This window comes from Paenibacillus sp. FSL K6-2859, from assembly GCF_038008265.1.
Lineage (GTDB): Bacteria > Bacillota > Bacilli > Paenibacillales > Paenibacillaceae > Paenibacillus_AQ > Paenibacillus_AQ nitricinens.
In genome coordinates, this window is record NZ_JBBOYU010000002.1 from 1 (window position 1) to 57,671 (window position 57,671).

50 protein-coding genes, 1 rRNA gene and 6 pseudogenes are annotated in these 57,671 nt (G+C 39.8%); 29 read left to right on the forward strand and 28 right to left on the reverse strand.

What is annotated here, in order from left to right; genetic code table 11:
- The first annotated feature begins 442 nt into the window (after positions 1-442).
- Positions 443-920: pseudogene (tnpA, locus tag MHB64_RS30535) on the forward strand (IS200/IS605 family transposase).
- Between the two features lie 313 nt (positions 921-1,233).
- Here tnpA and MHB64_RS30540 read toward each other — a convergent pair.
- Genes MHB64_RS30540 through MHB64_RS30550 form a run of 3 tightly spaced genes read right to left on the reverse strand, consistent with a single transcriptional unit; the run spans position 1,234 to position 4,661 of the window.
- On the reverse strand, positions 1,234-1,914 hold the full coding sequence (locus tag MHB64_RS30540) for an ABC transporter ATP-binding protein (protein ID WP_038592528.1): 681 nt from the start codon (positions 1,912-1,914) through the stop codon (positions 1,234-1,236).
- Complete coding sequence (locus tag MHB64_RS30545) at positions 1,911-3,560, reverse strand: ABC transporter permease (RefSeq protein ID WP_094873114.1); 1,650 nt, start codon at positions 3,558-3,560, stop codon at positions 1,911-1,913. Before MHB64_RS30545 ends, MHB64_RS30540 begins: the two co-directional genes overlap by 4 nt.
- Positions 3,561-3,563: 3 nt before the next feature.
- A complete protein-coding gene (locus MHB64_RS30550; RefSeq protein WP_094873149.1) occupies positions 3,564-4,661 on the reverse strand; it encodes a Fe(3+) ABC transporter substrate-binding protein in 1,098 nt (365 codons plus the stop codon).
- A gap of 575 nt (positions 4,662-5,236) precedes the next feature.
- Between MHB64_RS30550 and MHB64_RS30555 the strand changes: the two genes are divergently transcribed.
- Positions 5,237-5,536: a hypothetical protein gene (locus MHB64_RS30555; RefSeq protein WP_094873112.1), complete on the forward strand. Its 300-nt coding sequence runs from the start codon at positions 5,237-5,239 to the stop codon at positions 5,534-5,536.
- A 309-nt stretch (positions 5,537-5,845) separates the two neighbouring features.
- Here MHB64_RS30555 and MHB64_RS30560 read toward each other — a convergent pair whose 3' ends face one another.
- Together MHB64_RS30560 and MHB64_RS30565 are read right to left on the reverse strand one after the other, a co-directional pair.
- Positions 5,846-5,986 carry a hypothetical protein gene (locus MHB64_RS30560; protein ID WP_341136144.1) on the reverse strand — a complete coding sequence of 47 codons (141 nt, stop codon included), beginning with the start codon at positions 5,984-5,986 and terminating at the stop codon, positions 5,846-5,848.
- Positions 5,987-6,125: 139 nt separating this feature from the next.
- Positions 6,126-6,622 (reverse strand): annotated as a pseudogene (locus tag MHB64_RS30565) (acetylglutamate kinase); the annotation flags it as partial.
- 294 nt (positions 6,623-6,916) lie between these two features.
- Here MHB64_RS30565 and MHB64_RS30570 point away from each other — a divergent pair.
- A pseudogene (locus tag MHB64_RS30570) lies at positions 6,917-7,192 on the forward strand (DUF2935 domain-containing protein); the annotation flags it as partial.
- A gap of 340 nt (positions 7,193-7,532) precedes the next feature.
- Positions 7,533-7,727, forward strand: a complete 195-nt coding sequence (locus MHB64_RS30575; protein ID WP_094873110.1) for a DUF2933 domain-containing protein — start codon at positions 7,533-7,535, stop codon at positions 7,725-7,727.
- An 81-nt stretch (positions 7,728-7,808) separates the two neighbouring features.
- Here MHB64_RS30575 and MHB64_RS30580 read toward each other — a convergent pair whose 3' ends face one another.
- Positions 7,809-8,315 carry a hypothetical protein gene (locus tag MHB64_RS30580; RefSeq protein WP_256989973.1) on the reverse strand — a complete coding sequence of 169 codons (507 nt, stop codon included), beginning with the start codon at positions 8,313-8,315 and terminating at the stop codon, positions 7,809-7,811.
- A 4-nt stretch (positions 8,316-8,319) separates the two neighbouring features.
- Here MHB64_RS30580 and MHB64_RS33965 point away from each other — a divergent pair.
- From MHB64_RS33965 to MHB64_RS30595, 3 genes and pseudogenes are all read left to right on the forward strand, one after another.
- A pseudogene (locus MHB64_RS33965) lies at positions 8,320-8,540 on the forward strand (transposase); the annotation flags it as partial.
- Between the two features lie 226 nt (positions 8,541-8,766).
- Positions 8,767-9,219: a putative iron-sulfur cluster-binding metallochaperone gene (locus tag MHB64_RS30590; RefSeq protein ID WP_094873107.1), complete on the forward strand. Its 453-nt coding sequence runs from the start codon at positions 8,767-8,769 to the stop codon at positions 9,217-9,219.
- Between the two features lie 236 nt (positions 9,220-9,455).
- Positions 9,456-9,758: a hypothetical protein gene (locus MHB64_RS30595; protein WP_280788238.1), complete on the forward strand. Its 303-nt coding sequence runs from the start codon at positions 9,456-9,458 to the stop codon at positions 9,756-9,758.
- A 212-nt stretch (positions 9,759-9,970) separates the two neighbouring features.
- On the opposite strand, the gene ku is transcribed toward MHB64_RS30595, so the two are convergent.
- The gene (gene ku, locus MHB64_RS30600) at positions 9,971-10,804 is read right to left on the reverse strand and encodes a non-homologous end joining protein Ku (protein ID WP_179281708.1); all 834 of its coding nucleotides are present in this window, start codon (positions 10,802-10,804) and stop codon (positions 9,971-9,973) included.
- A gap of 106 nt (positions 10,805-10,910) precedes the next feature.
- Positions 10,911-11,252, reverse strand: a complete 342-nt coding sequence (locus MHB64_RS30605; RefSeq protein WP_094873104.1) for a helix-turn-helix domain-containing protein — start codon at positions 11,250-11,252, stop codon at positions 10,911-10,913.
- A 215-nt stretch (positions 11,253-11,467) separates the two neighbouring features.
- On the opposite strand from MHB64_RS30605, the gene MHB64_RS30610 reads away from it, so the two are divergent.
- Positions 11,468-11,791 (forward strand): hypothetical protein, encoded by a 324-nt coding sequence (locus tag MHB64_RS30610; RefSeq protein WP_094873103.1) that lies wholly within the window; start codon positions 11,468-11,470, stop codon positions 11,789-11,791.
- Here MHB64_RS30610 and MHB64_RS30615 read toward each other — a convergent pair.
- The gene (locus tag MHB64_RS30615) at positions 11,786-12,004 is read right to left on the reverse strand and encodes a helix-turn-helix domain-containing protein (RefSeq protein ID WP_094873101.1); all 219 of its coding nucleotides are present in this window, start codon (positions 12,002-12,004) and stop codon (positions 11,786-11,788) included. The genes MHB64_RS30610 and MHB64_RS30615 overlap by 6 nt on opposite strands.
- 147 nt (positions 12,005-12,151) lie before the next feature.
- On the opposite strand from MHB64_RS30615, the gene MHB64_RS30620 reads away from it, so the two are divergent.
- The 8 genes from MHB64_RS30620 (at position 12,152) to rrf (ending at position 24,062) form a co-directional block, all read left to right on the forward strand.
- Positions 12,152-12,826, forward strand: a complete 675-nt coding sequence (locus MHB64_RS30620; RefSeq protein ID WP_094873100.1) for a TnsA endonuclease N-terminal domain-containing protein — start codon at positions 12,152-12,154, stop codon at positions 12,824-12,826.
- Positions 12,813-14,792, forward strand: a complete 1,980-nt coding sequence (locus MHB64_RS30625; RefSeq protein ID WP_094873098.1) for a hypothetical protein — start codon at positions 12,813-12,815, stop codon at positions 14,790-14,792. The genes MHB64_RS30620 and MHB64_RS30625 overlap by 14 nt, the downstream gene beginning before the upstream one ends.
- Before the next feature lie 34 nt (positions 14,793-14,826).
- Positions 14,827-15,789 carry an AAA family ATPase gene (locus tag MHB64_RS30630; RefSeq protein WP_094873097.1) on the forward strand — a complete coding sequence of 321 codons (963 nt, stop codon included), beginning with the start codon at positions 14,827-14,829 and terminating at the stop codon, positions 15,787-15,789.
- Positions 15,790-15,803: 14 nt separating this feature from the next.
- The gene (locus MHB64_RS30635) at positions 15,804-17,282 is read left to right on the forward strand and encodes a TniQ family protein (protein WP_094873095.1); all 1,479 of its coding nucleotides are present in this window, start codon (positions 15,804-15,806) and stop codon (positions 17,280-17,282) included.
- A 342-nt stretch (positions 17,283-17,624) separates the two neighbouring features.
- The gene (locus MHB64_RS30640) at positions 17,625-18,776 is read left to right on the forward strand and encodes a tyrosine-type recombinase/integrase (protein WP_179281707.1); all 1,152 of its coding nucleotides are present in this window, start codon (positions 17,625-17,627) and stop codon (positions 18,774-18,776) included.
- A gap of 1,092 nt (positions 18,777-19,868) precedes the next feature.
- The gene (locus tag MHB64_RS30645) at positions 19,869-21,956 is read left to right on the forward strand and encodes an ATP-dependent nuclease (protein ID WP_094873092.1); all 2,088 of its coding nucleotides are present in this window, start codon (positions 19,869-19,871) and stop codon (positions 21,954-21,956) included.
- A complete protein-coding gene (locus MHB64_RS30650; RefSeq protein ID WP_094875818.1) occupies positions 21,941-23,629 on the forward strand; it encodes a UvrD-helicase domain-containing protein in 1,689 nt (562 codons plus the stop codon). The genes MHB64_RS30645 and MHB64_RS30650 overlap by 16 nt, the downstream gene beginning before the upstream one ends.
- Before the next feature lie 320 nt (positions 23,630-23,949).
- Positions 23,950-24,062: ribosomal RNA gene (gene rrf / locus MHB64_RS33970) — 5S ribosomal RNA — on the forward strand.
- 355 nt (positions 24,063-24,417) lie between these two features.
- Here the strand turns inward: rrf and MHB64_RS30655 are convergent.
- Positions 24,418-25,044, reverse strand: a pseudogene (locus tag MHB64_RS30655) (hemolysin family protein); the annotation flags it as partial.
- A gap of 441 nt (positions 25,045-25,485) precedes the next feature.
- Between MHB64_RS30655 and MHB64_RS30660 the strand changes: the two are divergent.
- The 4 genes from MHB64_RS30660 to asnB all read left to right on the forward strand — a co-directional run bounded on the left by MHB64_RS30660 (position 25,486) and on the right by asnB (position 32,143).
- Positions 25,486-27,489: a peptidoglycan D,D-transpeptidase FtsI family protein gene (locus tag MHB64_RS30660; protein ID WP_094875816.1), complete on the forward strand. Its 2,004-nt coding sequence runs from the start codon at positions 25,486-25,488 to the stop codon at positions 27,487-27,489.
- 203 nt (positions 27,490-27,692) lie between these two features.
- Complete coding sequence (locus MHB64_RS30665; RefSeq protein ID WP_256989721.1) at positions 27,693-28,745, forward strand: C39 family peptidase; 1,053 nt, start codon at positions 27,693-27,695, stop codon at positions 28,743-28,745.
- Between the two features lie 21 nt (positions 28,746-28,766).
- Positions 28,767-30,086: a D-alanyl-D-alanine carboxypeptidase family protein gene (locus tag MHB64_RS30670; RefSeq protein ID WP_094869058.1), complete on the forward strand. Its 1,320-nt coding sequence runs from the start codon at positions 28,767-28,769 to the stop codon at positions 30,084-30,086.
- 188 nt (positions 30,087-30,274) lie between these two features.
- The gene (gene asnB, locus MHB64_RS30675) at positions 30,275-32,143 is read left to right on the forward strand and encodes an asparagine synthase (glutamine-hydrolyzing) (RefSeq protein ID WP_094869059.1); all 1,869 of its coding nucleotides are present in this window, start codon (positions 30,275-30,277) and stop codon (positions 32,141-32,143) included.
- A gap of 12 nt (positions 32,144-32,155) precedes the next feature.
- On the opposite strand, the gene MHB64_RS30680 is transcribed toward asnB, so the two are convergent.
- The gene (locus MHB64_RS30680; RefSeq protein WP_094869060.1) at positions 32,156-33,559 is read right to left on the reverse strand and encodes a sensor histidine kinase; all 1,404 of its coding nucleotides are present in this window, start codon (positions 33,557-33,559) and stop codon (positions 32,156-32,158) included.
- Positions 33,546-34,304 carry a response regulator transcription factor gene (locus tag MHB64_RS30685; RefSeq protein WP_256989722.1) on the reverse strand — a complete coding sequence of 253 codons (759 nt, stop codon included), beginning with the start codon at positions 34,302-34,304 and terminating at the stop codon, positions 33,546-33,548. The genes MHB64_RS30680 and MHB64_RS30685 overlap by 14 nt, the downstream gene beginning before the upstream one ends.
- Positions 34,305-34,515: 211 nt before the next feature.
- Here MHB64_RS30685 and MHB64_RS30690 point away from each other — a divergent pair, with 211 nt between their 5' ends.
- The 8 genes and pseudogenes from MHB64_RS30690 to MHB64_RS30725 all read left to right on the forward strand — a co-directional run.
- Positions 34,516-35,880, forward strand: coding sequence for an MATE family efflux transporter (locus tag MHB64_RS30690; protein WP_256989732.1), 1,365 nt, complete (start codon positions 34,516-34,518; stop codon positions 35,878-35,880).
- Positions 35,881-35,908: 28 nt separating this feature from the next.
- Entirely contained in the window at positions 35,909-36,553 is a 645-nt protein-coding gene (locus tag MHB64_RS30695) for a TVP38/TMEM64 family protein (RefSeq protein WP_179281523.1), read from the forward strand.
- 57 nt (positions 36,554-36,610) lie between these two features.
- A complete protein-coding gene (locus tag MHB64_RS30700; protein WP_256989733.1) occupies positions 36,611-37,609 on the forward strand; it encodes a tagatose 1,6-diphosphate aldolase in 999 nt (332 codons plus the stop codon).
- A gap of 106 nt (positions 37,610-37,715) precedes the next feature.
- Positions 37,716-38,081, forward strand: a complete 366-nt coding sequence (locus tag MHB64_RS30705; protein WP_341109555.1) for a TraX family protein — start codon at positions 37,716-37,718, stop codon at positions 38,079-38,081.
- On the forward strand, positions 37,996-38,451 hold the full coding sequence (locus MHB64_RS30710; RefSeq protein WP_256989723.1) for a conjugal transfer protein TraX: 456 nt from the start codon (positions 37,996-37,998) through the stop codon (positions 38,449-38,451). The genes MHB64_RS30705 and MHB64_RS30710 overlap by 86 nt, the downstream gene beginning before the upstream one ends.
- Positions 38,452-38,560: 109 nt before the next feature.
- Positions 38,561-39,658, forward strand: a complete 1,098-nt coding sequence (locus MHB64_RS30715) for a hypothetical protein (RefSeq protein ID WP_094869063.1) — start codon at positions 38,561-38,563, stop codon at positions 39,656-39,658.
- Between the two features lie 119 nt (positions 39,659-39,777).
- Positions 39,778-40,089: a metal-sensing transcriptional repressor gene (locus MHB64_RS30720; RefSeq protein ID WP_094869064.1), complete on the forward strand. Its 312-nt coding sequence runs from the start codon at positions 39,778-39,780 to the stop codon at positions 40,087-40,089.
- A 221-nt stretch (positions 40,090-40,310) separates the two neighbouring features.
- A pseudogene (locus tag MHB64_RS30725) lies at positions 40,311-40,652 on the forward strand (tyrosine-type recombinase/integrase); the annotation flags it as partial.
- 1,021 nt (positions 40,653-41,673) lie between these two features.
- Here the strand turns inward: MHB64_RS30725 and MHB64_RS30730 are convergent.
- The 11 genes from MHB64_RS30730 to MHB64_RS30780 form a co-directional block, all read right to left on the reverse strand.
- Positions 41,674-44,061 carry a S8 family peptidase gene (locus MHB64_RS30730; protein ID WP_341136145.1) on the reverse strand — a complete coding sequence of 796 codons (2,388 nt, stop codon included), beginning with the start codon at positions 44,059-44,061 and terminating at the stop codon, positions 41,674-41,676.
- A gap of 1 nt (position 44,062) precedes the next feature.
- Positions 44,063-45,157, reverse strand: coding sequence for an AAA family ATPase (locus MHB64_RS30735; protein WP_341136146.1), 1,095 nt, complete (start codon positions 45,155-45,157; stop codon positions 44,063-44,065).
- Positions 45,158-45,465: 308 nt separating this feature from the next.
- Positions 45,466-45,729, reverse strand: coding sequence for a hypothetical protein (locus MHB64_RS30740; protein WP_341136147.1), 264 nt, complete (start codon positions 45,727-45,729; stop codon positions 45,466-45,468).
- A gap of 643 nt (positions 45,730-46,372) precedes the next feature.
- A complete protein-coding gene (locus MHB64_RS30745) occupies positions 46,373-46,708 on the reverse strand; it encodes a YolD-like family protein (protein ID WP_341136148.1) in 336 nt (111 codons plus the stop codon).
- 12 nt (positions 46,709-46,720) lie between these two features.
- Positions 46,721-47,029, reverse strand: coding sequence for a helix-turn-helix domain-containing protein (locus MHB64_RS30750; RefSeq protein WP_280788580.1), 309 nt, complete (start codon positions 47,027-47,029; stop codon positions 46,721-46,723).
- Positions 47,022-47,243 (reverse strand): hypothetical protein, encoded by a 222-nt coding sequence (locus MHB64_RS30755; RefSeq protein WP_280788579.1) that lies wholly within the window; start codon positions 47,241-47,243, stop codon positions 47,022-47,024. Before MHB64_RS30755 ends, MHB64_RS30750 begins: the two co-directional genes overlap by 8 nt.
- Positions 47,240-47,440 (reverse strand): hypothetical protein, encoded by a 201-nt coding sequence (locus MHB64_RS30760; RefSeq protein WP_280788578.1) that lies wholly within the window; start codon positions 47,438-47,440, stop codon positions 47,240-47,242. Before MHB64_RS30760 ends, MHB64_RS30755 begins: the two co-directional genes overlap by 4 nt.
- Before the next feature lie 337 nt (positions 47,441-47,777).
- A complete protein-coding gene (locus tag MHB64_RS30765; protein WP_341136149.1) occupies positions 47,778-48,293 on the reverse strand; it encodes a hypothetical protein in 516 nt (171 codons plus the stop codon).
- A gap of 169 nt (positions 48,294-48,462) precedes the next feature.
- The gene (locus MHB64_RS30770) at positions 48,463-48,702 is read right to left on the reverse strand and encodes a type II toxin-antitoxin system HicB family antitoxin (RefSeq protein ID WP_280788576.1); all 240 of its coding nucleotides are present in this window, start codon (positions 48,700-48,702) and stop codon (positions 48,463-48,465) included.
- A 123-nt stretch (positions 48,703-48,825) separates the two neighbouring features.
- Positions 48,826-49,206, reverse strand: coding sequence for a hypothetical protein (locus MHB64_RS30775; RefSeq protein ID WP_280788575.1), 381 nt, complete (start codon positions 49,204-49,206; stop codon positions 48,826-48,828).
- A gap of 20 nt (positions 49,207-49,226) precedes the next feature.
- On the reverse strand, positions 49,227-50,093 hold the full coding sequence (locus MHB64_RS30780; protein WP_341136150.1) for a phosphoadenosine phosphosulfate reductase domain-containing protein: 867 nt from the start codon (positions 50,091-50,093) through the stop codon (positions 49,227-49,229).
- Between the two features lie 486 nt (positions 50,094-50,579).
- Between MHB64_RS30780 and MHB64_RS30785 the strand changes: the two genes are divergently transcribed.
- Positions 50,580-52,217: an outer membrane protein assembly factor BamB family protein gene (locus tag MHB64_RS30785; protein ID WP_341136151.1), complete on the forward strand. Its 1,638-nt coding sequence runs from the start codon at positions 50,580-50,582 to the stop codon at positions 52,215-52,217.
- A gap of 156 nt (positions 52,218-52,373) precedes the next feature.
- Here MHB64_RS30785 and MHB64_RS30790 read toward each other — a convergent pair whose 3' ends face one another.
- From MHB64_RS30790 to ltrA, 5 genes are all read right to left on the reverse strand, one after another.
- Positions 52,374-52,799 (reverse strand): hypothetical protein, encoded by a 426-nt coding sequence (locus MHB64_RS30790; RefSeq protein WP_341136152.1) that lies wholly within the window; start codon positions 52,797-52,799, stop codon positions 52,374-52,376.
- A 122-nt stretch (positions 52,800-52,921) separates the two neighbouring features.
- Complete coding sequence (locus MHB64_RS30795) at positions 52,922-54,820, reverse strand: reverse transcriptase/maturase family protein (protein ID WP_341136153.1); 1,899 nt, start codon at positions 54,818-54,820, stop codon at positions 52,922-52,924.
- Between the two features lie 338 nt (positions 54,821-55,158).
- Positions 55,159-55,347 (reverse strand): hypothetical protein, encoded by a 189-nt coding sequence (locus tag MHB64_RS30800; RefSeq protein ID WP_179086907.1) that lies wholly within the window; start codon positions 55,345-55,347, stop codon positions 55,159-55,161.
- A gap of 15 nt (positions 55,348-55,362) precedes the next feature.
- Complete coding sequence (locus MHB64_RS30805) at positions 55,363-55,677, reverse strand: hypothetical protein (RefSeq protein WP_341136154.1); 315 nt, start codon at positions 55,675-55,677, stop codon at positions 55,363-55,365.
- 48 nt (positions 55,678-55,725) lie between these two features.
- A complete protein-coding gene (gene ltrA / locus MHB64_RS30810) occupies positions 55,726-57,639 on the reverse strand; it encodes a group II intron reverse transcriptase/maturase (protein ID WP_076315866.1) in 1,914 nt (637 codons plus the stop codon).
- Between the last annotated feature and the right edge of the window lie 32 nt (positions 57,640-57,671).

Here is a 57,671-nt window from a genome sequence, read left to right on the forward strand (position 1 = left end):
TGTTATTCGTTCTATTCAGTTGCTTAATGATTCTATGGCTAAATCAAAAGTGTGTTGTTCACCATAAGGATATGAAACATTCGTATCGTTGCATTTTGCAAATTCATAACATCTAATCCTCTCGATTAGGGAGGGAATTTTGTTGATTTAGCCAAGGAGTTAGTATACCTTACGACGAATGATCCTGCAGTTTAGATCGATCACATAGCAGCTGAAGATATCGAAGATATGATAACCAAATGTTGTAAGAGGACAAGAACATATACCTTTTGAAATCCGCGCAGGGCGCGGATTTTTTATTATGGCTTAAGCCAGTTGAGTGCGTGAAACGCACGAAACAAAAAACCGCCCGCTATGCGGGTGGAGGGAACGAGGGTTTGACCACCAAGACCATTCCGATAGAATTGAGATGTTCAGGCTCAAAGGAAAGGAATGGTCATAGATGGCAATCAAGAGCTATAGTCTAGCTCACACGAAGTGGATATGCAAATACCATATCGTGTTCACCCCGAAGTATAGACGGAAAGAAATATATAATCAAGTGAGGAAAGATTTGATCGAAATCTTCAAGCGTTTATGTAAATACAAGGGGTCGAGATCATAGAGGGTCACTCACATGATGCCAGATCACGTACACATGCTGGTAGCGATACCGCCGAAAGATCGCCGTGTCCACGTTCATGGGATATCTGAAGGGGAAAAGTTCGCTCATGATCTTTGAGAAGCATGCTGGGCTAAATTATAAGTATGGGAATCGAAAATTTTGGGCGGAAGAGTACTATGTAAGCACCGTGGGTTTAAATGAAGCCACCGTAGCCAAATACATTCGTGAACAAGAAGCACATGACCAAGCCATAGATAAATTGAGTGTAAAAGAATACGAAGATCCATTCAGTGACAAAAGGAACAAAAAGAAATAAGCCCGTTTAACGGGTAAGTGAAAATGATAAATTACACTGAGCCTGAACAAATGTGTGGTCAGGCTAGCGTCTTTAGGCGCAGTTTGGCAACAGGGGGTTATACCCCAAGAGCAAACCACCCGTTGGACGGGTGGTCCTGATTTTATGGGTACAAGTTCTTGTCCTTTGCTCGGGACAAGAACTTGTACCCATTGCCAAGAATGGACAAGAGCTTGTTCCTATTACCGTAAACATTTTTTTTGAAAAAGTCGTAAATAAGCGACGATGGTAGTGTATGCAGGGTAAATACAGGCCATTGAATGTTGCGAATGTTTTATGAATAAAAAACTAATTTCCGCTCAGTTAAATCTGGCTCTGATCTTAGATGTATCGAGCGGTCACTTATTGCTTCGACGTCCTGCCGGTCATGGGTAACAAACAGGCAGGTCATCTCCGCTTTCTTTAAGATCGTCCGCAGCTCGGAACGGATCGATTCCTTTAGCCCCGCATCGAGGTTGCTGAAAGGTTCGTCCATCAGCAGAATCGTCGGCTTCTGCGCCAGCGCCCGAGCGAGCGCCACCCGTTGCTGCTGCCCGCCGCTGAGCTCATGGGGATAACGTTCCTTGAATTCGCCAAGCTGGACAAGGTCAAGCATTTCCTCCAGACGCTTGGCCCGCTCTTTTCTCGGAAGCCGGTGAAGGGCGAACTCGATATTTTTCCGGACATTCATATGAGGAAAAAGCGCGTAATCCTGGAATACCATCCCGACACCCCGTTGCTCCGGCTGTACAAAGGTACTTTCATTGACCACAGGAGCGCCGTTAATCCGGATTTCCCCTCCAGCCGGAATCTCCAGGCCCGCGATCAGCCGCAGCAGCGTGCTTTTTCCGTTGCCGCTTGCGCCGACAATGCCGACAATATCCCCTTTTTCAATGGAGCAGGAGAACCGTTCGATAACCGGGGGAATCCCCCGTCCGTAAGAGAACGAAAGATTATGGATTTCTACAATACTCATTTTTCCCACTTCCTGTCTAAGCGATGCATTACATAAACCGAGATGAAGCTGATGAAGATAATAAGCAGAGACGGGATGGATGCTTCGAAAATTTGTTCGTCGTTCGCGTACCGGTAAGCTTTTGTAGCCAGGGTCTCGAAATTGAAAGGTCTGAGTATCAAAGCAAGCGGAAGTTCCTTGCAGATTTCCACAAAGGTTAAGATACAACCGCTCATTACCGCCCCCTTGATCAAAGGCAGATCCACTTTAATAAATGTTTTCGTCATCCCAAGCCCCAGCATCCTGGATGCTTCCGTAAATTTCTGTCCCGTTTTCTCAAATCCGACTTCCACAGCATTGAATCCTGTAGCCATAAACCGGATCACATAGCCCATAACCAGCATGGCCAGGGTTAAACTGAGCACCAGAGGTGTTCCGTTTAATGCAAACTGATGATGAACAGCGGCCCAACCTTTATCCAACTGCAGGAACACGACCAGCACGCCGATGGCAATAATCGCTCCAGGAATGGAGTAGCCGGCGGTTACCGCTTTGGAGAGAAAAAATGAAGCTGTAGAACGCGAACGATTCGCAGCGGCTACAATCAGCGCAAACACCATAATAATCAGTGTGGAAACAGCAGCCACGGACAAGGTCTGATAGACAAGATGGACAAAGTCCCCATTCCACATGGTGTCGAAGGTCCAACTGGCCCATTCGATCAATTGAAGAAGCGGAAACAGGAAAGATGCACACCAGACAATCATACAAAACACGGCTGCCGATATTCCCGGCAATCCGGTAAGTCGTCTTGGCACAAGCGGTCTCGATTTGCTGGTTGTAGAGCTGTAAGCCCGCCGTTTGCGAAGCAGCATTTCGACAAAGAACAGGCCTAGCACAATAATCATCAGCCAGGCGGCAAGGCGCATGGCCGAATCGGCATCGTACATCCCGAACCAGGTCTGAAAAATTGCCGTAGACACGGTCTGTATTCCGAAATAGCTGGTGACTCCGTAATCGCTCAGCACCTCGAACATGACCAGACTGACGCTACCTGCAATGGCCGGCCGGGATAATGGAAGGGCGATACGGATATAAATGGACCAGCCATTTCTTCCAAGCAGCCGGGCGTTCTCAATATAAGAAGCGCTCTGTTTTTCCAGGAACGATTTGGTGATCAGGTATACGTAAGGGAACAGAAACAAGGTGAATACAATAACCGCGCCCCGCATTGAAGAAAACGTAATAAGTTCCTGATCGGGGACGATCCCGAGCCGGTTCCGAAGAGTGGTCTGGACAACACCGGTGTAGCTGAACATCGTGCTGTACGTAAATGCGGCAATATAAGGAGGAATCGCCAAAGGCAGGACCAGTGCCCACCTGAAGAACCGTTTCCCCGGAAAATCAAACACCGCTACTAGCCAGGCTAGCGTGACACCGAGCAGTCCTGTAAGTACGGCAACCGTCATTGTCAGCTGAACCGTCTGGGAAATATAATCCTTGACCAGATACTGCCTGATTTGCACCCAGTTTTCGTTCGGCGGATCAAAGATCGAGAGGAATACGAAAAAAATGGGCAGCAAAATGACTGCTGCCCCCGCTAAGCTTACGATCCGCCAAACGCTAAGGCGTCTTTTTAACTTTACCTTAACTGCGTTTAGATGCATATGTTATTTCCAGCCTGTTTTGTTCATGATCTCAATCGCCTTGGCATTGTGAACGCCCAGTTTGTTGAAATCGATTTGCTGCGCTTTGAAAGTTCCCCAGGTTTTGAGCAGTTCAGGCAGCTCTGTTTTTGCATTTACCGGGAACTCATAGTTTTCATTGGTAACCATGGTCTGCGCTTCTACGCCGGTCAGGAATTCAATGAGCTTCAAGGCATTTTCCGTATTCTTGCTGTGTTTGATTACTCCTGCGCCGCTGATATTTACATGAGCGCCTGTTGTTTCCTGGTTCGGGAAGAATACACCGATGTTTTGCCCGACCTTCACTTCTTCAGGATCATCCGAGTTCAGCAGCAGACCTACATAGTAAGTATTCATAATCGCAACATCGCCCACACCGGCAACGATAGCTTTCGCCTGGTCACGGTCGTTTCCTTCAGGAGTACGGGCCAAGTTGGCAACAAGTCCTTTGGACCACTCTTCAGCGTTCACCTCTCCGTTCAGTTCAATGAATGACGACAGAAGGGACTGGTTATACAAGCTTGAGGAAGGACGGACAAGTACTTTACCTTTCCAAGCAGGGTTTGTCAGATCCTCGTAGGTGGACAGTTGTTCGGGTTTAACCCGATCCTTAGCGTATACAATCACACGGGCGCGTGTGGAAAGTCCGATCCACTCATTGTCGGGATCACGAAGTTCTTGAGGTACGTTTTGATCGATGGTTTCCGAAGTTACCGGCTGAAGCAATCCGGACTGCTTGGCATTGTTCAATACGCCTCCGTCAACGGTAAGGAACAAGTCAGCCTGTGTGCTTTCTCCTTCACGCTTAAGACGCTCAATCAATTCCTCTGCTTTGCCATCGATAAGATTTACTTTGATTCCGCTTTCCGCAGTGAATTTTTCATACAGCAGGGCGTCTACGTCATAACTGCGAGCGGAATAAACATTTACTACTTGCTCAGCAGCCTGTGCAGTTGCAGTTGGCTGGTTCTCCCCCGAGTTAACGGCGCTTGTTTCATTGGTCTTGTTGGCGCCGCAGCCTGCCAACAGTCCGACAGTCAAGATTCCTGTAAGCAATGGAACTAAAAACTTTCTATTCATCATACCAATATTCATCATACCAAAACATCCCCCTGAAATTATAATGATTCTCATTCTCATTCTCATTCTCATTAAGGGATATGATAACTTTTATGATCTCTTTATGTCAATAAAAATAAAACTCAATTATCAAGGAAATTCAAAAAGAAATTGAAAACGAGCATCTTTAGCCACTTCCTTGTTGAATAAATTCCATATATAAGAATTTTATGAGTTTACACAAACTATTCCCGAAATTGCATCCGTTTGACATAGCGAAACTGAGGCAAAGAAGCAAGGATTTGAAGTCATGGTTGGAAAGTTCCATTTGCTACGAGTGAGCGTACTTTCCTTTGAGTGCGTTCGAAGGAGGTTTGTGTCAATTAACAAACACTTGAGTGCATCAATAGAATTGATTCAAGTGCTATCTTTACTGAAGAAATTAAAAATGTTATAGAGAACGAAACTATTAGTAATGCCAGGGCCATAGCTAACTTTTCTTCCAGCATACTTCCACTACTGATAAGAACACCTACGGTTTCACTCCAAATTGGAAATGCTATAACAGCAGTTAGTGTAACCCCGAACAGCGGGCAGTCATGGCTTCAGCTGCTCGTCACCTACTCGATCAGATAACTAAGATTCCTGGAACTGATGAAAATGGAAAAATCGATGCTGTCGCGCTTGATAAGTGGATTTCTGAAGTTCGTCGCCTATGCCGCCAGTTCGCTCGTGCTGAGAGTGGCGATCAGAGTATTGGCCAATTACTCTCCAAGACTCCCGTTGGGGAAAATGGATTGTGGCCATGTGAAGTAGTATGTGAGGCGATGGAGAGTATTGTATCGTCAGGAATCGAAAAAGGGTTTCATAAAGGTGTTATTAATTCTCGCGACGCATAATGGCTTAGCGGCAAGATATTGTTCAGCGGATATTCGTGTTGAATCAGTTAATCATCCTACATGAGAAGAATAGAGCGGAGCAGATAAAATGGTGTTCAGAATAGTATTTTAAATGAATGAATTTGGACTTTTGGAGTAAAGGTGGGGTAGATCATCCTTATCCTTATGATGTGACTGATGACCCGCTGTGATTAAAATGCTGGTAAATTTAACTTTGACGTTAAATTATGCTACTTAATTTAGGCTCCGATTCTCCCCGGTAGTGCATACTCTGTTACAATTACCCTGTCTAATGATTTCCGGTACGCTCTATGCCAGCAAGGATAGATGTGATGGAGTAGCTTTTCTTTGCTTGAATACAGTATTCAGCAACTTCCGTACAGGCAATCCCGCCAGCTTCGCGGCGTTATGGTTCAGCAGAAACACCTCAGGTATATAATTAAAATTCAAATAGGTTAGCCCACTGCCGATTCCGATTTAAAATTACCGTAATCTAATACATTAATTGGCCCAAAAAAAGCCCTCATTTTTTCCTCTCCTAAGAGGAGAAAGAATTGAAGGCTTTTTGCCGGGATAGTATCTTATCATTTCAAAACAATTGTGGAAATTGTTTTATCACTCCGTCAGTAATTGCATCCGCCATTTCTAAGGCTTCCCTCTCAATTTTGTCAAACACCTGAATACCAGACTTGTAATCTTGATTCAGAATCGACAGCGCTTCTGATTTAGTTAATGCCAGATGTTCATAGAACATTTTCCTGAATTCTTCTTTCGATAAATATGGATTAATGCGGCTTAGAAATTCCACGATCTCGTCTGCGTTAGAGTACCATCTTTTCTCTGCATCTGCCGCGGATTTTTTATCGCCAGCCTTTGCTGCTTTTACAAGATCCGCAGCGATTGTTAAGTGCTCTTTGATCAGATTACTGTATGTTTTCGCTGTACTGTCTCCATAGAAGGGTTTGAGTGAATTCCCCATATCGGTGCGTTTTGGAGGAGACGTGTTAAAACAAAATCGGTGTCAGGTAAATTAAAAATAATACTAATGATAGCCATTCTGGTCCATACAACATGTTGTTCCCATAGTAACAACCCGTCTTGTTAGAAAAGTTGGTACTTGATTTGGAATAATATAAGGTATACCTTGTGTGGAATATCTAAATCCCCAATAAGGATACATACTCTTTAGCCTCCTTTGAATGTGTTCCCACCATATTATGGTTAATACGCCCAAAATGTTCAAAATTCGTAGAGAACAAATACAAGACAAAAAAGAAAAAAGACAAATAATCTTGAGCATAATGGAACAAGCAAGCGCCATATATTTTTGGAAATGAGTAAATCTTAGGGGTTGTGTAAGTAACATTAGTTATTAACAGAATGGGTGGAGGGATTTATTTGTCAGACGCCTTTGTGGCCCGGTCACTAGATGAAATTCGTTTTTGGTCGCGAATTATGAAAGAACACTCTTTGTTCCTTCGATTAGGCTTCAGATGCGAAGATACTCAATTGATCAATGAAGCTAATCATTACCAAGCTATTTTTGAAGACATCGAAAGAAGAGCTCATTCTTTCCAAATGAACACCGATCCTCAAACGATCAGAGAATTTAATGTAGAAGTACACAATGCCGCCGCCCCAGTAGCGGCAGTTAGGAGTCTTTCTCGTGCTATTTGTTTACTCGTGTCCATCTAATTGCAGGAGAGTTTCTGCTTGTGTTCCTAGCTTCATTTGATCGGAATCGCAAGTGCATTCTCTTAACATCATCAATAAAGCCTCCGAGTCTATCCTGAAATCTGTTGACGAGCTAAAGGAAACTATCAGTTTATGTAATCTATAATTATTAGTCATATCCTTCCCTTAAGAACAGTGAGTGGGTCATTTTTTTGATTATCAATAAATACATAGAATGCACATTCTTTCAACATTATATCCACATATAAGTTTACTAGAATATAAATATAAAAAGAAAACAACTTAAATAGGAGGAATACAAATGGATTGGTCTTTATTGCTGTTGTTGATTTGTCCGCTGATGATGATATATATGATGATTGGAATGAAAGGAAGCCATGGTACTGACTCTCGGTCAAACCAATCTATGATGGATTGGACACTTCATCAAGATTTTAATGAGTTAACGGTGGAGAACGAACGGCTGGAAAAACAACTTTTAAGCCTTACCAAATAGCAAATAAAGAGATAGCCCTAAGCGACTTGTGCTTATGAGCTATCTCTTTTGCTGATTATCAAAATCTAATTAATTTCTTAACTAAGAATTGAGTTTATGTCGGTCTGATCCTATATGAAACATTAAACCGGCAACAGCCCCCAGATCTATAGAGAGAAGTGAGCGATAGCTTTGGTTCAATTGAATTAGGTCTTGCCGCATATCCAAATATGCAGACCATGAACCTAATTTGATGTTACGGCCAAATAGAAGGTTATAGCCGTTTAAAATCGCTGTATTGAAGGGTGGAAACAAGGTGGGGTGAAGGAAATATAAGATGTTAGCTGATGCGGGACCTAAACCTTTAATACCTAGATTGTCCAAGTGGTTAATCTCATCAAGGATATCTTTTTCTTCATGGGTCTGAGAAATCTGTTTTAAAAAATGTCCAAACGCAAGTTGATGTTCATCATTTTCATAAATATCGGGGATTCCAAGCTTTGGTTTCCAATAAAAAGCGTGAGCTGCTCCTTTGAAAACTTGCTTTTGTTTGCATATCGCTTCCATCACAAATTCAAGTGAAGAACCTTTAAAGTCGTTTCCAAACACCCTCGCCAGACAGCTCGAAGAGATTCTGGCTGAAGTTGAGCGTTTACTGTGACAAATTCCGGGCACTGGGGAGATGCTTACCGTGCCGGCGTGGCTGTAGTTACGTTGGCGGGATTTCTTGCGGAAGTGGGGGATCTAAGCGGTTACGAGTATAGACAGCAGATTATTCGGCTGGCCGGACTGAACCTCAAAGAGAACAGTTCCGGAAAGAAAAAAAGCAAGTCAGAGGGTAAGCCGTCAAAAGAAGGTGTGGATATCCAAAGTGCGATCACAGGAAGTATCCATGGGCTGGGGACAAAGTTCCCCAATCTCTATTCCCGCCACCGGCTTCACCAGAAAATATTGTCATCCTTACATGACTTCTCCATCTCTCAACAAGTCAATGGCTGAAAATCTAAGAACGAATGAGCAAACAAGAGAAAATATTAATTTATAGTGGGAGTGATAAAAAATGGATAACTGTTGTCAAACATCCGTTGAGAAGCCAACAACACCTTTACAATGTCCTACTTGTCATCAAAAGGGTAAAAGTATTCAATTGATTACACTCAAGGCTATGCTTCAACCAACCGCATTAGAAACCATCAACCCTGAATTACCTTACTCTTTTTGCACTAATTCATCTTGTGAAGTTGTATATTTTAGCGATGTGCAGACCTTTGGCAAAGATATGCTCAAAGTATCGGTATTCCAAAAAGACGATGCATTGGATGTACCTGTTTGCTACTGCTTTGGATGGACAAGAGAACGCTTAATACAAGCTGTTCAGGAAAATCAGCATCCAATTGACCATATACGAGAACAAGTTCAAGCTAATCGTTGTGGATGTGAGGTCAATAATCCCCAAGGAGCCTGTTGTTTGGGCAATGTCACTACATTCATTCGGAGCCTTGACAAGAGTTAGTCGCTTGTCATCTATTCAGCAACAATTCTTACGAAAAGAGAAGGAAGACGATATTCTGATGTAATTGATAACAATGTAGGTAACTTTGTGTCATTTATGTAGGCAACATTGTGTCATTGGACAGCTGTGCTGTAGATAACGCGAGCCGATTGAACACCGCTCATGCCCATTAGCAACGCAGCCCGCAATGATTCTAATCAAAGGTGGAGCATTCCTAGAGATTGCTGGAGCTTTGCATGTTATCGCTTTTGATAAAACATGAACCCTTAACGGAAGGGAATCCGCTCGGTCGCTTTTTCACGGGCAAGGATTTTCCAGTAATGGGGGGCTTGGTTCACACTGGAATCCCTGGAAACGACTTCGCCATCCAATGGAATTTTCTCTCCTGGTTTGACGATCATGATTTGACCAATGGAGACTTCGGCTACAGCTTTCCTAACTCATTTCCCACCTTCTTAACCCATACATCGGATGGAGATAAATCCATCAATCAACGAATGAATACGAAGTTTGGGCTTACGAGATGGAAGTGGAGATAGTTTATTACAGGTAAATGACGCATAGGAAGCGATTTGCCTTCTTTTCATGCTTAGTGAAAGAGCTACCCTCTTATACAAAAAGGGAAGATTAATGAAGCAACATTTATTCACTTTCTCCAATGTTCCCGAGGAACAAGGAAGACATGTAAATAGCTAAGAACATCGCGATCTAGGCAAGTTCTTAGCTATTTGTATTTTTTAGTTTGTAGTCGCTATCCTAACTTTTCTTTAGGGGTACCGCGTCCACTTTCCTTAGTTGATGCTACCTTTTTCTTTCCTTTGTTCATTTTAACGCTTTCTTGAAGCGCTTCTAATAGATCAACGACAACATTAGTTTCTTGAACGGGCTTCAAAACAATGTTTTGGCCGGCAATTTTAGACTGGATAGCGGCCAGTAATCTTTCTTGCTCCGGATTGGTATAAGAAGCTAAATCTGAAGTCCCTGACATGCCCTTAACGATCTGTAAGGCTAACTTCAACTGATTGGGATCGACTGAAATGTTGTTGGGGATGTTGGGAACATTCTCAGATGGTCTAATTTCATTCGCGTAGTACATGGTGGCCAATTGAATACAAGTTCCATCAATAGGTTTCAGTATACATAATTTTGTGCTAGAACGAAGCGTGAATTTGGCGATCGCCAGTCTTTTCGATGCCTCAAGGGCCTTAAGAAGTAAATAGTATGCATTACTCCCGTGATTATCAGGTCCAAGAAAATAAACCTTCTGAGTAAACATTAAATCCACTTGTTCTTCCTTCACAAAATCAATAATCCGTATCTGCTTGCTAGCATCTTCTTGAATTTGATCTAGCTCATTTTTTTCGAATGTTACATATTGATTTGTATCAAGTGGATAGCCTTTAATTAGATCTTCCGGTTCAACTGAGCTTTGACATGTGGGGCAATAACGCTGGTTTTTGATTGTGCCATGGCAGCTTTTGTGGAGAAGATGAAGAGCAATCTCTTTCTCCTCCGTGGCAGCATATAATTTAACCGGTATGTGAACTAATCCAAAACTGATAGCACCTTTCCATATCGTATGCATGGGAGCACCTCCTAAAGTTGCTAGTAAAAAGTCATTCCCATTAATTAAACAAATAAACCGCTTCTCCATTTATAGGATTGCGGTTTATTTGTTTTATTGATATCGTTCATTTTTCGAAAAATTCATTTAGCAATACATGAACCTTCCGTAGATCACTCTTTTTCAAAGATACTAGCGTGTCCATTAATTGATTTAACAAAGCGTCCTTCTCATTTAAAACGGACCTTTGATGTTTAGTATATACGAACAAATCAATAATCTGAACTTCAAGAGCATCGGCGATTTTCAGTAAATTTACTAATGTTATGTTTTTTTCAGCTCTTTCAACTCCACCAATATATGAAAAGTGAAAGCCAGCCTTCTCAGCAAGTTGCTCTTGCGACAATCCTTTTTGCTTTCGAATATCTCGGATTCGTTGTCCAATTTTCTGGATTATTGAAGTTTCCATGATTACACCTCTATATGTAAGTGTAAACAATGGAGCTGATGGGATACACGTATATATACATATCATAATATTAAAATGATATGTATACGTATTATTTTATGTTAAATGGTTATAGTGATTATTGAGTACATCAACTAGATAGGGAAAATGAAGACCATTCCTTTCAAGCTGATGTTTTGGAGAGCAATGGGTAAAATGCAAAAGAGGTGAGGGTGATGAGTAAATTGAATTTAACAATTATATTGGGACTAGCCACTGTCTCGAAGAATGGATTAGAGTTTAACGGGAAGATTTATACCAACGCTACAATGTTAAAATTCCATTGGTTTAAAACCGCTCAAATAGAGGGTCAGTGGGAAATACCGATTTTTTTCAACCCTTGTGACTTGACAGAAATTATGTTGTTTGACATTGATTCAATAACCTATGCAAACATTATTGAACCCTCAAGGAATGTTAACCCTGAGATGAAACAACTATATCATGATGCGATTAATTCTTTGAAAAAGAGATTGAAAGAGTCAAAAAAGAAATTATGAAATGTTGATTAAGTCTTGAATCGAAGTGTCTAATGCTTCTGCAAGTTGAAATAAAAAGTGGACTTGAATTCTTTGTCGCCCAGCCTCGATATTGGCAATTGATGGTCTAGAAATATTAAGTTTTAAACCAAGATCTTTTTGTGTGATGCCACGTGTCACCCGACTTGAACGAATATTGCCCCCAATTATTTTGTACCAATAGTCTTCATTCATTATTTTAACTCCTCTCTTAATCTACTAACTATAGTATTTCCAAAGAGAGAATTAATTAGTATATTTCTAAAAACATTTATGTGGTGGGTTTGGAATCCAAACTATAGGGAATAAGGATATTCAGAATAACGTAGAAGGGGGTTAAATATGAGAGTGCCTATAACTGTGCCTCGGAACAAAAGATACGGTAATAATTATTGGAATTCTGAAGGTCCTAAAGTAGAGATGCGGGAAGTCATTCTCTATAGTGACCTAGAGTTTGATCATTGGTTACTAGTGGAGACTAATCCTCTGGTAGAAATTTATTGTGAACAACATAAAGAAATAAGTTTTGTAATCGATGGAAAGTTACACACTTCAATCTTTGATATGTGGATCAAATATACGAATGGTGAGGAAGAATATACTGAAGTTAAATATGAAAATGAATTAGTTCCTACACATCCTAATTACACACGGAATATGCGACAAATCCAGGCACAGAAAGAATGGTGTGAACAGGAAGGTGTAGCTCATAAACTGATGACTGATAAGATAATCCGTGTTCATCCAATAGGTTTAGAAAACCGACTAAAGATGCTCTCAGCTGTTAAAGCTCAACATTCAAAAGAAAAAACGGAAGATATTTTAAAAAATATCTCCAGGTTTAAGCAAACAATCGGTTCTCTACATGAGCACATGAATGGGAAATACAACTTAGGCGACGTCATGGCTGCATGTTACTGGTTAACCTATACAGGTAAAACTCTCACGAATATTAATGACCAACTTTGGAGCTTGAGTACGGAGATATGGAGGGCTGAAACCGATGCGAATGATTGAAAAGGAAGGTCTTCTTACTGATCAGATTAATCCTGAATTTTGGCCTACAGTCGATGAATCGTCCTTGGAAGCAGATGATCTATTAATTTATCAACAGCGTAAAGAGGCTGTAATGCTGTATTTCAAAAGAGAAGCAAGCCAGATGAAGATTTATGAAATCACGAAAGTCAGTCCTCGAAATTTACGTCGCATAATCACTAGATGTATCTCTCGTGACCCAAATGGTGAAGCTTGGGGTTTCCGAGCATTAATACCAAACAAAACTACAAAGAACTATGCTTTAAACATGATGGATCGAAAACAAAATTCGTCTCGAAAATCTGGTGAATTTAAGTTGTTGCTTGAAAAATATCCTGATATTAAGGAATTGATCGACGATTTGTACCTTGGCCGGAAAAGAAGGTCACTCGAACCGGCTATGAAGCCCTTACATATTCACAAAAAATTTGTAGAGGCATGCAAAGAGAAAATGATTCCATTAAGTCAATATCCATTTAATACAGACCGTCTAGGGAGCCGTGCACTATATCGTTACCTCCGTCGATTGGGGCAAGATTACTTTGGTAAGGCAGCTTCGAGATATGGTCATGATGCTGAACAAAAAGCCAGAAATAGTGGTAGAGGGGAACAAAATCATCCAATTACCCGTACTCCTTATCAACAAGTTCAATTTGATGCACATCGAATTGATGGTGTTTTCTCGGTTGAGTTAGTGACACCTGAAGGGGAGACTGTTGTATTAATCCTGGAACGATTCTGGATTTTAACGATAATTGATGTCGCGACACGAAATGTCCTAGGGAAATACATTTCTTTAAATAAAGAATATAGTGCGAGTGATGTTATGATGTGCATTCGAGATGCCATTATGCCCCATGTACGTCCACAACTCACTATTGATGGCCTTACCTATAATGGTGATGGAGGATATCCATCTGAAATTTTCCCTGAGGCCCAATGGGCTGTGTTTGATGTGATTTGTTTTGATAATGCCAAGTCTCATTTAGCTAGCTTAGTAAAAGATCGATTACGGCAATTGCTCGGATGTACAACCAATCTAGGTCCTGTGGATTTACCTATGAGAAGAGGTATTATCGAACGATTCTTTCAAACCTTAGAGGAATCAGGGATTCATCGACTACCAAATACTAGCGGAAGTCATCCTAAAGATCCAAGAAGAACCGATCCAGAGAAAATGGCGATAAAGTATCACATCACCTTTGAACATTTGAAAGAACTGGTCGATGTACTGATTTCTAATTACAATGGAACGCCTCATGGTGGCATATACCATCAATCGCCATTGGAGTTATTAGGTAAACGGCTTGCGAACGGAATGATTCCACGACAGCTTGATGAAAATAACCGCAGCGGGTTATTGTTTCTTCAAACCACAATAAAAAGAACGGTAAGAGGTTCCTTAAAATCAGGGAAGAGACCTTACATTCAATTTGAGGGTGTGGAATATCGAAGTGATCGTCTTTCACAGAGCGCTCACTTGATAGGTTCAGAAATTTCCCTTCATGTAAATGTCGATGATCTTCGTACCATTCGTGCTTTTCATTCTGATGGTAGTGAAATCGGATATCTTACTGCAGCGGGGAAATGGTCCATTTCACCTCACACCTTACAGACTAGAAAGGCGATCAATCGCTTGGTAATACGCCGATTAATTCATCTTACACAGTGGGATGATCCGATTTTTGTTTACTACAGTTACAATATGAATTTAGCCAAGAGCGGTAATAAGAAGAGTGCCAACAAGGTAACCCAACTTGAAGAGGTAATCAAAGATTCCTTTCCTTTTATGGACGGTGTCTCAGAACGGGATGCAGCATTACAACATGCAGTTAAAGTGAATGAAGCACTGGACAAAGCAAGAAAAACCGTAAGAGATAACCAAGATCAACAATCCGGTAAGATGGAAGAGTTTCTTGCAAATTACAAGACCATTAATTCTAAATAACCTACTTACATTTCAATTTTTAGGAGGCCTAAAAATGGAAAGACCAAAACTGCCTCTGGGTACACATCCAGTTGAAATGGGCGGATACATCCTTCCTACTATGGAGGTAAAACGGTTAATGGAAAGATTGACAAGAGTTGTGATGAATCGTTTACCAGGAATGATTGTCTACGGAAGGCCACGAATTGGTAAAACGAAATCTGTTGAGTTTGCATTAAATTATCTGCCAACGCAGATAGGAGAGAACTTTCCTATATTGAGAACAAGGTGCAAAAGTTATCGAGTACCGACTGAAGAAAAGTTTTTTGGAGACATCCTTAGTGATTTTAAGTTCTCATTCCCTGCGAAACGAAGTCCGACCGCTATGCGACAACAAATTGTTAATTTAATGTTGGAGCAAGGAGAGAGATCAAAACTTCGGAGGGTTATGCTTGTTATTGATGAAGCTCAAAGATTGACTGAACTTCAATATAACTGGCTAATTGATATCTATAATGATTTGGATAGTGAAAAAATCAGTATGACGGTTATATGTGTTGGTCAGTCTGAGCTGATAGATCGAAGAACATATTTCCTTGAAACAAAAAAATCTCAAATCATTGGGCGATTTATGACAAATGAGCATGAGTTTTTTGGCATACGCACTTTGAAAGAAGTTGAGCATTGCCTAATGTGCTACGACGAAGTATCGGAATACCCAGAAAATAGCGGGTACACCTACACTCGCTATTTTTTTCCTGAAGCATTTAGTAAAGGATATCGACTGAAACAATGTGCTAAAGAGGTTTTTGACATTTTTAAAGATATTCGTAAGGAACATGGTTTATCCAAAAAAATGGAGATTCCTATGGAGTATTTTATATTTTCCATAGAGAATGCACTAAAGCTTAATGGAGCAACAGGAAGAGAAGTTGAATGGTTGACAACTAACCACTGGAAAGAGGCAATAAATAATTCGGGATATATAGAATCCGAAGTGTTTATGGCATTGGCATAGGAGGGAGGAACGATATGGTTGCTATATGGAGGAAGGAATGGATCAGGCCATACGAATCGGCTTGGTCCATTTTCGAAAAATTTAGTTATGCTAATGTCATCAATAGATATACCATTCTTAAGGTTGTTGGAAATGATGAAGTAAAATCAATCAAGAATATGCATGTTGGAAACCATTACAGAGATTTGTTAACGCTAAAGGGCTTTGATGAGAAGATATTAGAAAAGTACCTAAATGTGAATTTACATACACATACGAACCATACAATGAACGAACTGCTTCGTCCACTTGGACCAAACTTAGGGAATAGTCAAACTTGGTTTGCTCCACATTTACGATGGTGCCCTAGTTGCCTAAATCATGGTTATCATAGCCTGTTACATCAGTTTACTTTGTTTAAGAACTGTCCTATACATAGTGTAAAGCTTGCTGAGGAATGTCCCGTTTGTAAAGTAAAGATACCTTTTTTATTGAGTGATACTGTTATGGACAAAGCTTTTACTTGTAAGTGCGGCCACAAATATTCAAATCTACACTGGGACCAATGGATTAAGAACTTAACTATTAATGATCATCGTGTATACGATTGGATCAACAAAACTGATCGAGATATAAATAATGATCCAATAATTTATATCCCAAGTCATATTGATTTCGACGTTTTAAACAACCTAAAAAAGAAAGAGTTCGCAGAAGAATTTATAATTAGTAATATGAAGCAAGTTGGAAATATAATGGATGAGTCAGTTCTTTTCGAGGAAATTTTCATAGAGAATCGATTTATTTTTAAAGCAATTGATAAAAAAATCCAAAAATCACTCTGCCTACATAAACTTTGTATAAGGCGTTTGCAGTTACTTTTAAAAGAAGAGGGGGCAGATTTCCCGTCTATTTGTCCTTCTGCTTATTCCTATATATTCTGGAGACAATCGATTCTTGGGTCACCTTATTTTTATGGACATTTAAAAGGACTGAATAATACAGGGAGAGAAAAAAATGACTTTAACGCAATTTCCCCCTTGTATAAAGAAGAATTAAAGCAACTATATATAGCAGCTAAGGATACTCTCGCCCGTGAGATGATAACTGATACCAAACCTCTGAAATGGATTATTAATAAAGCTTCAGCATATTTGTATAGTCAACTCTTTATCAATTGGTTTAACTTCGCAGAAGAGGGTTCTAGTAATATACGAGTTCCTAGGGGAGAAGCTTTGAAAAAAATAATTCAGGAAGGTATGAACTTTGCGTTTGCTATTGAAAGAGACTATCAGGAACAAATCATCATTCGTTTCATTCCAGGAAGCAATCGTCAAATTGGACAAGATCACCAAGAATATGATAAAAATGAATGTAATCGTTTGAATAAAAGAGAGATTAGAATGCGTTCTTATATTCCTTTAGCTGTTTCAATGATGTCATTCGAAAACCAGGAAGCAAAGAAAAGAATGCAAATATATGTGGACCAGTATGTGGCGAAACTAAAATTATAGTGAGGTATCAATGATGACTTCTAAGAATTGAAGGAGGTTCACGGATATGAGAACAATCGTTATCTCAAATACCGAATAGCCATGGATATTATCGAACTTTTATGGAGTTTGTTTGATTAATTACGATTCAAAATGTGACAAGCTTGGAGAATATATTGATGAATGTCATTCATTTTTAGAATTTGTTTGGGAAATCCAACGTTTGACGAAAAATCTCGAGAGTCAGGGCAACAGGTGGAAATCATGATGGTTTTGACGATTAATAGGCAAAATGCAAGTATACGTGGTTCAGTATGTGGCGAAACTAAAATTATAGTGAGTTACATACAAAGGAGAATCCTGATGAAAAAAAATAAAATCCTGGCATCAATGAATCGATATGGTCATAATAAAGACGAAGCCAATATGGAGATATATCGCGAAGAAATAGCAAAAGATCGTTGGGATGTTCGTAATCTTGGGATACCTTTTAATACGACAAGAGCAGAATACTTTCTGACTTTTGAGAAAATAGATATTACATTTAGAGAGCTTATCAAAAAATATATACAGCATCGCTTGTTTGTTCAAGATTCAATAAAGTTCTCTACTGCTCGAAGTGAGGTTATGACGTTAGTTCCCTTCATAAAATTCATTGTGCTAAAAAATCCACACTGGGTAGATCTTAAGTCTCTTACACGAAATGATATTTGTGAATACTTTGAAAGTCTCAAAAACTCACCAATGAAAGGAAACAAATCCTCAAATTATAGAGTAAAGAAGCCCACTGATTATTTCATTTGGCGTATGATTGGTGGATTAGAGAATTTCCTTTATTATCTGCAACGATATGAGTGGGTAGAAGCACCAGGGGTACCAATCAGAAAATTGATTTATCAAGAAGATCGCCCAAAACTTAAACCGAAGAATGATGAGGATTATAAGCATGTGTCCGATTATGTTTGGGAACAGATTTTGGCAAACCTTGACCTTCTTGATGATCAGTATGCAACTATCCTTTTATTAATGGAAGCATCTGGATTCCGTTTAATTGACATCTTAAACTCGAATCAAGATTGTTTGATAGAAATTAATGATCAATACTGGGTACGGTCTGGTAGAAAAAACTCCAGATATGAATTTCCAATGGTACCTATTCAAAAGGATCTCGCAGAGTTAATGAAAACATATAGGAATAAAGTAAAAGAATTACTGGGAAAAGATCACCCTAATAAATTATTATTTATACGTTATAAAGGGAATAAGGGAGTTGGAAAACAAATTCTACAACTATCCTTTTTAAGGAGTCTAGATAGATTTGCAGAAAGAGCAAATATCACAGACGAGTCTGGAAATGTTTTTCATTTTACAGCCAATGGCTTCAAACATCGTTTCGGTTTGAAATTGATGAAAGCAGGATTAAATATGGCTCAAGTTCATCAGATGATTTCAAATGTCACCTCAGAAATGCCAATGATCTATGCAAGGAAAATTCAAAAAGAAATGCAAAGCTAAGAAAGACTGATCTTCAACTGTAGACTGACACAAATTACCCTACCATATAAACCTTGATTTCACGGTTTTTTTTGGTATTTGGTAGGGAACTTTGTGTCGAAAATTTGTGACACAAATTTCCCTACTCGATTAGAGAATGACACAAAACCACCTACTTGTTAGGAGTAATGACACAAATTTCCCTACTCGATCGGAGGGGCGAATAAAGTTTTTCACTTGGAATAGGATTTAAATACTCTTTGTGAAGATTCTGTTATTGTAGATGGAACATTCATAACTCTAATTTTATAGTGCACTTCTTTTAAATGATGTTGATTTACTCTTTATTTCAGTAATTTGATAATTTATTTTATAGTGGTTTCGATGATTGAGTATACGTATGATTAATAATGTGGACCGAAGTAGACCGGCGAGAATGCAATCAAGACAATACATTTGTATTTTTTATAATATATGAAGGACTGCTTAGTATCGCTATAAAAGAAAAGTGATTAACTACGGCGGCATTGCTAATTTGGCTATTGCTGTCGTTATTTTTTTTCACTCACTTGCCAAGGGAAGGTGAATGGGATTCCTCTTAAATCAACTATTGTTTTAGTAATTCTACTATATATTGCATAATTTTGAATCCATCGACATCCCCAGACTAGTACTTTATTTTTATAAACTCTGATATTACAACAACATTTATTTACATTCGATAAAAATAGTGGAAATTCGACACGCTAAAAACATCGTCAGACTTTGCTGACGATGTTTTGTTGTTATAACTACATAAAGATCCTCCCTTATGGGACTAAAGTTCGACAAAAAGGAGGTATATTCTTCCTTAATGAAGAATGTTTGAGTATGGAAGATGCTATCAGAGGGAACTAACATGAAATGATTAATAGATCCAAACAAAGATCTAGGAGTATCAACTACATCTAAAGTAGTTTTATTCTGAAATACCAGCAATATAGAAAGCTAACAGATGGGACATTATTTACATTTACGAATTTGGATATAGAGGATCAATGATTTTGTTCCACCTACATTACTACATAGAATAAATTTTTAACATAATATCATCTTATAATTAGGAGAATGAGTATGTATATTTCGAGTATTTCTATCGAGAACTTCCGAAACTTTAAGAGTAGTACATCTATAAACTTTAACGAGGGTATGAATGTAATTATAGGCCATAACAATTCTGGCAAATCAAATTTACTTAAAGCCTTAGAACTAGTTCTTAGTGTGAATTCACCTAAAAGGCTCTGTGTGGATGATTTTAACAAGGAAGTCACAGTTGATGATCTTAAGAAAAACTCCCCCAGAGTAACAATTTCAGTGATATTTACCGAATCCAAAAATGAAGATGAATTTTCAGAAGATTTAGTCACAGTAGCGAACTGGCTTATCGAGTTAAAAGAGCCTTATCAAGCAAAGTTGACTTACTCTTTTTATTTACCAGAAAAAGAAGAAGAAGAATATATTAATGCGATGAAATCTGAAAGCTCGATAAACATAGAAGACTACTGGCTCCTTATAAAACATAAGTTTTTAAGGAAGTATAAGTCTAATGTATACGGCGGGGATATTTTACTAAAGCAACTCGCTGACACAGAATCATTAAATAAAATTGATTTTCAGTTCATAGACGCAATTCGTGATGTTGAACGTGATTTATTTACTGGAAAAAACACTCTATTAAGAGATGTTATTGATTTTTTTATGGATTATGGAATAAAAAATAATGACCAAAAAAATAAAGATAAGAAAACACAACAAGAAGAAATCGAAAAATTAAAAAAAGACTTTTCTGTTAATGCAGCTGCTCTAATTAAAACCCTACAAGATCGAATGGAACATGGAAAAATCGAGATGTTAAGTTACGCCAAGGATACAGGAGCTTCTTTTGGTAATGCTGTGCCTGATTTTGATGGGAATATTTTAGATTCTGAACTTTATTCAGCTCTTAGATTAATTGTGAAATACGAAACTGGAATAACAATACCTGCCACTCACAATGGTTTGGGTTATAATAATCTGATTTATATGTCCTTGCTACTTGCTAAGATGCAAAAAGATGCTTCCGGTGATTATTTGGGAAGTAACGCTAAGACATTTCCTATTTTAGTAATTGAAGAACCTGAAGCTCATTTACATCCAGCAATGCAATATAAATTTTTAAAGTTTCTTAGGGAAAATGGTAAAAGTAAAGCAAGACAGATTATTATAACAACACATTCACCAAACATAACTTCAGCGGTTTCTTTAGATGAAATAATGTGCTTCCATCGAACTGATAAAAACCAACTGAATATTGCCTATTTGGGAAGAATTTTTGAGAACGATCCCAAAGGTAAAGCTTACATAGAAAGATTCTTGGATACAACTAAATCTGATATGTTGTTTGCAAAATCAGTGATTTTTGTTGAGGGACTAGCAGAACAATTAACAATGTCTATATTTGCTAAATATATTGGCCATGATTTAGAAGGTGATCACGTAGCTGTAATAAATGTTAATGGAAGATATTTCGATCACTTTCTCAAGCTTTTTGATACAAACCAAAAATTCACTCTACATAAAAAGGTAGCTTGTATTACAGATTTAGACCCTGTGAGAATAGAACTCAAAAACATATCAACAAGTTTTAGTGATGATTTGGATAAAAGTAATTTGGATGATGATACCAAATGCTTCCCTTTTGAATTGTATACAGATCCAGATAAATATAGATACTCCTCTTGTACTAATTCGTTAGTATATCAAGTTCAACCTTATAACATCCGTTGTTTTTCCCAGCAAATCGATCAAGGGAAAACCTTCGAATATTCTTTATGTTTTGAGAATCCTGGTTGTTCTTTAATTCTAAATAAAAACATGACAAATTATAAAGAACTCGTCGATTTATTTAATTTATTTAATACTGAAAAACCATTTGAGTCTATTCTAGAAAGGCTAGGAAAAAGAGGAGGATTACGTGCACGAATTACCGATGGTATTGATAAAAATACTGGGACTCAGAAAAAAGAACATGTTCTCGCTGCCAGATACCTTAGCTCTGTCAGTAAGGGGGAGAATGCTTATGAACTGGCATACAATATGAATCAAAATTTAGAAAGTGCTAATAAGATACCTTTTCAAGTTCCTCAATACATAAAGGATGCGATCGTATGGATTTCGAATTAATATCTGCCGACTCTACAATTCCAATTGAAACTCACTTTAAAGTCGTAGCAGGGCCCGGGGCTGGTAAAACAAGATTTCTAATAAACCATATTCAGAATATACTGCATCAATCTCAGCGACTAGGTCGAAATAAAAAAATAGCATGTATTACCTATACTAATACTGGCGTAGAAACTATTTTAAAAAGACTCCCTAATGGGCATGATCACGTCGAAGTATGTACTATTCATAGTTTTTTATTTCTGCATGTAGTAAAGCCATTCTTATCTTTAGTTAGTAAGAAACATAATATTAATATTCATAAAGTTAAGGGACCTAGTGAACACTTAATATCAGGTTTTTTTAAACAAAGTGGATTGGAATATAGATACAGACTATCTAACGTTGAAGTAACAAAGGAATCCTTTTGGTTTATTGATAATGATAATGTTTGTAAGCTTCACATCAAAGGCAGAAAAGCAGACATGCACGAAAACCTGTATAGATACAAACAGATGTTTTGGGAAAAGGGAATCCTTCATTATGAAGACATTCTAGCCCTATCATGGGAAATAATGATTTTAAATCCAGATGTTTTAAGAGTCATTCGTTCTAAATTCCCATATATTTTTATTGATGAGTTTCAAGACACATCTCCTATACAAACAAAAATCATAAAACTGATTGCAGAAAAAGAAACGATTATTGGAGTTATTGGAGATTCAGCTCAATCAATTTACAGTTTTCAAGGTTCTGATATTATACAATTTGAGGAATTCAATCTAGAAAACAATGTAAACTACAAGATGGAAGACAACCATAGAAGTACAGTACAGATCATAGATTTGTTAAATTCAATTCGACCTAATATTTTTCAAAAAAGCCCTAATAATAAACAAGGGAATTTGCCGACTATTCTTATCGGGCACCCCTTGAACGCAGTAAAATATATTGAAGATTCACTCAATCTCAATAGTGAAGAAGAACTTTATACACTCTCTTTTTCTAATAAAAGGGCTAATTCTATAAGAGATAAGATAGATTATACGGACAATATCAGATCCGAAACACTCGAATCTATTTTCACCAATAATGATAGCTCTAATGAACGAAGAAAAATCATAGTTCCCATTATTAAAGCAATAGAATATGCACGCCTTTCCAACTTTAAAAAAGCAATTCAGGAGATAAATAAGATTTCCAATCAAATAATCAATGAAAGAAAAGGATTGGAGATCATCCAGCAATTATTAACTGACTATAGCAAATTTAATGATCAACCAATCCAAAAACTATATGAGAAAATTTTGACTCTAAGCATCAATATACCTGTTATTTCCAAAAGGGAAATTCCAACAAAAATAGAGGAGTTCTATAAAAATAAGAAGTATTCAGAACTCGCTTTATTAATATCAAGCCAAGACATTGTTGGTAAAGATCGAACCATACATCAGGCAAAGGGAAATGAATTTGAGAATGTATTAGTGAATATTCTTCCGCATAAGCAAAATTACTCAGAAAAGAGAGAATTGGGATTTCTTTTAAATCCTGATGTGATTTCAAAAGAAGACCACCGAGTTTATTATGTGGCTGCAAGCAGAGCAAAGTCTAATCTGTTTTTTTGTGTACCAAGTTTGTCTCTAAATGCTACAAAAAAACTAAGCAAACTTTGCAAAATCCATCCTCTAACATAAGTCTTAGTAAATGCATTTACAAATTGTTGTCTAGCGATCGGACCGTAGTTAACCCTCATAAGCATACCATTCTAAGCGTGAGTCACTCCTTACGAGCAGGTAAGACCCCTTGAAGACCGACGAGGTAGATAGCTTGGAGGTGGAAGTGCGGCAATGCATGGAGCAACCAATACTAATCGCACTATGGCTTATCCAAAAAATAAAACACAGATTTGTTTAGGATTCAGTTTTCAGGTGATTACGCCTGTACACACCGAAATTCATTTAAACATCCGTGATGAACCCAATTTCTAGCGACAGGTCTGTTTCACAGACGCATGTTTGGTGGCATAGCAGAGGGGTTCCACGCGTACCCATCCCGAACACGACCTTTTTAGCCTTCCACCGCCGGTGGTACTTGGCGAAAGGACTTGAGACTAGATCGACGCCAAGCTAATCTAAAGCATCTCCTTAAGGTGATGCTTTTTTGTTTTAATGTTCGAAGTAAGGTGAAAAGTACAAATCATAATGTTGTCATCTACTATAAAACCTAGAAAGTGTCTGAAGACAAGAAATTGGTCTCTTTGCCGATTTGATATTAAGCAAAATAGGATGTGATAAAGTATTTAGAAAGTTTAGTCGTTTTTTTTCAGTCTGTTATGACAGAGGCAGAGAATTTAGAGGCTGTCATTGTTACCTTAAAGAAATTGACCTTTGAAAGTGAGAGTAGAATTTATCTAGTCTGTGGGAGCTACGGTGGTTTTGTTTCTACGATTGTGGGAGCCAGAAGAAGAGATAAGATTAAGGAAGTGGTTTTGATATTCCAGCTTAGTTTCATTCAGCTCACCGCCTTCGAAACTTTGGGCCATAATGATCCGCACTTCTTCTTCCGAGTAATGCTCTTCATGCCCGACAGGTTTGACTCCAAACAGACGAAGAATTACCCGCGATGTTCCATTCAACGCCACAATAAAAGGATGCATGATTTTGCCGAACCAATACAGCGGAGGTGAGAGAAGCAGCGTCAGCTTCTCGGCGAACTGGATGGCAAGCGTCTTCGGCGCCATCTCCCCGACAACCACATGTAGAAAGGTAACAAAAATAAATGCAATCGCATAGGACGCTACGGAAGCGCTCGCTTCGGATAAATTAAATAAATCGAAAACCGGATACAAAATACGTTCTACTGTGGGCTTGCCAATAGCTCCAAGTCCTAGAGCTGTAACTGTAATCCCGAGCTGACACGCGGATAGATAATAATCCAGATCACCGACGACTTTTTTAGCAATAATAGCCTTTTTATTTCCTTCATCAATCAATTGTTCTATCCGTGACATTCGGATTTTAACGGCAGCAAATTCCGATGCTACAAAAAAAGCTGTCAATACAATTAACACTGCAAGAATAAATAAATTCATGATCGTTATTAAGTCCAATCCTTCCCATCTCAAAGAGGGACTCACCTCCAAATTGTAGTCAGATTACACTTCTTAATCCGCTAATGGGTTTAACAAAAGTACCGTCTGAGGCGGATCAATTCAGGAGCACAATCCATTTGCAAAATCGCCTTCCCATTATTGTTCAGCCCCCCCTCGAAATATATACGAAGGAGTATAACATAAAAGCACTTAAACCATCCAGTTGTACGTCATGGTTTGGTAAGTCGGGTGATCTCTCACTCTTCTCTTATTCCCCCAAGAAAAGATGTTGTAATACTTTCTTCACAAGATCTTCAAATCCATCTCCTACTATTGTAAATAGAGGTTAGTTATTTAGGCCAACTAAGGAGGTGGAAAGATAGTTTTACTATGGACTTTAAGAGCTGTCCTGACCTCACCTAAGCTTCATGAAACTCTATACTATAGTGAGGAAATGTGATGACAAAGTTTAATTTCAGCATAAAGAAAAATTCAAATCCCAAGAATCATCTGCATCTACGTATTAATATTTTCTTTTTTGGCGTATTCATAATCTTTTCAATTCTACTCATTCAATTGACAGTTCTACAATTTGTGGAAGGACCTGTAATGGCTGAGCAAGAGAATATCAGTGTAACAAGGACGGCTCCTTTACTCCCTGTTCGTGGGACGATATATGATTCTACTGGGCAAACGAAGCTGGCTTATTCTGAACCCTCGTACTCCTTGTATATTACTTTATTTAAGAACTATAGTGAACAGAGCGGAGGGTCACCAAACCCTAATCGAAAAGAGATTTTGGAGTTAGCAGAGAAACTGAGTAAAGTCTTCCAGCAGTTAAAAAATATAAACACCGCTGATTATAGTGTAGAACAAATTATCGAAGCTATGGACTTAGAGTATAAACAGGCCCTTGGCTATACTCCCAGACTCATAAAAAGCGGACTTTCGAATCAAGAAGTAGCTTATTTTATGGAGAATAAAATGGAATATCCCGGTGTGTCAGTCGTAGAAGAGACGATCAGAAAATACGACCCGGATACAATAGCCGTTCAGGCGATCGGATATCTGAAATCCTTCAAAACATCAAAGACCACTGTCAAGTATAAAGAACTCGATAGATTGAATGCCGAACAAACGGATCCTGGACTGATCTACTCTGAACTCGAAGATGTAGGCGTATCAGGACTGGAAATGCAGTATCAGGATTTGCTGCGCGGAAAAAATGGTTTTAAGCAAATTGCTATTAATGCCGTTAATTTGCCGGAAGAGGGTTCGCTGCCTGTTACACAACCGCCGATCAAAGGATACGATCTCGTCTCCACTCTTAATAAAACAGTTCAAATGAAGACTGAACAAGCTATCATAGATCAGTTGCAATGGTTGCAGCGAACGCCCGTATCCGGGAAGCTCCACCCCAACGCGAAGACGGGCTATGCAGTTGCCATGGAGGTGGAAACCGGAAACATAATCGCTATGGCAAGTATGCCAGATTATGATCCTAATGCCCCTTGGGATTATGAGAAGATCAAGTATATTTATCGCAATGGAACAGTGGAGTCTTTTCCACCAAATGATTCAGGACAGCATCCTGAATCCACTGTGCTCCTAGGTTCAACGATAAAACCGCTCAGTGTTCTAATCGGACTTAATGAAGGCTTAATCACACCAGGTACTACGTATATGGATCAAGGATATGCTGAATTCGGTAGGGATAATTCAAGAGTCCGTAATTCGGGAGGCAAAGCTTTTGGCTTGTTGACTCCTGTAACTGCAATTAAGAATTCATCCAATGCATTTATGGTTGACTTAATTGGCGAACAATTGTGGAGGAAATACGCAGATCAGTCAGTGGAAGTCTGGGATAAATATATGAAAGAATTCGGTCTAGGAGTGGAAACCGGGGTAGATTTGCCGCGAGAGTTTAGAGGACGAATTGAATATAACCAGAAAAACCAATCTCAGCTTTCAAGTATGGCTTTCGCTTCGTTCGGGCAGCAGGGTAAATATACAGCGTTGCAACTTGCACAATATACAGTGATGCTTGCCAACAAAGGTAAACGAATGGAGCCTCATCTCGTTAAAGAAATCCGAGATACTAACGGAAGTGTCATTCAAACCATTGAGCCGAAAATCTTAAACGAGGTTTCGTACGAAGATGAGTTATGGCAAACGATTCACCGTGGAATGGCTACGAATGTAGACAGCGCATTTCAAGGGTTTCCTTATGATTTCGCCAGAAAGACCGGAACATCCCAACAAACGATTTATAAGAATGGTCAAGCTATAAATGTGGAGAACGGAGTTTTCATCGCCTTTGCACCAAGAGAAAATCCGAAGCTTGTAGTTGCTGTTGTCGTTCCTGAAGGTGGTTACGGTTCACAAAGTGCAGCTCCCATTGCACGGAAAATTTTTGATGCTTATGATGCGGTGTTCGGATTAACTATGTCGCCACAAAGTTGACCAGTGATCTGAAAGACCTCAAGATAAGAACACAAATGCAGACTCTTTATGAAAACCGCGTAAATCGCGGTTTTTTTATTACTAAAAATCACTCGGGCTCCCCCCGGAAAAGATGTTGTAATAATTCCTTCACAATATCTACAAAGTCCATCGTTACCCTTAGAGATGTACGCTCATTACACTGCAAAGATAGGTGGTTTTGATTGCCAAAACAAAATAAGAACAAGGCTTGGTTACAGCATTTCATGTTAGTGTTAATCGTCTTAATCGCAGTTATCGTAACTGAACGTTTGCTTCAACCCAAAGAGCTTGTTATGCCGCAAAGCGAATCTTCATATGTGAATGAATTAGAGAAAGAAGCAGACAACACTTTTGCTGTGTATAGCGGGTCTACATTTGTAAACAGCTATACTACGCTAGGAGAAGCTATTAATTATGCTGAATCCACTCGATTAGCATCAGTCCGAGAAAAGGGATCTAATGCTTTACTGTGGAACAATTACCGTCCGTATTTGGTATACCAGAGTGAAATACTTGTGGCTGATTTTTCAGAATACGCAGAGGCTGTACAGTTCGCCAGAGGTAATCTGGGAACTCGTGTGTACCATGTCAGCAGTGAAAAGACAATATGGACCCTACAACCATTGCCGGCTCAGGTCCAGCCCCTTGATGCCGTACTAGTTAACCAAATGCCGGAGCTGCCGCGGGGTTGTGAGGTGACGAGTCTTGCGATGCTACTAAAACATGCTGGAATCGAGGCGGATAAAATGATACTTGCAAAACAAATTCGCAAAGATCCGACACCGTATTCCAAGATTAATGGTTCAGTTACATTTGGCAATCCTTACGATGGCTTTGTCGGCGATATGTACTCCTATGATAATCCGGGATACGGCGTCTACCACGGGCCGATTAAAGATCTGGCTGAGATGTATTTGCCTGGGCAGATCATTGATATGACTGGCAGCAGCTTTGACGATATGCTGGTTACTCTCACTCAAGGGAAGCCTGTGTGGGTTATAGCCAATACTTATTTCACTTCGTTGCCTATTGAGATGTTTGAAGAGTGGGATACCCCAAGTGGTCCAATCAAGATTACCTACAAAGAGCATTCCGTGCTCCTAACGGGCTATGATGAACGCTACATTTACTTCAATGACCCTTTGACCGAAGTGATTAACCGTAAAGTGAAGATCAACTCGTTTCGTGAAGCATGGGAGCAAATGGGCAGACAAGCCATTACTTATTCGAATTGAGACTAAAGGAGTGTACATCAAGTGTTAACCTCAAAAATTAAAACATACGTGATCCCAGCTCTAGTGTTTGTCAGCTTATGGGCAGCCTTTTACACAGGACCCTACGCCGTTGTATCAGCTAACGCCCATACACCCGCACCTGTCCGAAGTCTATCGCTACAGGCCAAATCGGCCATCCTTCTTGAAGTAGAGACAGGACAGATCTTATACCAGGCGAACGCAGATATCGCCTATCCGCCAGCCAGCATGTCTAAGATGATGACGGAGTACATCGTGCTTTCCGAAATCAAGGGCGGACGGTTAAACTGGGAGGATCAGGTGGCCGTTTCAAAAAGAGCCCAGGATACTGTGGGATCCAAGGTGTTTCTAGCGGAAGGCGATACACATACCGTTAGAGAATTGTTTACGGCAAAGGCAGTGGGGTCGGCTAATGATGCGTCAATCGCACTGGCTGAACATATTGCCGGCAGTGAAGAAGCCTTCGCCATGAGAATGAACGTTACTGCAAAAGAACTTCAGTTAACCAATGCCCACTTTATTAATGCCACCGGTTTAGGCAGGGGGGATATGAGCGAAGAATACCGTCCCACAGAAATTGAAGGTGAGACCGTGATGTCCGCACGTGATGCCGCCTATCTGGCATTGGCCATACAGCGCGAGCATCCCGATTTTTTCGAAATCTCCAGCCTTCCTTCATACCAGTTCAAGGCACGTGATGCCCAGCCGATCATTAACTACAACTGGATGCTGGAGGGGAATTCTTCCATAACCTCACTTAAAAACTATGCTTACGAGGGTCTGGACGGTATGAAGACAGGTTACACAGATCAAGCGGGTTATTGTTTTACGGGCACCGCCGAGCGGAATGGTATGCGGCTAATTAGCGTTGTCATGGGAACAGCTTCTGAGTCCATGCGTTTTGTTCAGACTCGGAAACTGCTCGATTATGGATTTGGCCAGTTCGAACGAAAGACGATTCTTGCAGAGAGAACGGTTCTGGAAGGGTTAGAAACCGTAAAAGTATTTAAAGCCAAGGAAAAAGAAGTAGGTCTGGAGACAGAGGAGGACCTAACTCTGATGACCATTAAAGGAACAAACCCTAAATTAACAATAACTGCCGAATTCGTAGATGAAATTGTAAGAACAGCTCCTATTCCAGATGGAACAGTTCTTGGGAAAGCAACAATTACGTATATAGATGAAACAGGTCAAGAGATCAAGTCAGAGATGAATTTGTTGTCTAAAAACCAAGTGGATAAAGCAAGCTGGTTCACTTTGATACTCCGTTCAATCGGAAATTTCTTCAATAACCTAAAGGATTCTTTAATGAATTTATTCTAAATCGGTGTTGTATTCAATAAGAGGATTTCAGCTCTCATTACGTGGTGCTGGAGATCCTCTTTTTTTTATGTCCCGTCCGTGAAGAAATTGTGGAGAATCGTAAGCACAAATGTAATCAAACCATCACGGTTTGTTCAAATACACTCCCTAAAATAAAGAAGAGATAACAAGTTAAGGAGTGCTAATTTATGTGTGGAATTACCGCTGTATATAATCGAAATCAAGTGCCTGTACAAGCCCAGATGCTCAGGCAGATGATAGAAATCATCAATCACCGCGGGCCTAACGACTCCGGTATTCATTTAAATGGGCACGTAGGTCTTGGTTTTCGAAGACTAAGCATCCTTGACCTGGAGCACGGCGCACAGCCGATGCACAATGAACCGGGCGAAATATCCCTTATTTTTAACGGAGAAATTTACAACTACCGGGAGCTGCGTGAATCACTACAGAGAGAGGGACATCACTTTCATACAGAGAGCGATACCGAGGTTATTCTCAGGCTGTATGAAGCCGAGGGTGAACACTTCGTCAAGCGGCTGCGAGGAATGTTTGGACTGGTCATCTGGGATCAGAGACAGCAAATGTTGCTGGTAGCCCGTGACCCTTTCGGAATCAAACCTATTTATTATTCTGAAACACCCAGTGGGTTCATGATTTCCTCAGAAATCAAATCCCTCCTGGCATCAGGTAAGATCGACAGAGAAGTGGATGGGCAAGCCTTCTCCCATTATCTGACCTTTCAGTACGTTCCGGAACCGGCCACTATGTTTAAAGGCATTAATAAGTTGATGGCTGGAAATATGCTTGTTATTAAGCAAGATCAAATATTCATAAAACCTTATTTCAAGGCATCATTTTATGCAGAGGATATTGTTACTTTTCCGGAGTTGGTAGAGGAGACGCGCGCTGTGCTGATGGATTCTGTTCAGATTCACCGGAACAGCGATGTGCCCAGAGGTGCCTTTCTGTCAGGAGGTATTGACTCCAGCAGCTTGGTGGGGATGCTCCAGCGTCTGGAGCCTACCCGAACCTTCTCCGTAGGTTTTGATGTTCCTGGATATAGTGAACTGGAGCTTGCCCGTAAGACGGCAGCGCATCTGGGTACAGAACATTATGAAGTATCGGTAAGCGCTCAAAGCTACCTTGAGGCGCTTCCGCGTATGATTTGGCATATGGATGAACCGGTTGCCGATCCTTCAGCGGCGGGTATTTACTTTGTTTCCGAGCTGGCCAGCAGGTATGTCAAAGTGGTTTTTTCCGGCGAAGGAGCAGACGAATTTTTCGGCGGCTACAATATCTACCGGGAGCCGTTATCCCTTAGAATGTTTAACTATATGCCAGCCGCAATGCGAAAGCTTGCCGGTGCAATTTCGAAGGGAATGCCGGCAGGAATGAAAGGAAAGAGCTTTTTAGAGAGGGGAAGTTTGGAGCTGCAGGAACGCTTCTATGGTAATGCAAAAATATTCCACGATGCTGAAAAGGGAGCAATAATGCCCGATAATCTAGCAAGAACTTTCCAGCGTGCACAAGAAGTGACCTTGCCGCTATATGAAGCTGCTGCTCATTATGACGACATTACTAAGATGCAGCATATTGATATTCATACCTGGCTGCGGGGAAATATCTTAATGAAAGCAGATAAGATGTCGATGGCACATTCTATTGAGCTTCGGGTTCCCTTTGTGGATCCTCGGGTTTTTGATCTCGCATCCCGTATCCCAAGCAAATACAAAGTGAATAAAACAACTACCAAGCTGCTTCTACGGGAAGCAATGAAGGATTTCGTACCTCCGGATGTGCAGAGCCGTAAGAAACTAGGCTTTCCGGTTCCCATCCGCATTTGGCTCAAAAATGAATGGTACCCTTGGGCTAAAGAGGTTATCGGCTCTGCTGATGATATTCCATGGATAACTACAAAACAAGCGTTGGGTATGCTCGAAGATCATCGGGCAGGCAAAGTGGATGCCAGCCGCAAGCTATGGACAATTTTGGTGTTCATCTTATGGCATCAGATGTATATTACTGCTCCAACGACTGTACCTGCTCTGCACTAAAAGAGGTCCGTTTCACGAAATAAGCGGGATGAGCACCTTAAAAGTGGTCCCTGATCCTTCTGTGCTATCCACAGTAATTTGTCCCTGATGCAGCATTACAATTTCTCGTGAGATAGCCAGACCCAGTCCTGTACCACCGGTCGTTCGCGATCTTGATTTTTCAACACGATAAAGGCGTTGCCAAATATGTGGTAGTTCATCCGCAGGAATTCCGATGCCTGTATCCTTGACCATAATAACAGCCTGACCATTACTGGTGCTAGTAGAAACCGTGATTCGCCCGCCGGAAGGGGTATACTTTCGCGCATTTTCAAGCAAGTTAATCACGACTTGCTGAAGGCGCCGTTCATCTCCCTTTACATAGACAGGTGATGAGGAGGGCTGATAATCAAGTTCTATTCCATGCTGTTGTATGGAATCCGACATAAGTTCCAAAGCATTTTGCATGACTTTGTCTACGGACGTTCGATCAATAACCAGTTTAAATGATCCTTGTTCCATGTTTGCTAGTTCGAATAAGTCCTGAACGAGTCTTTGTAACTGAATACTCTGGGTGTAGAGAAGCTGTAAGTACCGCTCCTGATCCTCCTGGTTCTGTACCAATCCATTCTTCAACACCTCTGAGTAGCCTTTCATATACGTTAGCGGTGTGCGAAGCTCATGGGAGATATCTGCTAAAAATTGTCTTCGCTGCTGTTCATAGTGTTGAATATTAGAGGACATCCGATTAATAGCATGGGATAATTGTGCAATTTCATCAGAACCACGAGGCTCCAGTTTCCAATCATAGATGCCTTCAGAAATCCGTTTTGTTATTTTGATCATTCTCAGCAACGGCTGCACCAGCTTCCGGGATACCAGAAGGATAATCAATGCCGATAGGACAAGCACAACTGCAGCGACGCCTATAAATGTATTGTTTAATGTCTTAATCGCTGTTTGAATGGGGACGGTAGGACTGAACATAAAGACTCTGCCAATCGTCTCTCCACTGGAAACAATGTCTGCTTCGGTCACAAAGTTAGGCTCATTCTTCCAATCAGAGTTTAACACCGGGCCATGAAAATCAGCACTCGTGCCATGGATGATGATTCCTTGCAAGTACTCAGGGGGGAGAGAGGCAGTCCCCTCCGAAGAGCCCAGTAAAGCGTTATCCCGGTCCAGTATCAGCAGGAGATTGTCCGTCTTGCTTTCTGTGAGCAGCACATGGTTAATTGTCGTCATATCAAAATGCTCACTTAACACAGCAGCATAACTTTGATTTCGGTGGATCTGTTCGTTCAGCACATCATCTGTGTAGAAGCGGATAAATAACATATAGAGCACACTTTCAATGCAAAAGAGCAGTACCATAAACATTATGACAAGTACAGAGCCAAGTTTCAGAGGAATGCTATTTAATTTAATTTTTCTCATTACAAATATATCCCGTACCCCAGATGGTCTTGATGACGTCATGCCCGGGGATTCCGGCCTGAGATAGCTTCTCCCTTAAATTTTTGATGTGCGTATCGACGGTCCGATCGTCGTTGATGGATCTCGTCTTCCACAGCAGCTCGAGGATATCTTCCCGCTGAAAGATTCGTTCTTTATGGCTCAGAAACAGCTTTAGGATCGAGTATTCCTTTGGGGTCAAAGCAATCTCCATGTCTTGATAGAACACCTGGTGAGTCTTCAAATTCATCTTCAGATCACGGAAGGTTAACTCTGATTTGGCGGGTAAAGTGGAGATTGACTGTACAGGCTTGACTATCATGTGATTCTGCTGCTGTACAAATTCCTGTCTGCGGAAAATAGATTCCATACGGGCGATAAGCTCTTGATGCTCAAAGGGCTTGGTTAAATAATCATCGGCACCGATTTTCAGGCCGACGACTTTATCTACCGTCTCTTCGCGGGCGGTTAGCATGATAATAGGAACGGTTGAAATTTGGCGGATTGCCTTGCATACATCAAACCCATCCATAATCGGCATCATGAGGTCCAGGATCACCAGATCGAAATCTGCTACAGTAATTCGTGACAATGCTTCTTTACCGCCGGCTGCGGATTCGGTGGAATAACCTTCAGCATGCAGATAAAGCTGCAGTAGCTCACGCATAGGAGCTTCATCGTCGATAATTAGTATTTTTTTATGATTTTTGCGGATAAATACGGACACGGCTTGAACCTCCTTTGTTTCTAGTGTACCCTGCATTTTCGAAGAATTTGTGAAGATAATCCTTGTAATCATCATATTTAGTTTTTTTAGAAGCACAAATAATCTAAATATTGTACCACATCACCTTTTGAAAGAATTTCTCTTGACAACAACCCCCCCGGGGGGTTAGTTTTTTGGTATGTATTTATTCCAGAGAGCTTAGAAAGGAACGATTGATGTGGCTAGGATAATAGAAATAACAGACACTACACCAAAAGAAAAAATTAAAATCATTTTGGCGCTCGGTGTACCTGCGATGATTGAAAATCTGCTTCAAACGGTGGTGGGATTTGTGGATACATTGTTTGTATCCAGAATCGGGCTAAATGAGGTTACGGCTGTCGGCGTTTCCAACACGATTTTGAATGTTTACATTGCTATTTTTCTCGCCATCGGTGTCGGAACTTCCTCCATGATAGCCAAACGTGTTGGCGCCGGGAAGATGAAAGAAGCTAAACAAGTTGCTCGTCAATCTACGTGGCTAGCTGTGTATGCCGGAATTTCATTTGGAATTATAACCTTATTTTTCGCTGAGCCGCTACTACGCATTATGGGAGCCGAGCCAGAAGTACTCAACAGCGGCGTCACTTATTTTCGTATTGTTGCCGTACCTTCCATATTTATTTCCTTAATGACTGTGTTCGGCAGTATCTTGCGTTCAGCTGGTGATACCAAAACCCCGATGAAGGTGGGGATCTGGGTAAATGTAATCCACATCGCTCTTGATTACATCCTGATCTTCGGACTAGCCGGCATTCCGGGGATGGGGATTGCCGGAGCGGCGTTAGCCACAGTTCTGGTTCGGATTCTTGGTTCCATTGCACTGTTCCATTACATCCGGAAGTCACAGCTGTCTTTCTCGCTGTTCAAAAAAGACCACAACGAGTTCACTAAACCGCTTCTCAAACTCTCAGGACCAGCAGCTGCAGAACGTCTCATCATGCGTCTGGGACAAGTTTTATACATGGGCCTTATCGTCAGAATCGGAACTGAGGTTTATGCTGCACATACCATTGCCGGTAATATCGAAGTTTTTTCATATATGCCGGGCTATGGGCTGGCCATTGCAGCCACCACCTTAGTTGGACAATACCTGGGAGCAAACCGACACCGGGATGCCTACCAGTTTGGTATATATACTACCGCTGTTGCCGTGGTATTTATGAGCTTCGTCGGTGTTCTCCTGTTTGTATTTGCCCCCTTTGCGGCAGCGTGGTTTACCGGGGATCAATCTGTCATTGAAATGGTGACAACCGCACTTCGAATCGATGCCTTCGCGCAGCCGTTCCTGGCTGTCGGACTCGTCCTTGCAGGTGCACTGCAGGGTGCGGGTGACACCAAGAGCCCCATGTATAGCACCGCCATCGGCATGTGGCTGATCCGGGTCATCGGAGTATACATCTTAGGCATTCAGCTGGATTTGGGCATTGCAGGCATCTGGTTGTCAATCGCTATTGATTTGGCGATTCGTGCAGTATTTTTATTTTTCCGTTTCCGGAAAAAGATTGCTGCGTTTGAAAATGAGGCCGCACATTAAAGCGAGGAGGGGAGGAAGAAAGGAGCGAATGTTTACCCGAAAGATGGCTGCCGTGATCTTCTATCTGGCCTTGCTCGGTTTGATTTACGTCCTGAGGGATGAGCTGCTTCCTTGGCTGGAAAATCTGGATTCTGGAAGCTGGCCCATCATCCTGTTCATCTGTGCAGTGCTCGGAATGGTTCCCGTCATCCCCTTTGCGCTGGTATCTGGCATCCTAGGCATCAAATACGGGCTATGGGGAGGAAGCGGGATGAGTGTGGCAGCATCGACTCTGGCTGCTGTTATTACCTATTGGATTTTTGCCAAAGGAGGTGGGGGGTATCAAAGCCAAAGTTCCAAAACCAAATTGAAGATATGGAATGAGCATATCCAGCAGCGCGCTTTTCTGTTCGTTCTTATCGGGCGGATGCTGCCTTTCATCCCAGCTGCGCTTATCAACGGATATGCAGGCTGGTTTAAACTTCCGTTCGTTCCGTATGTAACCGCAACTGTCCTGGGCAAAATCCCAACGATGCTTGTTTTCGCCTATGTTGGCGTTTCTGCGGTCTCGGGTTCGCAGTATTGGTCACCCGTGCTGCTGATATATGCTGTTTTTTTAGGTGTCGTGTATCTGATATATAGCCGATTATTTCCGAATGCCACGAGCGTTCAACGCTTAGAAAACGAGCAATAAGGTATGTAAATTTAATGCAATCAAAATTTCAAAATCGATGGAGGAACAATCATAACAATTAAGCTTTCAAAAGGTGAATTTGACCGTTTGCTCAAACTCTCCAACGACAATGGATATATTGCTGCTACCGCTATTGATCAAAGAGGCTCCTTATCCAAATCTTTAAGCAAAGCATTGGGAAAGGAAGCATCCTATGAGCAGGTCGCCGAGTTCAAACAGCTGGTTTCCGAAGAGCTTACACCTTATTCGACTGCTATTTTGCTGGACCCTGAGTTTGGCTGGCCAGCAGCAGAAGCCCGTGATGCAGACTGCGGGCTTCTGCTCGCTTATGAGGAAACCGGATATGATGTGACACAAATGGGCCGACTGCCAGATTTATTGCCCCGATCTTCAGCTCTGCGGTATGTCGAGAAGGGAGTAGATGCCGTTAAAATCCTGATGTATTACGATCCGGATGATCTAGAGGAAATCAACGACATTAAACATGTCTTCATCGAACGTGTCGGTGCGGAATGTGCCGCAAATGACATTCCCTTCTTTTTTGAAGCCGTAACATACAGTGACAGCATACCGGACTCAGGAAGCGCCGAGTTTGCCAAAGTCAAACCGGATAAAGTTAAGAAGTATATGCAGGAATTCTCCAAACCGCGTTATAAAATTGATGTGCTGAAGGTTGAAGTTCCGGTAAATATGAAATATGTATCCGGCACGGCAGCCAATACCGGCCATGAGCATGAAGCGGTATATACAAGGCAAGAAGCACTACAGCACTTTAAAGATACAGCAACAATTTCACCTATTCCGTTTATTTATCTAAGTGCGGGAGTCACGAATGAAATATTTCTAGAGACCTTGAAATTTGCCGGGGAAGCGGAAGTCCCTTTTTCAGGAGTACTGTGCGGTCGGGCTACATGGCAGGACGGTATAGAAATATACGGCAAGGAGGGGGTTGAAGCATTACGCAAATGGCTTCAAGAGGAAGGCAAACAGCGAATGATCAAGCTTGATAATATTCTGCGGCAAGTGACCACACCATGGTGGCAGAAACATCCTTGATTGATTTTACCGTCACCCATTAATCTGCTTTGAACCCCGGCAGGTCGTGCAGCAGGCATAGCCTTTCCGCCTGCCGGGTATTATATGGCTTCACGAAACAAGGGAAATGGAGCAGCAAATCATGCAGACAGCAGATGTCTCAGCTATTAAAGTTGTAAATTCGAATACACTTAAGATTATTGCTATATTATCCATGTTCATCGATCACCTATCGGTATGGCTGGTTCCCTCAGGAACCTCACTGGATATTCTGCTTCACACTATTGGCAGACTTGCCGCCCCCATTATTTGTTACCTGATTGCAGAGGGCTTCGCGCATACTTCCAACTTAAAGAAAATTTATGATACGGCTTTTTCTTTTTTCCTTAGTCTCTCATTTTCCATTTGTGCTCTTCTTCGGTCTATCCTGGTGGCAAGGGACCAGTGTGATCTGGGATTTGCTCATGGGGCTGATTGCACTGTCTATCTGTAAAAATCCCAAGATCCCCTTATGGGGACAGATCTCTTCGGTTGCGGTATGCTGCCTGCTCGCATGGACGGCAGATTGGAATTACATCGGAGTCTTATGGGTCGTGTGTTTTGGTTTGTTCAGAACACGCTTCAGTCTGCAAATGTTTGGCTTTGCACTAATTGGAACTTCCCTTTACATTATTCCAGGCCTTTCGGCATCAGGTTCAACGAGCATCTTCCGTTTCGGCATTCTGCTGGCGATTCCGCTCTTTGCTTTGTACAACGGAACCCGCGGCCGAAAATCCAATCTGATCAAGTATGGATTCTATATATTTTACCCGCTCCATCTAATAGTGCTGTATCTGTTTCGTTATATTTTATTTGAATCATAGATTAAGGAGAACGCTGCATGAAGTGGCTTAGAATAATTAATCATAGGTTCCTAACCTTGACTATATTTACAGCTGTAGTGCTGTAACGCTATCCGCTTGTACCGGCAAGATGAACCCGAATCCGCAAGTAGTAAATAGTCCTGCGCCCACGTTATCTGAGCAAGAAGTCCTGCCTGAACAGCCGCAAGCAACGAGAAGCGAAGAACCCTCGACAGGACTAGTGTACGACGGTAATTTGGAGCTGCCTGTAATTGGTGCTACAGGGTATGCCTCAGTAAGAATGGAGTTGAAAAATTCAGCCGACGTTAATTCCATTACGGTAGCAATAATTGAACCTAGAAGTGCCTTCCAGATTTTAAAGGAAGAGGGGGCATGGTGGCTGGTACAACATCAGGATGTTACCGGCTGGCTGCCGCATGTTTACTGTTTCATTAATCTTCCCGATGTTATTCCGTCTATGATTTATGACAACACCAATACGTATGCTTCACAGTTCAAATCTTCCGGAAAAGCGATTCCCGGTATCACCGATCAGAAACTGTATTCCGGGAAAAGTTACAATAATCGGCTGGCAAAAGAGGAGTTCATCGATCCTGTTCTGTATCAAATGTCAAAAAAAATATACTCCGCACAGCGCATGGCTTTATCTGATGGAAACTCGCTGAAAATTTATGAGGTTTTCCGCCCATATACTGTACAGAAAGATGTTGCCTCTGCATTAAAAGCTCTGGCTGAATCAGATCCTGAAGTGATGGAGGGGATCAATACGCCACCGTGGGGAATAACCTGGTTTATTGTTGATGGAGTATCCAATCACCAAATGGGGTACGGAATGGACGTGAGTTTAGTAGAAATCCAATCAGAGGAGCAAGTAAGGATCGGTGACTACCTTTCCTTGCAAGTTACGGATTATATTGAGTACGTCATGCCAACCTACATACATGAGTTGAGTGGAAGCTCAGCTATATTCACTGCTGCAGTGACTTCAAAAACGCCGGACGCTTGGAGAGGATCGACTTATGCCGATACGATGACAGACCCTGCTAAACAGCTGCAGAAATATTGCACGTCCGCGGGTTTGACTCCGTTGGCCTCGGAATGGTGGCACTTTAACGATCTTGAGGCCAGGGACAGTATCGCAGATCAAAGCGGCGATGGGGAATTTATTATAACGGATATTTACAGTACAGCACCTTTTGCGGAATAATTTGTTGTTGCCCCTCTGGATGATTGGACAGCCAGCCTAGACAGCGGTACTATTAAATTGTGTCATATGTATAGGGAGAGGTTCATTCAAAAAGGATTTAGCTAGGGAGGTAAGTACGCATGTCTGATGAGCATATTAACCATGGGAATAGTCATGAACATAATCATGAGCATAAGTACCGGAAAGATATTATTAACCGTTTGGCAAAAGTCGAGGGGCATTTGCGGTCAGTTAAAGAAATGGCGATCAATGGACGCCAGTGTCCCGATATCCTGCTGCAGATTGCGGCCGTGCAAAAAGCACTGGATGGAGCAGCAAAGCTGCTCTTAAAAGACCATCTGGAGAATTGTGTGGTTGATGCCGTGCATCATGGCGACGAAGCACAGGTGATTGCAGAACTGAATGCTGCGATAAATAGTTACATCCGGTAAAGCTTGTTGATGCCCCTTCTTGTGCCAGTATAGAAGGGGCTTTTTAATAATGTGTAATGGAGTGTATCCCATAAATATTAAATGGTTAATAAAATTTTAAATTATAGATATAAGGTGCATAGAGTGCTCAAATCAACCAAAAAAAAGTCAAGGTTGTTTTTAAAACTTCTGATTATAAGAACTTGTTAATTAGAAATGATCATCGGAATTAAAAAATGAATGATTTAAACAATTATCTTGCAATTAGAGAATCACGGTATAAACCAGATAAATCAGCTCCATTCCTATTTATAGCTGCACCAGTTGGACGGAAGGGTACTAATCGCCGCTTAAATCAAAGATCTATTGAAAAGCTTGTTGAAAAATATGCAATTGCCTTTGGAAAGCCGGCTCTATCGGTGCATGCATTAAGACACTCATTTGCAACTCGATATCATAAGGAGAATAATGATGTACCTAGATTAAAGAATCAACTGGGGCATTCATCTATTCAAACTACTATGATTTACACTCATTTAACTGATGAAGAGATGCGAATTGCAGTTAATAAAATGGATCAATAACAAATATTAAAAGGTGTTATGGATAACTAGCTGTATAAATAATGACACAAATGTGCCTACTTGCTTGGAGTAAATGACACTAAACCACCTACTTGTTTGGTGGGGTGACACAAAACCGCCTACTTACTTGGAGGAATGACACAAAATCATCTACTTGCTTGGTGGAGCTGACAAAATAGATTGATCAAATCATATTTGATTTTATTAACCTCCAAACTTTTTAACTAAAAGAGCTTAAAGTAGGGGGTTTTGTGTCAAAAAGGTAGGGAGTTTTGTGTCGCATTAGATCAACATATTGAAGATCAGTCTTTCTTAGTTATATGATAAAAAGGAGGGTGATCTCATGGACAACGGTACATATTCTTGTCATTCATCGGTACACATTCTTGTCATCCGTCAATGGCGACCTCAAGAAAGGGTTTACTAATAATTCGTCTAGACATATGCACAAAATACGGATTGTGTGAAATAGTCTAAATGAAATGTCGAAAAGAATTTATTTTTTTTTACATCATACAGACATAATCATAAAACTTTATGTTGTACTCAGTTGATAAAGTGATGATATGTATATTGCGTTGATATCTACTTTTTTATGAGTCCACAACCAAGTTATACATAACATTGGTCCTCCTGCAGGGAATTCCCGAGCCTTCATGTACTGAATGATAGATTTGATCCAACGACTCTGTTTACCTCCGTAAAATTGATATGCTGGCATAAGGGAATCCGGCCGTGCAGATGACTCCGTAATCAATGAGATCCTGTTAATGAGTATTCCCCTCCTTGGTTGGATGTAAAAAAAGGCATCCGGGTTCCGTATACCTTTTTTCTCCTTAAATGATATCCAGTTTTTTTTGTTGAGCTGCGGCTCCTCTATCCTTGTTGTTTAGACCGGCAAAGAAAAATATATAATGTAGCTAGTTTAAAAGAAGTCAAAATATTTGTGCAAAAAAGATATTGATATGAGTTCAAAAAGGTCTTGGTTGGAATGTTGCTTACTACAAAGAATACGGTATTTTTAAAGTGAAGAAACGATAACTTCATCAGTATTTCCTAAAGATTCAATTTCTACATTTACATCAACATCGACCATTTCGAATTCAAAGTTATGCCTGTCTAGTTCACGAATAGTTTCAGTATAGACATCTTTTGTTTTCGTAGGATCTGTTATAGTGACAGCAAGAACAAAATCCATGGACATATGACTATCTTCCTGTTCTAATTGTTGATAAATAAAGTCTCTGTATTGCCCTTCTAAAAATAAGAACCACTTCCTATCTTTCGTTAGATGCTTTCTTTGAACGGAATCCTTAGCCTCATCAAGGTGCGCAGAGAACTTTTTGACTGGATAATACTTATCACCATACTCTATAAGAGTTCGTTCCTTTAGGAAATCATTGTTTTTTGTAATCTTCCTCGTACCATAGACATTTTTTTGGAGTATGTTTTTAGAATCAAGTCTTCCGATTGGATTCAATATTGTGTTTACACTAGTATCTCGATCTATGAGCTTATCATATGTACCCATTCTCAAGACAATATCGGATTGACAATACTCTGGTCCCATTTCCTTACTTAAGTAATTCTTATAAACAAGAGTGACTTTAATTTCACCTGTAAAATAATTACCTTTTGTTAAGTTTCTCGGATAAGGGAAATCCATAATATCTATCCTAGTTTTTTTTCTAAGATTCCCGGTAAGAAGTAAGGTTGTAGAGTGTGGGGAATCTTGAATAACAATCTCCTTAGAATTTTTTGGTTTCCCGAAGCCCATCCTTTTTAATCTTTCCAGACCTTCTATGTTAGCACTATCCAAATAATTAGCTGAGTGAATAACTAGTGTCTTTAGTAATAATGGATCGAATGTTTCTGAATTCATATTTAAGGCAAGATATAATTCGGCAAGAAGCTTTGCAATCTTGGGTGTGGAAAAGCTTGTTCCTGGTTCTATCTTTTCGGATCCATCAGCCAGGATAGAGCGTTCCCCTTTATTTTCGTAATCTATGATTGATGTTGGGGCTGCCGACAAACTGAAAATATCACCACCATAATGAACCACATCAGGCTTGATAATTGCTGCAGGGCCTCGACCTACTCTCGAATATGGTGCGGGATGATTTTCTTTACTGAATCCAAAATTATCGGCATATCTTGAAATCGATCCAACTGTTAAAGATCGAACAGAATCAGCCCCTATGCTAATTCGTTTTGGCTCATCTCCTATGATATAAGAGTCTCCGTCATTACCAGCAGATTTACAGATTAATACATTATACTCATCTTGAATTCTGTCTAGCTCAACAGCGTAATCTGAGAATTTGTTATCCTCTGATAGCTCACCTTTCAAGCTTACAGACAAATTCCAAATTTTAACCTCGGGGTTACTGCTGATTGCATCCTCAATGTTTTTAATTAATTGAGGTTCGCTTGTGGACCCCCTCCGTACTACAGGACAATCAACTACTATGCATCCATCAACAGAATAGTCGTTAACACCATTTAAGTTATTGCCGTGCACTAGAAGATGAGCAATAAAAGTACCATGATTCGTATTTAATTCTGAATCCATATAATTACATCCATTACCTCTCCGTACAAACCCCTTTAGTTGGGGCAGGATTGTAACGCCAGAATCCAGTAAACCTACCATAGGATAAATCTTAGTGGGCTCAAACCCAATATAAGGAATCTCATTTTTATTAAATGTATTATTGTCTAGAAAGGGATTTTCAACAGATGGCATAGGCTCAATATTCTTTACTGGTAATTCCTTGATAAAGGTTAGCTTATCTAAAGTGACACCAGTTACTTCAATTACATTATGATTTTTGCTATACTCTTGCCTCTCAAAACTAATGTCTTCATTTTTAAGCTGTTGTTCTATATAACTTAGTACATCTTTATTCAGCTTATTATTGTGAAAGTCAATAAGGTTAATCTTATAAACGTCTTCTTTTTCATCTACGATAATATTAGGCTCAAACTGTTTGATTTCAGTTATAGCGGAGATAGAATTCTGATTTTTCTCAAGTTGTTTGAGATTTTTAGTGGCCTTTTTTATGGATTCTTCTTGATCTAGCTTAAGAATAAGCTTGTTCTCACTAATCATTCCTAATTGTGCGAAGGAGTTGTCGACGTTGAACATAGAAATTAATTTGTTTTGATGTGATTTAGCTTTAGCATCGTCTAATATATTTACAGTTAGAATATATGGGAAATCTTCAATAGAAGGTTTAGCTGCGCTCTCAATGAAATTTAATTGCTCTATTAAAGTTTCACTGTGTTTTTTTAGATCATCACCATTCAAAGTCCAAGGATAGATGTTATCTTTTCCTCCTCCTTCAGTACGAAGATTATCTTGATTCCGTTGATTGAATTTAATAAACCGGTATTTGCCATCACTCATATCAATGCTCCTTTGGAATATAATTTCTTACCTTTCTAATGGAAAAACCAGTACTACTTACAATATCTTTTTGAGTCATACCATTCTCGTGAAGAAAATTTATAAATTCCTCTTCATTTTGAAGTGAAGGGTTTTTCCTAATATATATTTCGTAAAGAACATCGTAATAAGTTAATTCGAGTTTGTCATTTAATACACATTTCTTTATTGCAGTGTTTATGATTGATTTTATTTCTGCTGGAGAGATATTTATAAGTAAATCAGATAGCTTACTCAATTTTTTGTCATCTTTTGAAATTTCGTTTTTCATTGTTGATAGAAATTCTTCTACTAGCTGTAAACGAATCTTTTGGTCAGGATAATTAAGCATTAGAATTTTATCAAATCTTCTCCAAATAGCACTGTCTAATAATTGATGGTGGTTGGTGGCAGCTATGAGTATACTACTACCACTGAAGTCATCAATATTCTGAATTAATGAATTAACTACCCTCTTTAATTCACCCGTTTCATGCTTATCATCTCTTATTTTTGCTATGACATCGAATTCATCTAAGAAAAGAACACAAGGTTTTCGGGAGGCAAAATCGAATACTTTTCTGATGTTTTTGGCGGTGCTCCCCAACATTGAGGAGATTAAACTATCTAATCTGACGATAACTAAAGGTAAATCTAACTGTAAACTTATATATTTTGCTACAGATGTTTTTCCTGTTCCAGGAGGACCGTAGAGTAATAAGTTATTATTGATCTCGATTCCCTTAGATATGAGTAGGTCCTTTTTATAGTATGAAAGAATGAAATCTTTAATTTCTTCTTCAATATTGTTACTAAATATTAAGGAGTCTGTAGTCTCTACAGGTAAAAATACATCAACTGTTTCCAGTTTACTCTCATTATCGAATGGTTTTGAGATAAGTGAATCTAAACTAGCAACATTTGTATTATTGGCATCAATTATTCTATTGATTCTCTTAGCGATCTTATCATCACCTGATTCTACTAATTTTTGGGCTAAGAGTTTTGAGAAATTGATTACTTTTTGTTGGTCTTTAGACATTCCGCCTTCAATTATTTTTAATAGTTCTGCAAACATTTGTTAAACAACTCCTTTCACTAAAATATATACTTTTATGTACTCAAAAACAATCATAACGTTATTTATTTAGTGATTTTGTTTATTTTATAGATTAAAACGTAAATTAAACAGAGAAAGTGTTCAAATTATTCTTGATTCTAACTTTATTTTTTTTATGTATGACGGATTGTAATATGAAATGCGACACCTACTGGAAATAAATAAAAAAGGGTTCATGGTCTAATTCGTGTAGAATGAAATTATCACACCAGCATTCACACAAGGAGAAAGAACTACTCACATCTTGCATAATCGAATGCAGCAAGTTAGAAATCCTCCACACCCAAGGCAAAAGCGCACAATGACAGGATCAGCACAAAGTACGATCTCGACATATGTTTCCACCCCTTTGCTGAAATGCTTATTGTCGAGCTTGTTTTATCCATTTCAAATGAGATCACAGCTCCAGCATTTAGCTCGTATTCCACTTTGGAGAAGTGTTTGCCATATGGGTTATTAAGAATTTCATCATTGTTAATCAATTCATCCTTTAAGTACTCATTACTATATAGTCCTATCACCGAATCCATGGAACCATCAATTAATTCTTGATTGGTTTCTCGGGTCGTATTGGTAGAAGTCGGAGTTCGTGTTGGTGTTGGAGTCAGGGCATTGGTAACGACTAAGCGAGCGTGGACTTCATTAGATTAACCATAAGGTCCTGCCTCCATTATTAGGTTAACTCGGACTCTAACGTCATCCTTAATAGAAACACTTTTAGCGAGTAGGTTTTGGAGCTGAAGATCACTATAAATAGCTAAAGTGGTATTGTAGAAATATTCTGAACTATCTGAATTGTAATGTCCGAGATACACTCGGTAGGTACCAGATGTGGATGGAGTAAATTTGTATTCATTGGGATTATTCATCAACATTTGTATAATAATTAACTTGGTTTTTCATATATACAAATTTCCACTATTTACTTCATTAAATCCCCTTCTTTACTCTTTCAAGCTATGTAAATTGGCTAGCATAGTGTCTTTAGGTTCAGAAAGAAACCTGTACTTATAAAGAGTACAGGTTTCTTTCTAGCAGTTTTATCCCTATTCATATAATAATATAAGCATTCATCTATCAAAATATACATTAGTATACTATTATTCTTCGAAAATATTATTAGATACTTATTTATAAGCATCAGGATCATTCATTTTATCAATAAGATATTCACTACACACTAGTACTTATAATTTTATCTATTTTGATCCAATCATAGTCATCGTTTGGCCATCTCATTTTGATTTGATTCAATTGTTTATCGATCCTCGTAGCAATTCCTTCGATAACTATATTCTCATTAGGGTCGAACATAGTTAATGTGATTGCACTATGATCCTCAATTGACTTAGCCACAACTTCATTGATTTCATCCCATGCTTGTGGATCAAGCTCGGGTTTGTAGCGAATCTCTTGATTACGCTGATCTGCAATTATACGTCGTTCGTGTTCCGGCATAATCATTCGACTACTCTCCCAAAGTCCATTCCCTTCTAGCTTTTTTCTCACTATTTCATCCTCCTAATATTTTGTCCAGTATTCGATATTACCTCCATCCACGCCCCACCCTATCTCGTGTACGTCTGTCTGGGAGGTTTTAAGTCTTATGTCAGGAGTTTCCCAACCTTTAATGATTACAGCCCTCTCTAAGGCAGCGTGGGGCTCCCATTCGATATAATCTTTATCAACTAGTTCTTTAAATGCCTTATAAATTTTATCGGGAGTGCGCCCGCTTTTGATCTCTAGTTCTTTGAGGGTTGGCATATGAGAATGATAAACCGAAGAATGTTTCATTATCATAATTAGCTTACGTGCTGTGTCGCTAAGCATGCCAAAGCATCCTTAAGGCGCTTAACGCGTTATCTTTACGTTCATACGATTCTCTGTGTTCCAAACCTATATCAAATCTGTAGATGGCTATGATGTGCCCAAGGAACTTTTTATCCGCTGATATTTTTCGGATAATCCATGGGTATTTTAGCAGCTCACTAAATACTGTAAGGGCTGAAGTAGAACTCACATTTCTTTTGATAAATTTACTCATGCTATTTCTCCTCTTTTTTTAACCGGTTGCCAAGCAAGGATATTATCGTTTAAAAACACTCTTGGCGCTCCGTTCCTCAAACAAGTAGCGCGTATTCTGCCGTTACGAATACCGTCCACATCTATTATTCGTTGTGTAATCTTCCCGCTTTTATCCTGATACACGATTTCAATTCTCTGGCCAGTCTGTATTTGCATAAAGAGCGCCTCCGAATAGGAACGTTTGTTTTCATTATACACGAACACATGTTTGTTTATCAACGTTTTGAAATAATTAACTACTTTCATTCAAGCTATGTGAGCATGTAGCTGCAGACCATACTAATGGTGTAGATAACCAATCTGGAGCGATCCTAAGCCGCTCCAATATCTATTGTTGCTTGTCGTTTGAGTTAATCGTCGAATTCCTTAAACAACCACCCAGGCATGTTGTGCAGGGTGGTTATAATGACTTGAGTTTGAAGCGGTGTAAGTGCTATTTATTGACTCGAGTGTTCTTTTTCATACATATTAATGTTACGGCTGCAGGAGTGTTTTATGTAATCGATTCTCTATCATATTCATGCATCATATCCTCGATCCACTCTACATCTGTAAGAACTTCATAACAATCTACAGTCATGCGACCGTTAATTCCAGCTGCAGAGTTATCATCGGTATCCTGGGAGTCAAATATAGTGAGGACTCTATACATGATTGCAAGCAACTCAACTAATAAACCGCGATAAGTACTTTGAGATAAGCCAGGGAAGCATGCAGTAATAGATGGGTACGAAGCTTTAATTGCTACATCACTATCCCATTCACCTTCAAATGCCATAAGTGTGCCTTTTGCTGTGATCAGATTTTCTACTGACAAAATGTACTTTTCACCGGTACTTGTAAATAGCCCGAACGCTGCAAAGCGTGCTTTAATACCACCATATTTCGGTAACATGATGGATACTTCTTGAGCATGCTGTCCTAAAACCACCCTATTAATGGACTGCAAATAATGTGTGGTTTGTTCACGAATTTCTAAATGAGTGCATGTTAATGATTGCTGCTTCATTAATCGATTCCCCCTAAATAAAATGAAAAGAGGAAACACTTCTCCCAGTGGTTACTGTGAGAGGTGTTTCCTCTTGAAATGGTAATTATTATGTTTGAGTTAAAGATATCATTGGTAATCAATAAATTCAAATAAAATTTTCAATTAAACTGCCTGCGGATCGAAGACTCTATTTTTGAGTAACAACATCATCGAAGCAAATGGTCTCGATGATAGCAGTGTCTTTAGGGATGGCTCTACCCTGTTGTTTAGCAATTTCAAGCTCGGCTTGTACTAAATCTATAGCATTAGCTCGCGCTTCTTCTAAAGTATCTCCTAAAACACCAAGGCGAAATACTGGAATATACGCTGATACATTCCCCTCTGCTTTATCCTCTTCAAATAAGATCTGTAATTTAAGTGCTGTCATTATCATCATTCCTTTCAGAAAATTAGTAGTGTTTAATGGGGCGGCTAACACCTTGTCAGGCCACCTAATTGAAAAATAGAAGTGAGTTTCCCTTCTATCTCTCTTTAGGAGCCCGAAATATTATTAACTAGGGCTTAATTTGCTTAATAGATTTCCGTTTTTATAACTATGGATACGGGTCATATTACCTGTTCTCGTATTACAAACGTATAGGCGATCCGTACTCTTCGCTAGATTGTTCGGTTTTAAATCATCGATGTTACCGATCCATTCATTTTCAAAAGAGTAAATGGCATCCTTAGTTAATGGAATGAAATGTGTTCCACAATCATATACAAACCAAGCGAATTTGGAGCATTGCTCCATTGCTTTCAAGTCTTTTTTATAAAAGTCGCAGTGGAACTTAGAATGTATAACAACCTCTTCTAGGATTCTTTTCATGCGATTAATCAATGAAGGGTGTATTTGTTGAACAGGTTTTTCTATAAATATCGATCTACTCATGTAAAATTCCTCCCGTTTGGCTATATATATGCTAGTTCCGCGCTCCACATTATGCTGTTTAAAGAAAGCTGGTCTTCTTGGATGAAATCGCTAAGAGAAAGTGAACCTCCATTACGGCTTTTTAAAGTGTGACCTAAGTCAACCTCCATCTGCTTTAAGTACTCCCAATCCTCAGGGAATAGTCGTGAGGTACGCTGCATTTCCGAAGCTGTATTAAAGATGCAAAATTTACAGGAACAGCGGCTTACCCACTCATAGCAGGGATGTAGTTCGATTCCATAATCCGCGGCTAATTGGCGCACCTGGTGTTTAAGCATATCTTTAATGGGTTTCAACCAATGAACGGTGCGATTCTTTTTGTTCGTCGCATGTGCCGAATGAAGCATGAAAACAGGTTTCTTAGATCGTTCCTTAGATTCTTCAGATCGTTCACCAGTCAATAACAGGATCTTGCAATTATCGAATTGACGAACCCACTTCGCATAAACATCTCTTTTCATATACGAAGTGCAGAAACGGCAGCTGGAGTCCGGAAACATTTTACGGTCCCGAATTCTCTCTTCTAAACTTAAATCACCCCATATAACGATTAAGGGCAGATCAAGTTTTTCGCTTAAGTACTGAAGGTATCCATCAGTCTGCGGCCAATCAAACAATTGTCTTTTAGTCGTATCTTCTGGATCTCCATCGACACGCATATGGACAAGCTTGATTTTTTCTTTTGGAATATGATACCCGTGGAGGGCTACAAGCGCCGTTGCGACACTATCTACCCCACCCGATACATTGACATGAACTTCATCATATTCATGAAGCGGGAGCATCTCTGAAGGCAACTCAGTAAGTACATACTGCTCAGCTGTACGACTAATATCTACCGGATCCACTTTATCTCCTCCTATAGGCACAAAAAAACCATGGAACGCAAAAAGACACCAAACAGGTGTCTATCGTCTCCATGGCAAAATAAGCCCTAATATTTATGAACTGGTCGTGTTCCAGTACAACTCCAACTCTGTCGAATCACTAACGACAAGAGAAAATTCGATGAATCATAATATAATATATTTACCACATTTACAGATATTCGTCAATAAACTGCAATTTATAACAAAGAAATGATTGATAGACTAGAACTGAGCGTCTTCACCGACAGGGACCTGTAAATTGACTTATAAACTCAAGCTTTCCAAATGTTAATAACCATATATATTTTGCCTACAAGTTCTGGAAATAACGTGCTAAAGGTGTTATTTTGAGCACTGATTTTGTGACATATTTATTAATTCTTTACATTATAATATAATAATTAATTTTGATATATTCAGGTGATGTTATATCTATCGAGTGTAAGAAGAAATCGGGGGAGCGTCATGCGTAAAATTCAATTATTTGTAATCATCTCATTAGTAACAATTCTAACAGGGTGTATGAAAGAAAGTGATGTTCAAATACCAGATAAAGAAATTCAAAAAGAGAATGTGTATTTTCCTATTTACCCGTCATTAGATGAAAATAACGTTTACTTTGGAGCTGGGACGGGGAGCTTTTATGCACTTGATAAAAAAAATGGAGCTCTGAAATGGGAAAAAAAAGCTGTAGCAAATTTGGTTAATACTACAACAGTAACTAATAATGGTATCGTTGCCTACAGAGATGAAGCCTCCCTTATTGGCGTAGATGCGATAAGTGGTAAGGAAAAATGGAAACTAAAAGATAATCCTTCATATCCATATATCGCAAGTGATGGATCGCTTTATTATTCAGGGATAAATCAAGGTACAAATAAAGAGATGATTAAAAATATAGATATCACTACGGGTAAAACAAATTGGGAGTATGAGACGGTGGCAGAAACAGCATCACAACCAACTTTAGTTGATGATGTTTTATATATTGGTGGATTTAGTTATATCTATGGTTACAATATTAATTCAAACGAATATTGGGAATACAAAATCAACGAAGAAGAAAATAAAGCTTTTGGAGTTATACAAAATCCTCTAGTAGTAACTCAAAATAATGTTGTTTTTGGAACAGGTGGCTTTATCTATGCTGTTGATATCAAAACTCATCAGCTGAATTGGAAATACGAAACTGAAATTTCGAACGGAGATTATTATATTAGCGCATCTAAGGGAGATGTCTTTTTAGGGGATGGAGACTATATCATTGCTATAGATGATGCATATGGAACCGTAAAATGGAGATTTAACGCCAAAGGACTAAGTGCACCAGCGACAATCGAGGAAGAAATTCTTTATTTCGGTAGTGGAAATTACCTGTTTGCCATAAGTGCAATTGATGGATCTGAAATATGGAAGTATAAAGCAAATGATACTGTTGGCTCAAAACCTGTTATTTCTGATGGGCAAATTTATTTCGGTTGTTTTGATGGATTTTTTTATGCTGCTGATATTAAAAATGGTCAAGCGATTTGGAAGTACGATTTGAATAATCATAAAGTGAGCAATTGGAGGAAAATCGAAGAGAAAACAATACCTGAACCAAGCGTGTCAGATATTGTTGCATCTAGTAATTCAACCGCACAAACAATTGAGCAACCAAATCCAATAGAAACACCAGAAACCATTGAGCCAAATAATAAAGTGGATTTCAAGAACTGGGAAACCTATAGAAATGAAAGATTTGGTTATATTTTTAAATACCCTAAAAATTGGAACCTGGGTGTATTATCCGGAGATATGTCTAGCATTGAAATTACTAAAGGAAAAGAAGTATCTCTGAGTGCATATGCAGGTTTTTATATGGAGGAATTTGCTAAAGATCTTACTAACTACGATAAGATCAAGTTGAAAAATAATGAAGAGGCTTATCTTCTTATCACTTTAGGTGAAGAAATTACAGAATTGGATCTTAGATATATTCTAGATAATAGTATTGAGTACTTATTAGGATTCAAAGTATCAACTAAGTACTACAATGAAAACAAAGAAATAATAGATGCTGTTATTAATAGTTACGAATTTTCTAAAGGTTTCGATGGATAATTGCCGTAACCAAAAGAGACTTCTTTCAAGGAGTCTCTTTTTTTTGTCTTGTTGAAGAAAAAACGTCTCTAGAATAAAAGTAAATCCCCAAAGATATGCAATCAACGGGGATTATTGTTATTAACTCTTTATATTTTAAAATACTTCCGACTTGGATTACTTTACTGGGTAAACTTCATCTGCATAGATTGGACGGCAACTGCCAAAACGAGCGTCAAAATTATTAAAATGTACGACAACACTATTAGTACTAAATAACTCGTTAAGGACAGCAGAGATTTGAAAAGCGGCCATTTCATTTGCGATCATTCGCTGCGGTTGATATGGCTCTAGTCCACAGTTGTGAGAAGGTGGAATAGCATCCTTCGCATCGATAGGATATACCGAATTAAGAGCTGGCAAAATGACCTCTCCTGCTTTCTTAAGACCTACAACGACTTGACCTGAATACCCACTTTCCAAATTGTCTAAGGCTTCTTCCGGAGTCCACTCTTCCTCCGTCTTATCTTCAGGAATAAACACTCCTTCAATACCGGCATCGATGTAAATCAAATCATCGGTTTTATTGAAGTATTCATTCATGATGTTTCGTGAATAGTCGTAGGGTAAGCCCCAAGCGCCAAATATGTTTACGCATACCGGTTTCTCAAGGCTCCCCTCGGAACCGGACTTGAAGCTTTCACCTCATCCGGCTCCCCAGATAACTAACATCCTACATATTGCCTAAGTGTACCTTTGTGTAAATCCACGTGACAGTTCCTACATAGCGCTATAGTTTTTCGTTGTCTCGCTATCATTACTCTTTCCCATAGCTCCTTACCCTTCAAACCCTTGAGTTTACGTACATGGTGCATCTCTAGTTCTACCCCAGAAGTTCCACACCATTCACAAGTGTCTGCAGCAAGTCTTGCCATAAGGCTTCCTCTTCCAGTGTAGATAAGCTTATTTGGTATTAGATCGACGTCTACATCAACGAACGCCTTCTCGGACCGCTTAAATGGTCCATTAAAAAGTTTGTTGATCATTAGCTTCCCTTTGCTGTTCTTATATGTAACTGCAAGAGCGCCATCGATTGAATACTTTCGACGTATCTCGCTTGCCGATGTCCTATACTTATTGGCGAGCGTCTTCTGAAAGCTTTGACGAATAATGAAGTACGGATGGTGAAAATTGAATATGTTATGTGCAAGCTGGTAGTAGTTATAAAAGCCTCTAATTGTTGCATTGTATGATCTGATGATTTCAAGTTCATCAAGGTTAGTTAGAGGTTTGTTATGCCTGGCTCTCCAGCTCCCATCTTGTCCAATTGACATATATCCGTTTTTCAAGAGAAACTCTCTTACTCTGTCGTGAGGCATGCGTAGTATTACATTCCCGTTGAGCTGTTTTACTAAGCCTCTCTTCGTTGGAATACCTGCACTTGATCTCGCGATTTCAATTTCGTATCCAAGAAATCTAATTGGCTTTGAATTGTGAGTGATGAAAGTTTTCTCCTCGCTGAGATTCAACTTCAACTCTTCCTTAAGGAACTGCTTGATTTTCTGTTTTAGTTCTACCGCATCTTCTTTGTTTCCGATTACACTGATAATAAAATCATCTGCATACCGAAAATACTTTAGCCTACGAAACCCCGCGTCCATGTCATCTTTGCTTGACATATTACGTTGAATCAGCTCGGATTTCCTTATCTTACCTAAGAGTGTCTTTTTCTCCTTCCGATCAGTACATGCCGCGTAGTATTTGCGGTATTTTTTGACTTGGAAGTTGGCGCTACCCCAGGCATTGCTGTGTCCCCTTGCATCTCCCTTATAGAATTTCTGAATAAGGTTGTCCATAAATAAATCTAGTTCACCTAGATATATATTGGAGAGAATGGGGCTCAATATGCCACCTTGCGGAGCGCCACTGAAAGTCTTATGATACACCCAGTTTTCAACGTATCCAGCTTTAAGGAACTTGCGGATCAGATTAAGGAATCTTTCGTCCTTAATCTTTTTGCGAAGGATGTTTATAAGAATATCATGGTCGATATTATCAAAGAATCCTTCAATGTCACCCTCAACCCACCATTTAGTACTTTTACATCTATCCCTTATCTTGAGGATTGCTGTGTGACAGCTGCGACCGGGTCTGTATCCGAAAGAGTCTTCGGAAAAGGTCGGTTCATATAGGCATTCCAAAATCACTCGGACTGCTTCTTGAACTATCTTGTCATCCATTGAGGGAATGCCCAATGGACGCATCTTACCGTTCCTCTTTTTGATATACGTCCTTCTGGCGGGGGTGGGACGAAAGCTTTCGTCCCCAAGAGACTTGATCATTCTGTTGATTCTATCGAGACTATACCCATCGATTGTCTTTCCGTCATAACCAGGCGTCATATTGCCTGGGTTAGAAGCTTTTCTCGAGTAGGCTCTTAAGTACAGCTCGGAATTGTAAAGAATACGATACAGATCCGTGAATTTAAAATTCTCCACTTTAGTCTTTTCTTGTAGGATGTCTAAAACTACATCAAGTCTTTGCATGGTATTCCACCATAACCTCTCGTATGTTTTAGAAAAGTAATCCTGCTCTCCTTCGCCAGCACCAGTAGTGTCACTCATGCCTCCATGAATGTGTGGGCGTCTTTCACGCTTCCGAATTTACGGCAATCCCTGTTAATTCAGGTTCCTCAGACTACTACGAGAGCTCCGACACCATATTGGATATTCATAGACCATTGTCTAATAGCTCATTCAGAGCGTTCCAACGTAGGTGTTCTCCGTTTAACCCTTAGCTGATATTTAAGAAACTACTTAGGCTCCCATTTCGCTCTTGTAACCTGCTTATTGTAGGCGGCTGAATCTACGGTTGACGTATGCGAGGATAACGAACCCACATAACCTAAGATTCACCTTCACTCTTTCCCACGATGACGTGAAGGGGGGCGCGTTCTTCCCTCCTAGAGCTTGGGTTCAGGCAATTCAGCTTTAGCCATATAGTTTCGTCTCACTCCAGAAGCACTCAGAATCGACGTGGTTTCAATTCTGCCACTTCTTCTGTTACCATGCGATTGTCCCCCAAGCGGTTTCCCTTTGAGGTAAGGTATGGAGTGGCAAGAGGCCACACTCTTGGCAGGCTTCCCTGTCATTCAGCTAAATGTCTTTTACGGACGCACGTTATCCACTGCTCCAATCAAGACTTTTTGAATATGTTGGTTATACTCATGACGATAATCCGTGAGAGTAAACAACTTCTCCAGAGATTCAACTGATTCAATATATGAATTCGTATAGGACCCAATTTTAAGTCCATAAGTTGAACCGTATCTCTTAGATAAAACATCGGCTTTTTTGAGTCCAATATCTGAAGAGATAAATGGTTGCCGAAGCAATGTGGATAGGTAAACCTTTGATATGATCTCCGGCTTTTCCCCCCACCCAAACCGAACAGGCACCTTTCGATGCATTCGGCTTTCCATCGACGGAATTTGGATTTTAAAATCCTCTAGATGCTCATATTGAGCCTCCTAAATAGGTCCATCAGAACCGAGTCTGATTTTACGAAATTTTATAATTTTGTCCCTTCTGCTTTTCTTGAGAGTCACCTCATCGGGTATTCCATACTCGATATATCGATGATCTTCCGTACACATCCATAAAAGGTTGGACACCTTATTCACTTGATCTAAGGGAAGCTTAGGGTTCTTATGATGACATTCCTTTTCGCCTTTAACGAGTTCACAAGTACAAATCTGGCAAACGTACAATCCTTTGCGAAGGGTCTGATTGAACGCATACTCCCTATTCATGACGAATTCAAAATTGTGAAGCGGGTCTTTGTGAAAGAGACTTCCGTAAAGAGCTTCATCGTTGTATAGGGGTTGTCTAGCTAACGGCAGTCTTTTACCCTCATGAATTCTGAGATATAGGGACCTACCTCTATCGGAATATGGTGTGAGATCTTGACCGTACTGCCTGGCGTATTGAATGGGAGTGATATAGGCTTTAGTGATGCCAATCCACAAACCATTAATCTTCACGGCCCAGGTTTTATCTGTTCGAGTTATAGGTTTCCCCTTAGCATCGGAAAAATGTCTGTTTACCCTATTAGAAAGCATATGAAGTGCTACATAGTGTTCATATAACGACTTTTTATATACTTTCTTGAACTGGAAGTAGACCATAGTACTGACCAAATTATCGATTTTTTTCAAGATTCTCTTTGAAGCGCCCATCTTCCAATATTCAGCAATACCGACTATGCGGGAGTTGAGATTTTCAATTTCAATCGCCCTTAATCTATCGTCGCGTCTGCGAGCAATGTATCTGATCTGTTCACGTAGTGATTGAACTTGCTGTTTTACCCGTTCAGGTTCAGGGTATGTCTTTGCCACCGCGATTTTACTCAGACCGTTAATACCTTTCCTGACTTCGGATTTTATATGAAATCCAAGGAACTTAACCGGTTGTTGTGAAACGTCCGTAATAAGTGTCTTCTCCTCCGACAGTTCAAGTTTTAACCGATGATTGAAGTACTTGATGAGCCATCTATAGAGCCTACTTGCTTCGACTTCTGATGGTGTCTGAATAATCCAATCGTCAGCATATCTGGTAATAAATTTTGGTGAAATACCTTTCTTCCTTAGGACTCTTTGAGCGTTGCTAATTGTGCTGTATTGATCAGAGAAGCTTGGAATATGAAACATCCGCGCTATAGTCCAATCAAAATCATTTAGATAAGCATTAGCGAGTAACGGGGACAGAATGCCTCCTTGAGGAGTACCGGTTGTGGATTCAATGAATATTCCTTTTTCCATGATACCGGATTTGAGCATCTTTTTGATGATCGCAAGGATTCTCTTATCGATGATACCAAGTCGTTCCAATTTTCGTATGAGCAATCTGTGATTAACATTATCGAAAAAGCTTTTAATGTCCCCTTCGATTGCCCACTGAGAATTGCTGTTGACCATTCGTGCCACTCTCGCGATTGCGTGCTCTGTAGAGCGGTAAGGTCGAAACCCGTAAGAGTGATCGTAGAAGCGTGCTTCTAGTATGGGTTCAATAACAATCCGAATACATTCTTGAACTACTCGATCGATAAATGCTGGAATTCCTAGAGGTCTCTTTTTCCCGTTGCGCTTTGGAATGTGAACCCTGCGGACAGGTAAAGGCTTGTAATCATTTAATGCATCCCGAACAAGTAAAATGACCTCTTCATAAGGCATTTGCAGGAAGTGATCAACGTTTTTTCCGTCAACCCCTGCAGTCTTCGCACCAGTGTTACTTTTGATGTTATGGATTGCCGTAATGATAGTTTGATCGTTAGATACCAGTTCAAGAATACCTGTAAATGATTTACCTTTTTTTGAATGTGCAAACAAAAGGTCAAGCGTTTCGCGTAGTTCTTTTTCGGTTTGAATCGTGTTCGGAACCCGCATTGGTATCACCCTCCTTTCGGCTGGCATCCTTG

Coding starts and splice junctions, on each gene's coding strand:
- MHB64_RS30545 (WP_094873114.1), bottom strand. CDS start 3,560: ATGCATCTAAACGCAGTTAAGGTAAAGTTAAAAAGACGCCTTAGCGTT.
- MHB64_RS30550 (WP_094873149.1), bottom strand. CDS start 4,661: ATGATGAATAGAAAGTTTTTAGTTCCATTGCTTACAGGAATCTTGACT.
- ku (WP_179281708.1), bottom strand. CDS start 10,804: ATGCATACGATATGGAAAGGTGCTATCAGTTTTGGATTAGTTCACATA.
- MHB64_RS30660 (WP_094875816.1), top strand. CDS start 25,486: ATGACAAAGTTTAATTTCAGCATAAAGAAAAATTCAAATCCCAAGAAT.
- MHB64_RS30635 (WP_094873095.1), top strand. CDS start 15,804: ATGGTTGCTATATGGAGGAAGGAATGGATCAGGCCATACGAATCGGCT.
- MHB64_RS30795 (WP_341136153.1), bottom strand. CDS start 54,820: ATGAGTGACACTACTGGTGCTGGCGAAGGAGAGCAGGATTACTTTTCT.
- MHB64_RS30770 (WP_280788576.1), bottom strand. CDS start 48,702: ATGACAGCACTTAAATTACAGATCTTATTTGAAGAGGATAAAGCAGAG.
- MHB64_RS30620 (WP_094873100.1), top strand. CDS start 12,152: ATGAGAGTGCCTATAACTGTGCCTCGGAACAAAAGATACGGTAATAAT.
- MHB64_RS30680 (WP_094869060.1), bottom strand. CDS start 33,559: ATGAGAAAAATTAAATTAAATAGCATTCCTCTGAAACTTGGCTCTGTA.
- MHB64_RS30800 (WP_179086907.1), bottom strand. CDS start 55,347: ATGACAGGGAAGCCTGCCAAGAGTGTGGCCTCTTGCCACTCCATACCT.
- MHB64_RS30785 (WP_341136151.1), top strand. CDS start 50,580: ATGCGTAAAATTCAATTATTTGTAATCATCTCATTAGTAACAATTCTA.
- MHB64_RS30615 (WP_094873101.1), bottom strand. CDS start 12,004: ATGAATGAAGACTATTGGTACAAAATAATTGGGGGCAATATTCGTTCA.
- asnB (WP_094869059.1), top strand. CDS start 30,275: ATGTGTGGAATTACCGCTGTATATAATCGAAATCAAGTGCCTGTACAA.
- MHB64_RS30695 (WP_179281523.1), top strand. CDS start 35,909: ATGTTTACCCGAAAGATGGCTGCCGTGATCTTCTATCTGGCCTTGCTC.
- MHB64_RS30715 (WP_094869063.1), top strand. CDS start 38,561: ATGAACCCGAATCCGCAAGTAGTAAATAGTCCTGCGCCCACGTTATCT.
- MHB64_RS30775 (WP_280788575.1), bottom strand. CDS start 49,206: ATGAGTAGATCGATATTTATAGAAAAACCTGTTCAACAAATACACCCT.
- MHB64_RS30625 (WP_094873098.1), top strand. CDS start 12,813: ATGCGAATGATTGAAAAGGAAGGTCTTCTTACTGATCAGATTAATCCT.
- MHB64_RS30555 (WP_094873112.1), top strand. CDS start 5,237: ATGGCTTCAGCTGCTCGTCACCTACTCGATCAGATAACTAAGATTCCT.
- MHB64_RS30650 (WP_094875818.1), top strand. CDS start 21,941: ATGGATTTCGAATTAATATCTGCCGACTCTACAATTCCAATTGAAACT.
- MHB64_RS30720 (WP_094869064.1), top strand. CDS start 39,778: ATGTCTGATGAGCATATTAACCATGGGAATAGTCATGAACATAATCAT.
- MHB64_RS30645 (WP_094873092.1), top strand. CDS start 19,869: ATGTATATTTCGAGTATTTCTATCGAGAACTTCCGAAACTTTAAGAGT.
- MHB64_RS30755 (WP_280788579.1), bottom strand. CDS start 47,243: ATGAGTAAATTTATCAAAAGAAATGTGAGTTCTACTTCAGCCCTTACA.
- MHB64_RS30740 (WP_341136147.1), bottom strand. CDS start 45,729: ATGGATTCGGTGATAGGACTATATAGTAATGAGTACTTAAAGGATGAA.
- MHB64_RS30640 (WP_179281707.1), top strand. CDS start 17,625: ATGAAAAAAAATAAAATCCTGGCATCAATGAATCGATATGGTCATAAT.
- ltrA (WP_076315866.1), bottom strand. CDS start 57,639: ATGCGGGTTCCGAACACGATTCAAACCGAAAAAGAACTACGCGAAACG.
- MHB64_RS30760 (WP_280788578.1), bottom strand. CDS start 47,440: ATGCAAATACAGACTGGCCAGAGAATTGAAATCGTGTATCAGGATAAA.
- MHB64_RS30730 (WP_341136145.1), bottom strand. CDS start 44,061: ATGAGTGATGGCAAATACCGGTTTATTAAATTCAATCAACGGAATCAA.
- MHB64_RS30540 (WP_038592528.1), bottom strand. CDS start 1,914: ATGAGTATTGTAGAAATCCATAATCTTTCGTTCTCTTACGGACGGGGG.
- MHB64_RS30630 (WP_094873097.1), top strand. CDS start 14,827: ATGGAAAGACCAAAACTGCCTCTGGGTACACATCCAGTTGAAATGGGC.
- MHB64_RS30750 (WP_280788580.1), bottom strand. CDS start 47,029: ATGCTTAGCGACACAGCACGTAAGCTAATTATGATAATGAAACATTCT.
- MHB64_RS30575 (WP_094873110.1), top strand. CDS start 7,533: ATGGATTGGTCTTTATTGCTGTTGTTGATTTGTCCGCTGATGATGATA.
- MHB64_RS30735 (WP_341136146.1), bottom strand. CDS start 45,157: ATGTTTGCAGAACTATTAAAAATAATTGAAGGCGGAATGTCTAAAGAC.
- MHB64_RS30610 (WP_094873103.1), top strand. CDS start 11,468: ATGAGTAAATTGAATTTAACAATTATATTGGGACTAGCCACTGTCTCG.
- MHB64_RS30790 (WP_341136152.1), bottom strand. CDS start 52,799: ATGAATGAATACTTCAATAAAACCGATGATTTGATTTACATCGATGCC.
- MHB64_RS30805 (WP_341136154.1), bottom strand. CDS start 55,677: ATGGAAAGCCGAATGCATCGAAAGGTGCCTGTTCGGTTTGGGTGGGGG.
- MHB64_RS30705 (WP_341109555.1), top strand. CDS start 37,716: ATGGAGCAGCAAATCATGCAGACAGCAGATGTCTCAGCTATTAAAGTT.
- MHB64_RS30765 (WP_341136149.1), bottom strand. CDS start 48,293: ATGAAGCAGCAATCATTAACATGCACTCATTTAGAAATTCGTGAACAA.
- MHB64_RS30595 (WP_280788238.1), top strand. CDS start 9,456: ATGTTATCGCTTTTGATAAAACATGAACCCTTAACGGAAGGGAATCCG.
- MHB64_RS30605 (WP_094873104.1), bottom strand. CDS start 11,252: ATGGAAACTTCAATAATCCAGAAAATTGGACAACGAATCCGAGATATT.
- MHB64_RS30590 (WP_094873107.1), top strand. CDS start 8,767: ATGGATAACTGTTGTCAAACATCCGTTGAGAAGCCAACAACACCTTTA.